Below are 57,142 nucleotides of genomic sequence, written 5' to 3'. Positions count from 1 at the left end.
GTGCCCGATCATCGAGGCGACGAGGGCGACGGGGACGAGACCCGGGGCGCGGAGTCCCGCCACGAGCAGGACGCCCTCGTCTTCCTCCGCAAGATCCTCGACGAGTCGCGGGCCAAGCGGCACGACATGGTCACGCACTACACCATCGACGACCTCCGCGACGCGCTCGGCTTCACCCGGACCGACCAGGCGTCCGACTCCGACCTCGACGGCGGCGACGCCGCCGGGCCCGGCGGCCCGGGCCGGGGTCCGGAAGACCCGTTCGGCGGAGGCTCCCGATGAACATCTCCCTTCACGCGGCCCGGCCGCTTCATCTCCGGAGGTCCCCGATGCCCCCCGCCACCCGGCCCTCGATCCCGCGTCGCATCGCCGGCCGCATCCTCGTCGCGACGTGGCTCGCGGCGGCGGCGACGGCGGGCTGCGGCCGCGAGGAGGCGAGCCGATACACCAGCGTCGCCCGGCCGCAGGTCGTCCGCCTGACGAGGCCGGAGAGCCGCAAGATCGTCCGCGTCGTCGGCCAGCCGAGCTTCATCGAGAGCTACGAGCGGACCTCGATCTACCCGAAGCTCACCGGCTACATCGAGAAGTGGAACGTCGACATCGGCGACAGGGTCAAGAAGGGGGACGTGCTCGCCACGCTCTTCGTCCCCGAACTGGTCGAGGACTTCGGGACCAAGAAGGCGACCGTCAAGCTCGACGAGGAGCGCGTCGAGCTGGCCCTGAAGCTCGTGCAGGTCGCCGAGGCCGACGTCCAGGCGGCCGAGGCGGGGCTCAAGGAGTCGGAGGCGATCCTGGGCAAGTACCAGTCCGAGGTCGACCGCTGGGACACCGAGGTCAAGCGGCTCGACCGCGAGGTCAAGCGCGGGGTCGTCGACCCCCAGATCCTCCTGGAGTCGACCAACCAGCTCAAGTCCAACGCCGCCGCCCGCGACGCGGCCCGGGCGACGATCGAGAAGTCGCGCGCCGACGTGCTCTCGCGCCAGGCCTCGCTGGCCAAGGCCAAGGTGGACGTCGGCGTCGCCCGCGCCGACCTGGGCGTGGCCCAGAGCGAGCAGAAGCGGATCGAGGCGTGGGTCGGCTACATCACGCTGACGTCCCCGTACGACGGCGTGATCGTCACTCGCAACGCCAACACGGGCGACTTCGTCAACCCGTCCGCCGGCGACCCCACGGCCCTCCAGCGCTCGCCGAACCTCTCGCCCAACGGGGCCGCGGCGCCCATCTACACGGTGGACCGGACCGACGTCGTGCGCGTCTTCGTCGACGTCCCCGAGCAGGACGCGAACTTCGTGCAGGTGGGGACCAAGGCCACCGTGCTGGCCCGGGCCTTCCGCGACCGGCCGATCCCCGGGGCCGTCACGCGGACCTCCTGGGCGCTCAACATCAAGAGCCGGACCCTCCGCGCCGAGGTCGACCTGCCGAACACCGACAGCCAACTGCTCCCCGGGATGTACGCCTACGCCAGGATCATCATCGAGCGGCCCGCCGCCATGTCGCTGCCGGCCGCGGCCCTGGTCACCAGCGGGGACAGCACCTATTGCTGGACCTACCGCGACGGCCACGCGGTCCGCGCCGAGGTCCGGACGGGCGTGAACGACGGCGACTGGTACGAGGTCACCAACCTGCAGGCGTCGGCCGAGCCCGACTCGAAGACCGACGAGGGCTGGAAGCCGGTCGACGGCTCGGAGCAGATCATCCTCGGCGACCTGTCGATCCTGGCCGACGGCGCCGCGGTGGAAGTCGCCCCCGAAGAGGCCAAGGCCGCGCCCGCCAAGGTGGCCGAAAGCCCGATCGGCGAGGGCCGACGCTGACCGCCCGGGCGAGCCCGCGCGTTGCAATCGGTTCGACCGGCGCATTCGGGCGCGGTCGGCGCGATGCCGAACGTCGGGAGCGGCCGATAAACCCTGTGAACCCCTAGGCGCAGCACGACGGGCGCGGCCGGAAGGATTCGGCCGCGGAACTTGCCCCATCCGAGGATCGAGCGATGGAACGGACCGCAAGGATGCGGAGGGCGGCGGCGGCCCTGCTGGTCGCCTGGGGCTGCTCGGAGCGGGCGTGGGCCCAGGAGCCCGCGGCGCCCCCGGCCGCGCCCGCCGCGGCCGATCGCGAGGCGGCGGACGACGGCGACCTGCCGTCGGCGCTGCCCGCCGCGGCCGCGACCCCCGAAGACGACGGCACGTCCGCGCTGGCGACCGGGCTCGACGTCAAGCCGGCGCCGTTCAACCCGGGCGATCGGCGGTTCCCGATCAACCTGGCCGCGGCGCTGCGGCTCGCCGACGCCCGCCCCCTCATCGTCGCCGCCGCCCAGGCCGGCGTCTGGGTCTCCGAGGCCGAGCTCACCCGCGCCAAGCTGCTCTGGGTCCCCACGCTGAACATCGGCTTCGACTACGTCCGGCACGACGGCGGCGGCCCCGACTTCAACAAGGGGATCATGACCGCCCCCAGCGTCAACTTCTTCTACGGCGGCGGCGGCCTGACCGGCACCCTCTACACGGCCGACGCCATCTTCCAGCCGCTGGCCGCGCGTCAGGTCCTGAACGCCGCGCACTGGAACATCCAGGCCGCCAAGAACGACGCCCTGCTGCAGACCTCGGACGCCTACTTCCGCGTCCACCAGTACCGCGGGACCTACGCCGGCGCCCTCTACTCGGTCCGCCGCGGCCGCGAGCTCGTCGGCCGCATCCAGGACCTGAGCCGCGATCTGGTCCCCAAGGTCGAGATCGACCGCGCCCGCAACATGCTGGCCGACCTGGAGCAGAAGGCCGTCCTGGCGCAGCAGGAGTGGCGGGTGGCGGGTGCGGACCTGACGCAGGTGCTGCGGCTGGATCCCCGCGCCGTCGTCGAGCCGCTGGAGCACGACCACGCCCAGATCACGCTGATCGACCCGGGGCGGACGCTCGACGACCTGATGCCGGTCGCCCTCGTCAACCGCCCCGAGCTGGCCGCGCATCAGGCGCTCGTCCAGGCGGCCGTGCTGCAGATCCGCGCCCAGAAGTGGAGCCCGCTGATCCCGACGTTCCGGCTCAACGGCTTCCAGACCCCGTCCGAGCTGATCCAGGCGGGGATCTTCGGCCTGGGGCCCAACGCCAGCATGAACCAGTGGCGGGGCCGGGCCGACGTCAGCATCCAGTCGCTCTGGGAGCTGGAGGCGCTCGGCCTCGGCAACCTCGCCCGCATCAAGGAGGCGCGGGGGCGGGAGTCGCAGGCGATCATCGAGTTCTACATGAATCAGGACGCCGTCGCGGCGGACGTGACGCGGGCCCGGGCGCGGGTGCAGTCGGCCGCCGCCCGCGTCCTCCAGGCCGACCGTTCCATGCGGACGGCCGTCATCACCTTCAACGGCAATTACGAGGGGCTGCGGCAGACGACCCGCCTGGGGGACGTCCTGGTCCTGGTCAACCGGCCCCAGGAGGCGGTCTTCGCGCTGCAGCTCTTGATGGTCGCCTTCGACGAGTACTTCGCGACGGTCGCCGAGTACAACCGGGCGCAGTTCGAGCTGTTCCACGCCCTGGGCTACCCGGCCCGCGAGCTGACCGTGCTCCGCAGCCCCGGCGACGCGGCCCCGGTCGACACGTCCCGGCCCGACTACCTGCCCCCGGTGGGCGTCGGGCCGCCCCCCGCGACCCGCTGAGCGGGCGAGTCGCGGCGAAGGGGGTTCGGGTCTCTCACTCTGGAACCGGAAGGGGCGTGGTCGTGTCGGAGCGTCCGATCGTGAAATACCTGCCGAGCGTCGAGGGGCTGGAGCCCAGGCGGCTGCCCAGCGGCCTCGTCGCGGCCGACGCCCCCGCGGAGGCCCTCGCCCGCCGGGCGGCCGTCCAGGCGCGGATCGAAAGCCGCGCGGCCGAGCCCCAGGCCGCGAAGCCGACTTCGGGCTTTTTGGTCTACCGCATCACGAACCCGAACCGCTTTAACACGGTGTTGAAGCCGCCGTTCCAGCAGGTCTACGTCCAGCAGGAGCCGCCGACCCCGGGCCAGACCTACAACATCCTCTCGATCGTCGTGAGGAACGGCACGGCGCAGACCATCGACGCCTCCAGCGGCTTCGAGGTCCGGTTCCCGCAGCAGACGTACGACACCCCGGTCCTGACCGGGAACCAGGAATGGAAGCCGGGCGAGTGGATCGTCTTCTACGTCCTGACCAAGAAGTACTACCCGCTCCCCTCGCAGGTGACGTCCGGCTTCGAGTTCAACCTCGACGGCGCGCGGTCGGTCGCGGTCCCGGGCCCTTCGGCGATCTTCCAGCGGATCAAGTACGATCCCGCCAAGTTCCCGGGCATGCTCGACAAGATCACCGCGTTCGGCGTCGGGGCCCAGGGGGGCCGGGGCGTGAAGTACGGCCTGCCCGTCACGAACATCTACGAATTCGTCTCCGCCCAGACCGACCGGATCGACTTCGGCGGCTACTTCTGATCGGGAGTCGTGGAAGGCCATGACAGGACGCCTCGCCCGAATCTGGCTGCTCGCCGCCGCAATGGCGTCGGACCCGTCGCGCTGCGACGCCCGACGGCCGGACGACGTCGACGGGCCGGCGCGCCCCGCCCCCGCGCCCACGGCCGCGGAGATCGACGCGTTCCCGTCCTCGGTCTCCCCCTCGATCGCCCGGTTCATGGAACGGCACGGCGACGAGGTCCCGCCGGCGCCCCCGGCCGGCGCGGCCGTCTCGCTCGGCCGGCCCCCCCAGGACGCCGCGGCCGCGAGCCCGCCCGACGCCTCGGCGGAGCAGGAGGCCGAACCCGCGTCGCCGCCGCCGGAGCTGCCGTCGCCCTCGGCCTACGCCGCCGGCGCGATCGAGAGCCTGGCGCTCAAGCCGGCCCCGTTCGACCCGGGCGACCAGCGGTTCCCGATCAACCTGGCCGCGGCGCTGCGGCTGGCCGACGCCCGTCCCCTCATCGTCGCCGCCGCACAGGCCGGCGTCTGGGTCTCCGAGGCCCAGCTCACCCGCGCCAAGGTCGTCTGGGTGCCGACGGCCCTGATCGGCTTCGACTACACCCGCCACGACGGCGGCGGGCCCGACTTCAACAAGGGGATCATGACCGCCCCGAGCGCCAATTACTTCATGGGGGGCGCCGGGCTCAATTTGTACGTCAACGTGACCGACGCCGTCTTCCAGCCCCTGGTCGCCCGCCGGGTGCTCGACTCGTCGCAATGGAACGTCCAGGCCGCCAAGAACGACGCCCTGATGCAGACGGCCGACGCCTACTTCCGCGTCCACCAGTACCGCGGCACCTACGCCGGGGCCCTCTACACCCTCGAACGGGGCCGCGACCTGATCGCCAAGGTCGAGGAGCTGAGCCGCGAACTGGTCCCCAAGGACGAGGTCGCCCGGGCCCGCAACGTGGTCGCCGACCTCGAACAGCGCTCGGTCCTCGCCCGCCAGGAGTGGCGGGTGGCGGGTGCGGACCTGACGCAGGTGCTGCGGCTGGACCCCCGCGCCGTCGTCGAGCCGCTCGAGCACGACCACGCCCAGATCACCCTGATCGACCCCGGGCGGACGCTCGACGACCTGATGCCCGTCGCCCTCGCCAACCGCCCCGAGCTGGCCTCGCGGCGGGCTCTGGTGCAGGCCGCGGAGACGCGGGTCGACCGCGAGAAATGGCGGCCCGCCCTGCCGATGCTCTCGGTCAACGGCTTCCAGCATCCCGGCTTCACGCTCCAGGCGGGGATCTTCGGCCTGGGCCCCAACGCCAGCATGGACCAGTGGCGGGGCCGGTCCGACGTGACCCTGCAGGTGGTCTGGCAGCTCGAGCAGTTCGGGCTCGGCAACCTCGCCAAGATCAAGCAGCAGCGCGGGCTCGAATCGCGGGCCCTGATCGACTTCCGCAGGGCCCAGGACGGGGTCGCGGCGGACGTGACGCGGGCCCGGGCGCGGGTGCAGTCGGCCGCCGCCCGCGTCCTCCAGGCCGACCGCGCCCTGCGAACCGGCATCGTCGCGTTCAACGGCCACCTGGAGGGCCTGAAGCAGACCCGGCGGCTGGGGGACGTCCTCGTGCTGACGTTCCGGCCCCAGGAGGCGGTCTACTCGCTCGACCTGCTCAGCGTCGCCTTCAACGAGTACTACGCGACGGTCGCCGAGTACAACCGGGCGCAGTTCGACCTCTTCCACGCCCTGGGCTACCCGGCGCGCGAGATCGCCCAGCTCCGCAACCCCGGCGACGCCGTCGCCGTGGACACGGAACGGCCGGCCTATCTCCCCCGCGTCGGCCACGGGCCTCCTCCGGCGACTCGTTAACGGCGGCCGGCGACCGGACCAGTCAGGACATTCGACAGGGGGAATTCACAGATGAATCCGACGGCGAGGGACGGTCGACGGCGGCTCACCGGGGCGCTCGCCCTGACGTTCGGGGCCTGGCTCTGCTGCGAGACGCCGACCTCGGCCGGGGATGGTCTCTTCTCCTGGCTCGGGCGTCACCGCGCGGTCCGGACGGATGCGGGCGGGACGCTGGGTTACGGCCCGCCCGGGGTTCATCCCGGGTACCAGGGCTTCGGCCTCGGGTTCCACCGGGGCCACGGCTACGGCGGCGACGCCCTGGGGGCCGGCGCCGAGGGAGGTCATCCCTTCTACGGCGGCCCCGGCTACAACCATCCCGCCCCCGGGCTCGACCGCTTCAAGCTGACGAAGATCGCGCCGTTCCCGCACGACGCCGGCCCCGGCGGCCCGACGCCCGACCGGCCGCAGTACTTCGACGGCGGCCCCAGCCCGCTCGTCATCGACCGCCCGGTGATCTCCACCGGCGGCGGCGATCTGGGCGGCTACGGGTCGTTCTCGGGGATGCTCCCCTATCCCGACTCCACCTTCGCGCCGTTCACGTCGCAGGCGAGCGGCGAATCCTCCTCGCCCGGCCGGACGCCCCCGCCGTCGGCCCCGGCCCTGTTGAACCCGGACGCCCCGAGTTCGCCGCCCGGCCCCTGACGAACCGCGGGGGAACTCGCCGGATTGTGAATCCGATCGGCGTCCGCGAGCGAATTCAAGGCGTGGGCCGTGAAGTCGGGCCCGGGCCGTCCGGTCGGAAGGATCGGACGCGTCCCGGACGGCCGGTCCGCGCGCCGAAACATCCCTACACCCTCGAAGTTCGAACCAGGAGTCGATCCATGTCCATGATCAAGAGCTGGTGCCTGTTCGTCGGCCTCGCCGCCGCCGCGGCGTCCGCCGCCCCCGCGCACGCCGAAGACCACAAGTCGGATATCGTCGATACCGCGGTCGCGGCCGGCTCGTTCAAGACCCTCGCCGCCGCGCTCAAGGCGGCCGACCTGGTCGACGTGCTGAAGGGCGAAGGGCCGTACACCGTCTTCGCGCCGACCGACGCGGCCTTCAAGAAGCTGCCCGAGGGGACGGTCGAAGCCCTCCTCAAGGACAAGGCCAAGCTGAAGGCCGTGCTGACCTATCACGTCGTGAAGGGCAAGGTCAAGGCCGCGGACGTGGTGAAGCTGAAGTCGGCCAAGACGGTCCAGGGCCAGACGGTCGCCGTCGACGCCGCCGACGGCGTGAAGATCAACGACGCGAAGGTCACCAAGGCCGACATCGAGTGCTCCAACGGCGTGATCCACGTGATCGACGCCGTCCTGATCCCGCACGACAAAGACTGACGACGGATCGACGGCCTGCCCCCGTCCCCGCCGCGATCCTCGACGCGGAGGATCGCCGGGCCCGGGCGGGGCGGGGGAGTTGGCCGGTCGGCGACCGATGGGTTAGAATGCGATCCGGATGTCAGACTCACTGCTCCGCCGGGTCGCGGCGGGAGATCAATCTGCGATCGAAGAGGTGCTTGAACGCTACGGCGGCCTGGTCTGGTCCCTCGCGCGCAAGCTCTCGGCCGACCCGGCCGACGCCGAGGACGGCGTCCAGGAGGCGTTCATCGACGTCTGGCGCGCGGCCGGGCGGTTCGACGAGACGCTCTCGTCCGAGTCGGCGTTCGTCGTCATGATCGCCCGCAGGCGGCTGATCGACCGGGCCCGCAAGCGCGGCCGGTCGCCGAAGACCTCGAACCTCGCCGCGGATCTCGTCTCGGAAGACCTCGGCCAGTTCGATCGGCTCGAGCGCGACGACGACGTCGCCCGGGTGACGGTCGCCCTCCGGTCGCTCCGCCCGGAGCAGCAGGCCGTGCTCCGGCTCGCGGTCTACGACGGCCTCACCCACACCGAGATCGCGCGGGTCACCGGCCGCCCGCTGGGCTCGGTGAAGACGCTCGTCCGGCGCGGGCTCATGCAGATCCGGGATCTCCTCCGCTCGGTCCCCGGCGTCGACGCGAGAGGGGGCTCGGAATGAGCGACGACCTGTCCCCGATCGACCGCGACCGCCTGCGGGAACTGCTCGCCGAGGACGCCGCGTTCGGCCTCGCGCCCGACGACCGGGCCGAGGTCGAGCGGCTCAAGGCGGAGTTGGGCGACGGCGACGTCGAGGAGTTCGAACGCATCGTCGCGGCGCTGTACGTCGGGCTCGCGCCGGCCGACGAGGCGCCCCTGCCGGATCGCCTCCGGCAGATCTGCGCCCGCCAGGGTCGAGACGCCCTGACCTCCGGGGCGCCGCCCCTCCGGCCTCTCCCCGAGCCTCACGCGCCGCGGCGGGTCGGCTCGCCGCCGTGGATCGCCTGGGGGCTCGCGGCCGCCTGCCTGCTGCTGGCCCTCGCGGCCTGGCTGCGACCGACGCCCCGGGACGCCGCCGCCGACCTGATCCGCGACCGCGAGGAGATCCTGAGCGCCCGCGACGTCATGACGGTGTCGCTGAAAGGCGTCGGCCCGGGCGCGGCGTCGAGCGGCGAGCTCGTCTGGAGCAGCCAGCGCCAGCGGGGGTTCATGCGACTCACGGGGGTCGCCGTGAACGACCCGAAGTTGAAGCAGTACCAGCTCTGGATCTTCGACCGGGCCCAGGACGAACGCTACCCGATCGACGGCGGCGTCTTCGACGTCCGCGCCCCGGGCGTGGCCATCCTCCCCATCCGCGCGCCCATCCAGGTCGTCGAGCCCTACCTCTTCGCCGTCACCGAGGAAAAGCCTGGCGGCGTCGTCGTCTCCCGCCGCGACCCGATCATCCTCCTGGGCGACCCGGCCAAGCCCGGGCCGTGACGGCTGGCGCCCCCGACGGCCTTCCCCCCTCGCGGGGGAAGGCAGGCCCCGCAGGGGTCGGATGAGGGGGAGGACGCGCGATGCCCCATCGGAACCCGCCGGCAGGCAGGACGTTACGGCGACGGCTTTCGTGCTCGCCTCCCCCTCATCCGGCCCTCCGGGCCACCTTCCCCCGCGAGGGGGGAAGGCCGTCGTTCGACGGTGAAACGGATTTTTCGAACAGGATTTTACTTGTTCATGGAATCATCGATCGGCGTGGCGGTGGGCCGGTTCGCGGCCTCCTCGTACCCGAAGACCTCCTCGACGCCCTTGCCGAACGCGCGGGCCAGGCGGAAGGCCAGCAGCAGCGAGGGCGTGTACTTGCCGGCCTCCAGGGCGATGATCGTCTGGCGGGTCACGCCGGCCCGTTCGGCTAGCGTCTGCTGGGTCATCTCGGAGTGCTCGAAGCGCAGCTTCCGGAGCCGGTTGCTGATCTTGCCGGCGGCGTCAGGAGGCATCGGCTTCCCCCAGCCGGTCCATGGACAGCGTGGCGATCGACGCGACGCCGACGACGAGGATCCAGGCGCACCAGACGCTCGACTGGACGACCGCCACCGGCACAGAGCCTCGCCAGCCGTAGAACGCCGGCAGCGACACGCAGGCGATGACGAAAGCCAGCCAGAAGACGACGTAGGCGATCAGCATCGACCGGCGCTGGATCTCCAAATCGCGCTCGTCCGCGACCACCACGCCGGCCCGGCGGCGGAAGAAGATCGGCCCGAGCCCCAGCAGCCCGAGCAACGCGAACCCTCCCTGGGCCCCCGGCCCGAGCATCGGGACCAGGGCCAAAACCGTGACCACGGTCGCGGCGACGACCGTCAGGTTGAACCACGCATGCTTCTGCGACGCGGACATTTTCGGGCCTCCTCTCGGCTTCGGATCTCCCGCCCGAATTGTAATGCCGAGACGACACTATGTAAAGTGGATTTTACATCATGTTTGGCCTCCGCGTTCGCCGGTCAGCTCTCCGCCCGCCAGCGGCGGGTCATCTCCAAGGGCTCGCCGGTTTCGAGGAGGCTCTTGAGGCTGGCCAGGATCGCCGGCCAGCCGGTCGACGTGACCCCGATGAGCTTCGAGTCGTCGCGGTCGATCTCGTGGATCAGGGTCAGCTTCACCGCGTCGCCGACCTGTTCGAGTTCGTAGGTCAGGCGCGAGTAGCCTTCCTCGTGCAGCTCGGGCTTGAACTCGTTGCGCCAGGTCAGGACGAGCCGCCGGCCGGGCTCGATCGCGACGACCTCGCCGCTGTCGGCGACGCGGCCGTCGGGCAGCATGATCCGCCACGACGCGTCCGGCTTCCACTCGGACTCCTGCCAGGTTTCGGCCCAATACTTCCGGGTGAACTCCGGTTCGCGGAGCGCCTGCCAGAGCTTCTCGGGCGTAGTGCGGATGTAGGTGACGTAGACGAACCGCGATTCAGCCATCGGTCCCTCCTTCCAGCGCCTTCTTGAGGTCGGCGAGCGCGCGCAACGGCCCCCGATCGAACTTGCCGATCCAGCGCTCGGCGATCTCGTGGATCGGCACCGGGTTCAGGTAGTGCAGCTTCTCGCGACCCCGACGGATCGGGACGACCAGCGACGCTTCCTCCAGCACCTTGAGGTGCTTCGTCACGGCCTGCCGGGTCATCACCATACGCTCGCAGAGCTGGCCCAGCGTCTGCCCGTTCTCCGCGTGCAGGCGATCGAGCAAGAGCCGCCGGCCGGGGTCGGCCAGCGCCTTGAAGACCTTGTCGGGGTCGGCTTCCATGGCGTTATTATGCAACCAGTTGGTTGCCTGTCAAGCCTGTCGCCTCGGGTTCAGGCGGCCGCGTCCGGGTCGCGGTCTTCGAGGACGTCCTGGACGTAGAGTTCCTCGACGGCCGTCTGGAGGGCGACGGCGAGGGGGGCGGCGACGATCAGTCCGACGACGCCGAAGAGGGCGCCGGCCACCGCGATCGCGACCAGGGTCAGGACGGGCGGCAGTTCGGACATCCGCTGCTGGACCAGCGGGGTGATCACATAGCCCTCCAGCGACTCGGCCACGGTGAAGACGAGCAGGGCCCACAGGGCCTTGTCGGGGCCCTGCGTCAGCGCGGCGAGCACGCCGATCAGCGCGCCCACGATCGGCCCGACGTAGGGGATCGCGGTGAGGATGCCGGCGACCAGGCCGAGGACCAGGAACTGGGGCACGCCGACGAGCCAGAGGCCGACGCCGGAGATCAGGCCGACCGTCGCCATGGCCACCATCTGGCCGAGCATCCAGCCCTTCAGCCGCTCTCCGACGGCCGCGAGGACCTCTCGGGCCCGGGGCCGGCCGGCGGGCGGGACGAGCCGGACCAGGCCGTCGACGTACATCGTGGGCGAGGCGGCCAGGTAGAGGGTCACGAAGAGCAGCACCACCAGGTCGCCGGCCGCGCCGAAGGTCGTCGAGAAGACCTCGGCGACGTGCGAGGCCGCGGCCTGGGGCTGGTCGGTCACGGCGTCCTGGGCCGCGGGCGCCCATCGCAGGACCTCGCGGCCCCAGGTGGACCCCTGCAGATAGGCCCGGACCCGCGTGATCGACCGGGGCAGCTCCTCGTTCAGCTTCGAGAACTGGTCGGCCGCCGTCGCGCCCACGAGGTAGGTCAGGCCGCCGGCCGCCAGCGCCAGGACGATCAGCAGGACCGCGAAGGCCCACTTCGGCCCCAGGCCCGTCCAGCGGGCGACGGCGTCGGCCGCCGTGCGCAGGAGGATCGCCAGCAGGACCGCCGCGAAGAGGAGCAGGAAGACCGACGACGCCATGACGAGCGCCGCCCCGGCCGTCGCGACCGCGAGGACGGCCCCGGCGACGATCCAGACGCGCCGGGTGAACTCGTCGCGCGGGAGGGGGGCGGGGGGGGGGAGGGTGTGGTTCATCGCATCTCATCTTCGACGGGGGGCGCGGTCGGCGGACTTCGCCGATGGGGATGTCCCGTTCGATCGCAAAACCCGCGCCGCGACGCCCCCCATCCTCGTCGAACGGTCAGCCGACGGCGAAATTCTGTGGATCGAACTCGGCCAGGCGCACAAATCCCCCGCGAGTGGTCCAGCGCCAGGCGCCGAAGACGCCGAAGTCGATGTAGAGGGTGCCGTCCGAGCCGGCCGCCAGGCGCTCGGGGTCGCCCGAGTTCAGCTGGGTGAAGCCGTCCGCCGACCATCGCCAGAGGCCGAACGGCCCATAGTCGATGTAGAGCGAGCCGGCGGCCGCGGCCAGGGCCTGGGGGTCGCCGGAGTTGAGCTGGCGGATCGAGCCGTCGGACCATCGCCAGAGGCCGTAGGGCCCGTAATCGATGAACAGCGAGCCGTCGGCCGCGGCGACCATCCCCTCGGGGTCGGCGGTGTTGAGCTGCCCCATGCGGCCTTCCGCCCACCGCCAGAGGCCGTAGGGGCCGTAGTCGACGTAGAGTCGGCCGTCGGCCCCGGCGGCCAGGGCCTGGGGATCGGCGGCGTTGAGCTGCTCCATGCGGCCCTCCGCCCAACGCCAGAGGCCGTAGGGGCCGTAGTCGATGTAGAGCCGGCCGTCGGCCGCGGCGGTCATCGCCTGGGGGGGGGCCGCGTTGACGAGGGCGAGGCCGCCGGCCGCGGACCACCGCCAGAGCCCGCGGGGGCCGTAGTCGATGTAGAGCGAGCCGTCCGGGGCGGCGACGATCCCCTCCGGGTCGTCGATCGCCAGCTGCTGGAGCCCGACGCCCTCGCTCCATCCCCAGATCCCGTCCGGGCCTCGGTCGAGGAACAGGGGCTTCGCGGCCAGGAGCAGGGGGCGGACCTGCTCCTCGACGGCGAGAGCGTAATCCCAGCCGCCGTCGCGGGTGTAAGCGACGCTCAGGTCGCCGTCGCCGCGCGTCCGGGTCGGCGGGTCGACGTCGGGGAGGTCGAGGGCGATGCGGTCGGGGCCGGCCCGCCCGGCCACCATGACGTAATAGCGGCCGCCGGCCACCACCGTGAAGGCGAATTCCCCCGAGTCGCCGCCGACGACGGTCCCGGCCACCTTCCGGCCGGACGCGTCGTACACGGTGGCGACGGCCGCACCGGGGGTGACGGCCGTCGTCGGGCGCGAGGTCCGGACGACGTAGCGGTTCCCCGCCAGCGCGTCGATCCGGTACACGTCCACGTCGTCGCGGCCCGCGATCGTCGTCGATCGGACGTACCGGCCGGCCGCGAACGCGACGGGCGTGGTCGCGGCGGCCGCGTCGTCGGGCTCGACGTCGTCCCTTCCGGCCAGCTCGGCCTGGAAGCGGAACCCGGGCCCGTCGTCCTCGGACGAGGAGGGGACGGACGGCGTGTAGTCTCGCTGCGCCTGGGTCCCCACGCCGATCCAGTAGACGCCGCCCGCGTCGAAGGTGTGCGTGTAAGCCTCGCCCCCGGAGCCGGGGACCGTGCCGTCGATCTCGGCGAACGGCGTCCCGTCGTCCGAGAAGATCCTCAGCACGGCGTCCACGTCCGTCGCCGACGCGCCGGAGCGGTCGAGGGCGGACAGCCGCAGCGTGTCGCCGGCCAGGACCTCGACGCGCGTCAGGTAGACGCCCCGCGAGGGATCCACGTCGATCGTCGCCGCGCCGTCGCCGTCGCCCCCGGCGAAGAGGTCGATCGGCGGCGCGGCGAAGGCGATCGAGCGGGCGTCGTCGGCCGGGTAGGGGTCGGCGGGGGCGCCGAGCGGGTCGGCGACGACGAAGACGTACGGGTATCCCCGCGCCAGCCCGTCGGCCGAGAAGCTCGACGATCCCCGCGACGCCCCGGGCTCGATCGTGATCCGGTCGACGAGCCGGTCCGAGGGATCCCAGGCCGCGTCCATCGACTGATACAGAGCGGCCCCGAACGGCCCGTCGACGCCGGCCGCGGCGTAGCCGAAGGCGATACGGCCTTCGCGGTTCTCGACCGCCTCGATCGCCAGGTTGGGGCGGGCCGGGCCGAGCTCGATCAGGGTGGTCAGCTCGAAGGCGCCGTTCGCGACTTCCGGGCCCGTCCCCACCGCGGCGGCGTGGAGCTTCGAGGCGATCCGGATCTCGTCGCCGATCCGCGCGAAGAACACCGCCTGCCCCCCGCCGGCCGCCGTCGTGACTCCGGAGGCCACCGTCGCCGCCGCCTCTCCGGAGGGATAGGCGTAGGTGACGGCGTAGTCGACGGTAGCCCCGAGGTCGGTGGTCGCCCGAAAGTCCACCGTGATCGCGATCTGGACGACGGCCCCGACCTCCTCGCCCTCGTCGGGCGTGATCCGCATCGTGATCGGGGCGCCGACCTCGCCCTCCGGGGCCCGCGAACCCGCCTCGGCCGCGGCCGGGGCGCCCGTGGTGGCCGGGTCCCAGGGCGTGGCCCAGTACGAGGACGCCTGCGCGTTGGCCACCAGGAACGCGACCCCGATGCCCTGGACCCGCCCTTGCTGCCAGCGCACCTCGCCGGACGCCGAGGCCGAGTGCACGCGATCGTTGGCGACGCTCGACGACCTCGTGATGGTCTTGGGTGCGGGGATCGCGTCGAAATCCGACGCCTCCACCAGGCCCGCCGCGGTCAGGCTCCCCAGGCCACCCGTGATCGGGGTCAGATAGGCGGGTACGGCCCGCGTCTCAAGTCGCTCCAACGCCGGCCGCCGCGACGTGCGGGGGCGGGCTTTCGCTCGATCGAAACGGCTCAACGGAGGTTCCTCCGGCCGCCGCGACCACGACTTTGAGCGGGGGCCGGCGGCCTCGTGTGCGGTCCCCCGGACGGACGGCGTCCGGGATTCGCGAGTATGCCCCGGGGGATTCGTGAAAGCAAGTTCGCGGCGGTCGCGTCCGACGCGTCGCCTCGGGCGCTCGGACGTCGATCCGGCTCTTGCGGCCCCCTCGGCGCTTCAGGGCTGCGGACGCGGCCCGGGGGGCGGGCTCGCGGCGGCGTCGAGGGCCGCGTCGAGCTGGGGGTCGGCCCCCTCGGCGTAAGGGAGTCGGTCGGAGGCCTCGACGTCGGGGTGAACGCCGCGGCCTTCCAGCCGTTCGCCGTCGACGAGGACGTCGGAAACGGCCAGGTACAGCAGGCCGCCCCCCATCGGGAAGCCGCGGCCGGCCAGGACCGCGCCTCCGGTGTTCTCGCCGACGATCGCGCCCAGACGGTGCTTGCGGACCGCGAAGGCGACGACCTCCTTGCCGCTCTTCGACCCGCCGTCGACCAGCAGGACCAGGGGCTTGCGCCATTGCGGATCGTACTTCGCCCGGGCGCCGTCGCGGCGGACCTGTTCGAGGACCGGGGGCGCGCGGTCGAAGATCGAGACGAAGCCCGGCGAGGCGCCTCCCCAGCCGCCGCGAAGGTCCAGGACCAGGGCGTCGGCGTCGGCGAACTTCGCCGCGACCGCGTCGCGGACGGCCTCCTGATGGGCCTCGCCGGCGGCCGAGAAGAGCCGCATCAGCGCGACCCGCCTGCCGCCCCGATCCACCACCCGCGCGCCCATCTCCTGGTCGTCGAGCCACTCGCGCCCGGGGTCGATCCGCCGGGGGAACACGACCACCCGTCGCGGCTCCTCGCCCGCGCGGCTGCGGACCTCCAGAGCGACCTCGCGGCCGTCCCGCCCGCGGAGCGAGGCGACGGGCTGGAACGGCCGGCCGTCGGCCGAGACGATCTCGTCCCCGCGACGGAGCCCCGCCGCCTCCGCCGGACTCCCCGCGAAGACCCGCCGGACGAAGCCCCCCGGCGCGACGTCCACGCCGATCGACTCGACCTCCGCGGGCGGCATCCCCGCCATCCCGTGGAAGATCGACGCCAGGCCGTAATACTCCGGGTCGTCGGTCGTGAAATACGCCGTGTGCGACGCCTGCAATTCGGCCAGCGCCCGGCGCGTCGCCGCCGCGAACGCGTCTCCATCGCGCGCCTCGTCGGCGTAGCCCGCGTGCTTCTCGGCCCAGGCCTCGGCCCGGGCGAGGTCGTAGAAATACTCGCGGACCTTCGCGACCACCTCGCGCCCCCGCGCCGGCCAGTCGTCGCCGCGGACGTCGCGAGCCGGGGCGGCGAGCATGACCGCGAGCAAGACGACGAGGCGGACGGCGTCGATTCTACGAATCATGAGATGTTGCGTCCTCAGGCCCGGGCCTCGGATGATTCAGCTCACGTCGAGTCTGCCCGCCGCCGCCCCGACCTGCAAGGCCCGGGGCCGTCCCCGGCCGCGTCGGGCCGGGCTGATGAGGGGAGGGCGACGCCGTGGCCGCGCTCGGGGGAAGGTGCAAGGCCCGAGGGTCGGCCGAGGACTGGAAGCGGGGCCGTCCGACCCCTCCGGGATGGTCGATTACGAGCCGGCCCGGCCCGATCGGCAGAGCTTCGTCAGGTGCTTCGCCACGGTCGCGGCGCCGACGGGCGAGCAGGGCGGCTTGAGGCGGCCGAGCGCGAAGGCGTGGTCGAGGGCCGGGCCGATCCGCATGGCGGAGAAGTCGCGCGAGGAGACCGGGACGCCGCCGCCCCAGGACCTCGCGGCGCGGTCCAGGGCGCGGTACTCGGCGAAGCCGCGCCGGGGCGGGTAGAGGATCGGCCGGCCGTGGGCCATCGCCTCGCTCATCGTGCCGTAGCCGGCCTTGGCGACCACGGCGTCGGTCGAGGCGATCAGGTCGCCGCCCGACCACTCCGAGGCCGAGACCAGGTGCAGGTTCGGCAGGCTCCCCGCCGGCGCGGCGTGGTAGCCGACGAAGTGGACCCCGCGCGCGGCGAACGAGGCCAGGCGGGCCCAGTCCAGGTCGTCCTGGCCGTAGCGACCGACGTAGAAATAGACGAGCTTTTCGGCCTTCCCCAGCCCCAGCAGGCCGCGAAGCTCCCTCGCGCGGTCGCGGCCCGGGTTGGCGACCAGGCCCACGTCGACCTGGTTCGGCAGCCAGCCCATCCTGAGCGCCGGCTCGGCGCGGAAGACGCCGGCGGCCTGGCGGTAGGCCTGCTTCAGCGCGGCGACGACCCGCTTGGCCTCGGGGCCGGCGTGGCGCGCGTAAGGCGCGTAGATGTCGTACCAGGTGAAGTTGGCGAGCAGCCAGCCCGGCACGCCCGCGCGCTTCGCGGCGACGAGCGGCAGCGGCGGGGCGTCGCTCAGCACGGCGGCGGCCCCGACGTCGCGGAGGAAGTCGGCGTCGGCGTCGACCCGGGTCACGGCCTCGCGATAGACGTCGACGGCGAGGGCGAGGGTGGCCGCGGCGTCGGTCTCGCCGCTGCCGCCGACCGGGTTGACGGCCCCGGAGTCGGATGCGTGGGCGTCCAGGTCCGCAGGCCGCAGCAGCCGCTCGCGCCAGTTCGGGAACAGGTCGGGGTGGCAGCGGATCACCACCGGCACCTCGGCCGGCACGTGGTTGAGGACCGACGCCGTCCGGTTCATGTGCCCGTAGCCGTGGCTCGTCACATGCACCACCAGCACGCCCGCTCGCTTCACCTTCGCCGCCTCCCGCCGCCCCCGAAGATCGTCCTTCTCCCCTTCGTGGGAGAAGGTGGCCGCAGGCCGGATGAGGGGCTCATCATCCGACGCCGGCCGGTGCCATTCGGGCGCCGATCCGGCCTCGAAGCCTAACGTCCCTTGAACGCCTCCATCCCCAAAACGACTCAGGGGTCGGCCGGCTCGCCGGTCGTGGCCCAGCCGTCGCAGAGGCCGCCGAAGGGACGGGCGAGGTCGTCGAGCTCGCGGCGGGCGGCGGCGACGTTCTCGTGGGTGGGGAGCATCTCGCTGGTGCAGAGGCAGTCCCAGGCGTCCTCGTCCTCGTCGTGGAAGACCTCGACGAGGAAGCCGATCTGCACGGCCTCCTGCGCGAAGGCCTCGCCCGCCTCGCGGCTCGGGACGGCGACGAAGAAGTCGATCTCCATCGGCCGCTTCATGTCGACGCCCAGGTCCGCCACCCGCCGGAGGGCGTCGCCGTCTTCGTCGTCGGGATAGTCGTCGTCCATGATCTCCTCCTCGGCTCAGCGCGCCAGCTCGTCCGAGTCCGGCCTGGCGACCTCCGGGGCGGACTCGGGCGCGGGACGGACGACGGACAGGTGGAGGATCTCGTTGCGCACCTTCTCGATGCTGAGGCCCTCGACGGTCTCGTGGACCTGCACGTCGAACGCCGGATCGTCCTGCAGCAGCTTCAGCTCGTGGGGCGTCAGCGGCATCAGGAACCGGCCGCAGCGGGCGAGGTGTTCCAGGAAGTCCTTGCGGCTCTTGAGGATCGGCGCGGGGTGGCCCAGGGCGTAGACGGCCCCGGGGGGCTTGAAGGTGCAGAGCGCGGGCGCGGCCCCGGTCGTAACTTCGAGGGCCGCCAGGCGACGCCCCACCAGCGACGACGCGCGGTACGGCTCGGCCGCGGGCAGGCCCCAGCCGGCGACGACGACCTCCATCGCGGCGGTGCAGGCGACGACCCCGTACAGCGCGTTGCGGGGCCGGCGGGCCGCGGACTCGCGCAGCAGGTAGACCGCTCCGGCCGCCGCGATCGCAGCCACGGTCAGCGCCGGGGCGCGCATCGGAGCGGGCAGGACGGCCACGGCCGCCGCCGCCAGGCCGATCGCCATCGTCGCGGCGACGCCGCCGATCACGCGGCCGGCGAGCCGGACCAGGCGGTCGGAAGTCAGGGCGATCGGCGATTCGAGCACGCGGACCAGCAGCCAGGCGACGAGCACCGCCAGCGCGGGGACGGCCGGCAGGTAGTAGTGGATCAGCTTCGTCCGCACGAGTTCCAGCAGGATCAGCGGGCCGATCGCCCAGCCGATCAGGAACCCGGCCGCCGCCGTCTCCCGCCGCCGGCTCCAGGCCGACGCCAGGGCCGCCGGGAGGAGGGCCGACCAGGGGAGCAGCGTGGCCATCCCCAGCACCACGTAATAGCCGGGGAAGCCGCCGTGCTCCTCGAGGCCCTGCGTGGCCCGCTGGACGATGTGGTAGCCGACGGCCACGTCGAAGTACGCCCCGCCCGAGCGGATCAGGATCGCCACGTTCCAGGGGACGACGATCGCCAGGAAGAGCGGCAGTCCCCACCGCCAGTGCAGCCGGCGGGCGTAGACGAACGGGCTGGGCCCGCCGCAGAGCCAGGCCACGCCGACCGACGCGACGAGCAGCACGGGCGCGGCCGGCGACTTCGTGAGCACCGCCAGGCCGAGCAGCGCCCAGAAGGCCGCCGCGGCCCCGCGCGAGGGCCGGGTCCACAGCTCCCAGAGCGCGAGCTGGCAGCCGACGTAGAAGAAGGCGAGCGTCGCGTCGGTGGTGCAGAGCTTCGACTCGGCGACCATGAGCGGCATCGTCGCCAGCACCAGCCCCGCCAGCCGCCCCGCGCGGGCGCCCAAAACGCGCCTCGTCCAGCCCCAGGCCAGGATCACGGTGGCCGTCCCCATGACCGCCGAGACCAGCCGCGCGCCGAACGGGCCGTCGCCGCCCAGCGCCGTGCCGGCGAGCATCAGCCAGTAGATCAGGATCGGCTTGTGGTAGCGGGGCTCGGCGTTGAACGTGGGGTGGACCCAGTCGCCGCTGGCGCGCATCTCGCGGGTCGCGCCGGCGTACCGGGGCTCGTCGCGGTCCCACAGGCTCACCCGGCCGTTGCCCACCAGGTTGAGCGTGAGCGCGAGCAGGCCGATCATCAGGGCTTCGCGCAGGGGCGATCGACGGTCGCGAGAGGGCGGCGGGCCTTTCTGGCGCGCGGCTTCGTCGGCGGGCGGGGCGGACGACACGGGCATTCCTCCTCCGTGGGGGATCAACGCCCCGGGCGCCGAGCGACCTGGAGCGGCGCATCGATCGATCCTTCGGTCCGGCGCGCCGTCGGCCATTTAATCCGAGTTCCGCGATCTCGGCAACGTCAACCGCCCCCTTCCCGCAAACCCCGGACGGGGGAGGACCTCGGTCGAATCCGCGGGCGACGCCGGGCCCTCGCCGCCGGAGGCCGTTACAGGCGGCGGGGATTCCGGTAAGCTGGAACTTCGAGCCGGGAGGGTTCCCCGCCGACCATGCGCCGCGGCGGTGCGGGCCGTGAACGTCATACAGTCGAGATCGACCGATGAAGATGCTGGAATTCGTCCTCAAGAACTACAAGAACTTCAACGCGCGGGCCACGCGCGACGCGACCCTCGCGTACTGGCGGCACGTCGAGTCGGGCGGCAAGATGTTCTGGGCGGTCGCCGGCGCCATGTCGTCGGCGCAGCTCGGGATCACCCTGGCGCCGGCCATCCGCGCCGGGCTGATCCACGGCATGTCGGTCACGGGCGCCAACCTCGAAGAGTCGCTCTTCCGGCTGGTCGCCCACCACAGCTACAAGGACTTCCCCGAGTACCGCTACTTCGCCAAGAAGGACGACACCAAGATCCTCGAAGAGCGGATGCGGCGGGTGACCGACACGAGCATCCCCGAGGACGAGGCCTTCCGCGCCGTCGAGAAGTTCATCGTGCCGATGTGGAAGGAGGCCGCCGCGAAGAAGACGCGGAAGTTCTGGCACGAGTACTTCTACGACCTCGTCCTGACGATCGGCGACGACCTCTACGAGGGCGACCCCGAGGAGTGCTGGCTCCTGGCCGCGGCCCGCGCCCGGCTGCCGCTGGTCGTCCCCGGCTACGAGGACTCGACGTTCGGCAACATCTTCGCGTCGCACGTCAAGCTGGGCGAGTGCGAGGCGTCGATCGCCAAGTCGGGCATCGAGTACATGGCCGACTTCTACGACCGCTACCGCGAGCTGTCCGAGGGCCGGGGCATCGGCTTCTTCCAGATCGGCGGCGGCATCGCCGGCGACTTCCCCATCTGCGTCGTCCCCTCGATCAAGTACGACCTGGAAGAGCCGGTGAAGCCCTGGGCGTACTTCTGCCAGATCTCCGACTCGACGACGTCGTACGGCTCGTACTCCGGGGCGACCCCGAACGAGAAGATAACCTGGGACAAGCTGACCGAAGACACGCCGATGTTCGTCATCGAGTCCGACGCCACCATCGTCGCCCCCCTGATGCTCTCGGCCCTGCTGGAATGCAAGGAGCACCCCGGCAAGGCCAAGAAGCTCATCGAAGCCGCGACGGGCGAGGGCAAGGCCCACGCCGGCGCCGCGAAGTAAAAAACGGGCTTCGCGAATCGTCCTTCTCCCACGAGGGGAGAAGGACGATCGCTCGCCTCATTCCGCGGGGCAGGCGGCGGGGGCCTCGGCCGGCCAGGCGGGGAGGGTCGCCGCGGACTTCGCACGCCGGGGGGCGGGGCGGCTGGTCCAGAAGACGCCCAGCAGCGTCAGCAGGCCGCCGACGACCAGGGCCGGCGAGAGGACCTCGCCGAACAGCCAGACGCCCCAGACCACGGTGAGCACGGGCGCGACGTTGCTGAACGTGGCGACCTGGCTGGCGTCCAGACGGCGGAGCGCCAGGTTCTGCAGCGCCAGGTTCATCGGCGTGATCGCGAAGGCCAGCACGGCCAGGCAGATCCAGGCCGCGGGCGTGGCCAGGCGGAGCTGGGGGACCCACGCGGGGGCCGTCAGGGCGGCGATCGGGATCTGCAGCAGGAAGCCGACGAGGAACGTCCCGGCCAGGGTCGGCAGCGCCCCGTGGCGGACGATCAGGGGGCGGCTCAGGGTCACGTACGCCCCCCACGAGATCACCGCGCCGATGAGGAGCAGATCGGCGATCATCACCGCGTGCGTCTGCTCGGGGGTCGACGCGGCGTCGCCGCCCAGGATGTTCCCCAGGCCGATGACCAGCACGCCGGCGATGCTGATGAGGATGCCCCCCAGCCGGCTGAGGTCGAGCGGCTCCTGGCCGATCATCCAGGCGAGGACCCACACGATGAGGGGCACCGTCGCGTAGAAGAGGCCGACGTGGGCGTTGGTGCCGAGCTTGGCGGCGGTCAGGAAGAAGAACTGGTTGATGGGCACGCAGCAGGCCGCCACCAGCAGCAGCCGCCGCCAGTCGCGGCGGATCAGCTCGCGGACCCGGCCGAAGCCGCCCACGAACGGGATCAGGCAGAGCCCCGCCGTGCCGAACCGCAGCAGCGGCACCAGCCCGATCGGCAGCTGCCGCACCGCCACCTGCGCCAGGGGCGACGTCGTCGAGCCCAGGAAGATCATGATGCCCAGGTACGCGTACGCCCTCAGGTCGGGCGTGTGGGCGGGCCTGTCGTCCCGTCCGTGATCTTGCGTCGTCGTCGCGTCCCGCGCCTCGCGGCCGGCTCCCTCGTCCCCCGGGGCCCGCCCGGTCCGGGTCTCCATGCCCGTCGTCTCCTGCTCCGTCCGCGAGGCTCGCGTGCTCATCTCTCCTCTATTCTCGTCGCGATCGATCGGTTCGATGGTCCGTCGCCGGCGACGCCCGCCGCGGGGACGTCGCCATGCTGGTATTCTCCCATCGTAGCGCGGACGGCAAGGGAGGGCGAGGCTTTTCGCGCCGACCGCCCCGCGGCCCCCGTCCCCGGACCACAGCCTCCAGGCGTCCCCGACCCCGTCGCTGGGCGGGGTTTTTCATGCGTGGAAGGATTCCGTGAATTCCCGAAGCTACTTGGCGTCACGCTTGCCGCTTGGCGAATCTTCTTTACGTTTCTGCTCGGTCGCCTTCTGCACAAGTTCCTTGACGAGTCTCAGCTCGACGGCCTGTTCGAAGCCACTCCCGTCCGCTTCTTCGGCTCTAACCCGGGGCGTTTCATCCGGGAAAATAACATCGGAAAAGAAAGATGTGTATTTAATATCGTTTATATTTACGATCGGCATCCGGCCTCGCCCGGCCCAAGCGATGCCCCACCCCGTCCTCTCTTTTCTCAGGAAGAGCAGAACGGTCTCGCCCTTCGTAGCCTTGGCGATGTCGCAAGCGAATGTCGGCGAGATGCGATACTCGACCGAAGTCGTCTTTGGCCCCTTCCAGACTTCCAGCACTGTCGCCTTGGCCCGGCGATCCTCATCCTCCGGGCCTCCGCTCACCGATTCGACCCTGGCGAGGACGATCAGCTCGCTCTCTTCCTCCAGTTCATCGACCCGAGGTGGGATGACAGAGGCAAGGGCCTCCGAGAAAGAGATGGTCGAGTGATCGACTTGAATCGAGACGGTCAGCATCATGAACAGGACCGGAAGATGCATGGTTTGCCTCCGTGTTTGAGTGCAGCTTCGTCCGTACCTTACTCGACGAGGCCGGCAGGGCGTATCCCAAACATCATGGCGCAGATCGGGACGCAACCGCAGACACTCCCGAAGATCACCCTGGCTGGACACGCCCCAACGCCCCCCGGTTCGGGGCGGCCAGGCCGTCCCGGCGGCCGGCGACGGGCCTCGCGAACGCCCTCGGTCCTTGCCTTCGCCGGGGTCCGCATTAAAATTGCGGCGTTCCCAAATCACGCCCCCTTCCCCTGCGTCCTGCGGCGGGAACGGGGCGCGGCGTCCCATGGGCCCTCGTCCCGCGGCATTCGCGGGGGGCGGGGAAGATCGGTCCGGTCGAGGGCGCGACGATGATCGAGCTGAAAGTCAACGGCGAGGTCCGCGCGGTCGACGTCGCGTCGGACACGCCCCTGCTCTGGGTGGTCCGCGAGACGCTCGGGCTGACCGGCACCAAGTTCGGCTGCGGGATGGCCCAGTGCGGCGCGTGCACACTCCACCTCGACGGGGAGGCGGTCCGCTCGTGCGTCACGCCGATCTCCCGCGCCGCCGGCAAGGAGGTCACGACGATCGAGGGCCTGCCCGAGGAGGTCCGCGGCCCGCTCCAGCGGGCCTGGATCGCCGAGGACGTCCCCCAGTGCGGCTACTGCCAGTCGGGCCAGATCATGGCCGCCGCCGTCCTGCTGCGCGAGAACCCGAAGCCGACCGACGCCGACATCGACGACGGCATGACCGGGAACATCTGCCGATGCGGGACCTACCTGCGGATCCGCAAGGCCATCCATCGGGCGGCGGGGGGTGGCGCATGAGCGAGGTCCTCAACCTCAGCCGCCGCGGCTTCCTCCGCAACACCGCGCTGGCCGGCGGCGGGCTCGTCCTGGGCGTGTACCTGCCTCAGCTCGCCGGCAAGGCGGCGAATGCGGCGGACGGGGCCGCGACGTTCGAGCCCAACGCGTTCGTGCGGATCGGGTCCGACGAGTCGGTGACGGTGATCTCCGCCCACTCCGAGATGGGCCAGGGGATCTACACCGGCCTGGCGATGATCGTGGCCGAGGAGCTGGACGCCGACTGGAGCAAGGTCCGCGTCGAATCGGCGCCGGCCGACGCCAAATACAACCACACCCTGTACGGCGCCCAGATCACCGGCGGCAGCACCAGCACCTGGACCGAGTGGGAACGCCTGCGCAAGGCCGGGGCCTCGGCCCGCGCGATGCTCGTCGCCGCCGCGGCCGAGGAATGGGGCGTGTCCGCCTCGTCGTGCACGGCGAGCGAAGGGAAGGTGCTCCACGCGGCCTCCGGGCGCAGTCTCTCGTACGGCGGCCTGGCGGCGCGGGCCTCCAAGCTCTCGCCGCCGAAGGACGTCACGCTCAAGGACCCGAAGACGTTCAAGCTGATCGGCAAGGCCACGAAGCGGCTCGACACGCCCTCCAAGACCGACGGCACGGCCGTCTTCGGCCTGGACGTGACGCTGCCGGGGATGCTCGTCGCCCTGGTCGCCCGGCCCCCCGTCTTCGGCGGCAAGGTCGAGGCGCTCGACGCCACGGCGGCGCTCGCCGTGCCGGGCGTCCGCCACGTCGTCGAGATCGACCGCGGCGTGGCCGTGGCCGCCGTCGGCTTCTGGGCCGCCAGGAAGGGACGCGAGGCCCTCCGCATCACCTGGGACCACGGGCCCCTCGCCGGCCTCGACAGCGCGAAGCAGGGCGAAGAATACGCCGCGATGGCCAAAGAGCCCGGGGCCGTCGCGCGGCGCGACGGCGACGCCGAGGCCGCGCTGGCGAAGGCCGTGATAAGGCTCGACGCCGTGTACGAGCTGCCCTACCTCGCCCACGCGCCGATGGAGCCGCTGAACTGCGTCGCCGACGTCCGGCCCGACGGCTGCGACGTCTGGACCGGCACCCAGGGCCAGACGTTCGACCACGCGGTCGCGACGCAGATCACCGGCCTGAAGCCCGAGCAGGTGAAGGTCCACACGACCCTGCTCGGCGGCGGCTTCGGCCGTCGCGCCGCGATCGACGCCCACTTCGTCGCCGAGGCGGTCCAGCTCTCGAAGGCGGTCAAGGCCCCGGTGAAGGTGGTCTGGACCCGCGAGGACGACATTCGAGGCGGCTATTACCGGCCCCGCGCCTACCACGCGATCGCCGGCGGGCTCGACGCCGCCGGCGGGCTCGCGGCCTGGCGGCACAAGATCGTCTGCCAGTCGTTCGCGTTCGGCACCCCCTTCGAGAAGGTCATGGTCAAGGACGGCGTCGACCACACGGCCGTCGAGGGGGCCGCCGACCTCCCCTACACGATCCCCAACCTCGACGTGACCTGGAGGCACGCCCCGGAGGGGGTCCCGGTCATCTGGCTGCGCTCCGTGGGCCACACGCACACGGCCTTCGTGGTCGAGAGCTTCCTCGACGAGCTGGCCCACGCCGTCGGCAAGGATCCGTTCGAGCTGCGCCGGGGCCTGCTGAGCAAGAGCCCCAGGCACAAACGGGTGCTGGAGCTGGCCGCCGAGAAGGCCGGCTGGGGGACGCCCCTGCCGCCGGGGAGCGGGCGCGGGATCGCCGTGCACGAGTCGTTCGCCAGCTACGTCTGCCACGTCGCCGAGGTCTCGACCGGGCCGGGGGGCAAGCTCCGCGTCGACCGGATCGTCTGCGCCGTCGACTGCGGCCCGATCGTCAACCCGGACTCGATCCGGGCCCAGATGGAGGGCTGCGTCGCCTTCGGCCTGACCACGCTCAAGGGCGAGATCACGTTCGAGGACGGCCGGGTGAAGCAGCGGAACTTCCACGACTACCCGATCCTGCGGATGAACGAGATGCCCCGGGTCGAGGTCCACATCGTCGAGACGACCGACAAGATGGGGGGCGTCGGCGAGCCCGGCGTCCCGCCCGTCGCCCCGGCGGTGGCCAACGCGATCTTCGCCGCCGCCGGCCGGCGGATCCGGCGGCTGCCGTTCCGCCCGGAAGACTGGCAAGGGGCCTGACCGAATCGACCCGGGAGACTGGCCGATGAAGCACGAACGACTCCGACGCAAGCCGAGGCTCCGCCCCCTCGCCTGGGCCCTCCTCGTCGTCGGCCTCCCCCTGGGGGCCTGGGCCGTCGCCCCGCGCGACCGGGACGACGCCGGGTCGAAGGCCGCGTTCCTGGAGGCCTACAAGGTCCTGATGCACCCCCGCTGCATGAACTGCCACCCGGCGGGCGACCAGCCGCTGCAGGGCGACGACAGCCACGTCCACGCCCAGAACGTGAAGCGCGGGCCCGACGGCAAGGGGCTGTACGCGCTCAAGTGCGCCAACTGCCACCAGTTCACGAACCTGCCGGGCGCGAACATGCCGCCGGGCAACCCCAACTGGCACCTGCCGCCGGCCGCCACGCCGATGGTCTTCCAGGGCCTGACGCCGGGCGAGCTGGCCCGCCAGCTCAAGGACCCGAAGAAGAACGGCGGCAAGACGCTCGACGACATCATCCACCACGTCACCGAGGATAAGCTCGTCCTCGGCGGCTGGGACCCCGGCGAGGGCCGCACCAAGCCCTCGTTGTCCCACGACGAATTCGCCCGCAAGATGCGCGAGTGGATCGAGAAGGGCGCGGCCGAGCCCGAGTGAGGCGACGCGGCGGCGTCAGGGGGCGTGCTTGGGCCGGGCCGCCGACGCGCGGGCCTTCAGGCGGGCGAGCGACCGGGGCGTCTGGTCGAGGGTCTGGCCGACGCCGCCGTCGGCCACGTTGAAGTAGCAGACGTAGCGGCAGCCGGTGGGGCAGGCCGCGGCCCAATCGTAGACGGCGTCGATGTACTCGGGGCAGTCCCCCGCGCCGTGGCCGTCGTCGTGCTTGGCCCCCTTGCGCACGACGTTCCCCCACTCGCCCAGGCAGGTCGGCTTGCCGTGGTCGGCCGCGAACTTCGCCGTCCAGTCGAGCGAGAAGCGGCCGCGGAGGACCCGCTCGACCACCCGCGCCGGCGTGGGGTCGGAATCGCCCCAGACCCAGCCGTAGACGTCCAGGCCGACGAGGTCCACCTGGTCGTCGCCGGGATAGAACGGCTCCGGGTCGGGCGCGTCGGCGTTGGCGCACCAGACGACCTGGAGCGTCTGCCCCGGCCCGGCCGCCGCGAGGAAGCCCTCGCGGATCAGCGGCACGGCGCGACGCCAGGCGGCGACGAACAGCCCGGGGTCCTGGCGGGCGGGGGGCATGTTGAACTCCCACCAGAGCCGGGCGTAGACCGTCTTCGTGCCGTATCGCGCCAGAGACCCGCCGAGCGAACGGTAGGTCGCGTCGCGCCGGCCCGACGCCGCCTCGCGCAGCAGGTCGTCGTGGTTCGCGCCCGAGTCGGTCGGGATGAGCGGCACGCCCACGTCGAGGGCGCGGTCGCCGTGCTCGCGCCTCCAGCGCGGCACGCCGCTCTCCTCCATCATCATCCAGTGGCCCTTCTCCAGGTTCTCCCACGACGACCGGCCCATCCAGGTCCCGTAGACGTCGCGCGGGACGCCGTACTCCTCCAGGCTCTTGCCGCCGCAGCCGGTGAGCGTGCCCCCGGCGGTCGCCGGCGGGGCCGCCCCGCCGCTCGTCGTCGCCCCGATCGCGATCGCCAGAAACGCCGCCGCGGCGGCCCCGAGTCGCGGATGTCGCAGCATGTCGATCACCCCCGGCGACCGCCCCGGCGCGGCCGCCCGTTCGTCGCGAGATTCCTCGGCGCATGACGAAAGTTACGCAGGTCTCCTCCCGTCCCCGCAGCTTAACCGTGCCCGCAGGCGTCGTCGACGGTCCGGCGAACCCGGGGGGCCGTCCGTCCGCGCCGAGTCCGAGGCCCGTCGGGCCTCGCCCCCACTCCATCCCGAAATTTCCGCAATCGATGGATAGCCCGCCCTCGCCCGAGGCACTATGGGACGGGGCGAGGACGAAGATCCCACGGGCGGAGGGCGGGCATGGCGGAAGGATCGGCGGCGAGGCGGGACCTGGCGACGCTCTTCCGCTCGGGGACGGCGGTCGGGCTGACGGACGGCGAGGTGCTGCGACGCGTCGGCAGGGGGTCGGCCGAGGAGGCCGGGGCGCTCTTCGAGGCGATCGTGGAGCGGCACGGGGCGATGGTCCTGCGCGTCTGTCGGGGCGTGCTGGGGGACGCCCCCGACGCCGACGACGCGTTCCAGGCGACGTTCCTGGTCCTGGCCCGCCGGCTCTGCGAGGCGCGCCGGCTGGAATCGGTCGGCGGCTGGCTGCACGGCGTCGCGGCGCGGGTCTCGGCCCGCGCCCGGGTCGACGCGGCGCGACGGCGCAGGCACGAGATCGCGACCGGGAAGCTCGCGGTCGTCGAGTGCGACCCCGTCACCGACCCCGATCGCGACCGCGCCGTGCAGGAGGAAGTCGGCCGGCTGCCGCAGCGTTACCGCGAGGTCGTCGTCCTCTGCTTCTGGGAGGGCCTGACCCACGAGCAGGCCGCCGGCCGCATCGGCTGCCCGCTCGGCACCGTCCGCAGCCGATCGGCCCGCGCCCGCGACCTGTTGCGCCGCAGGCTGATGCGCCGGGGCCTCGCCCCCGAAGGTCGCGAGATCGAGGCGACGAGCCCCCCAGCCGTCCCCGACGCGCTCGCGACGTCCGCGGCGCGGGGCGCGACGGAGGCCGCCGCGGGCCGTTCGGCCCTGGGCGTCGTCGGCGTCCACGCGATCGAGCTTTCCCACCGCGTCTCACGGAGAATGATCATGATGAAGTTCGCCGCCATCAGCCTCGCCTCGTCGCTCGCCCTCGTCACGGCCGCCGGCCTGGGGCGAGCGGGATTCCAGGAGGCTCCCGCCGAGGCCCCGCCGGCGCGACAGCCCGGCGCGGCGGCGGTCCCGCCACGGCTCCCGTACGAGGAATACGTCGTCGAACCTCCCGACATTCTGCTCGTCGAGGTGCTGGAGGCTTTGGAGGGCCGCCCGATCTCGGGGGAGCGCCTGATCCGCCCGGACGGTCGAATCACGCTGGGCTTCTACGGCGACGTCTCCGTCGCCGGGCTGACGATCCGGGAGGCCAAGGGCAAGATTGTCCTCCACCTGCGCAAGTTTCTCGGCGACGACGTGCTCGGGCTCTTCGAGCCGGATCCGAAGACAGGCGAACGCACCTCCGTCGACCCCAGGGACAGCGCCCGGGTGTTCGTGGACGTCACGACCTACAACAGCAAGAAGTACTACGTGCTCGGATCGGTCAAGAACCCGGGGGGCATCCCCGTGACAGGCAGCGAGACGGTGCTCGATGCGGTGTACTTCGCGGGAGGGTTGCTGGCGGAGGCCGATCCTTCCAATCTGACCCTCGTCCGGAACGACCCGAAAACGGGCCGCGCCCAGAAATGGACCATCGACCTCGATCGGATCACCTCGGGCGAGGACATCTCGATGAACCGTCAGCTACGCCCCGGCGACCGGCTCATGGCCGTCAAGAAGGCGAGCCCCGCATCCCGGGCCCCGAACGCCGACGGCGCGGCCGCCGACGGCGTCCCGCCGCGACCGGGGCCGAGCCTCGACGACCTGGACCGTCGCCTCAGCCGCGTCGAATCCCGCCTGGACGCATTCCTCAAGAAGATCGGCGACTGACGACCGGCCTCGGCCTGGATCAGTCGTCCTCATCCTCCATAACGAAATTCCCCGTCTCGATGCGAGCCGCGGGGTCGCCTTCGAAGAAGGCCGCGACGCTCCCGGAGGCGTACTCGTGGAAGGAGAAGGACTCGGACGGGACGTAGACCGCGCCGATCTCTTCGACCGGGGTGTCGGTGTTGAGGAGGCCCGTCGAGAAGCCGAGGAGCGGGCACACCCGCGGGCCGTCGGGGGTGGCCTTCAGCCAGCCCTGGTCGTGGAAGGAGCCCATGTTGAAGAGGAAGGCCTGGCAGATCTCCTCCCGCGTCGCCGCGTCGGCGACGCCGTGCACGCGGAGGGCCTCGTCCAGCACTTCCACGTGGACGCATTGGTACGCCGCGCCCATCTCCTCGTAATCGTCGTCGCGCACCAGCCGCGTCAGTTCCGCCATGTGTGCCTCCGGGATCGATCGGGAGCCGGGACGAGGATCGACGGACGAGGACTTTAGCCGTCCGGTCAGGCCGGCTCGCCCGCGACGGAATCGGCGGCGGCGAGGCGGTGGACCTCGACGCGCCGGCGCTGGTCCTCGGCGGCGGCGATGAGGGCGTCGTAGTCGGGCCCGACGAACTCGGGTCGGCGGGCGGAGGCGGTCGACAGCGACTTCCACAGCAGCCGCTTGCCCTCGATCCCCAGCGAGAGGGCCTCGAACGACTCCAAAAGCCGGAGCGAGCCGTCGCCGGGGTCGTCGTACCGCAGCTTGAGCTGGGTCGCCTTCTCGGCGATCCACGAGGCCGCCTTGCGCGGAAGGGTCATCGAGGCCCCCACCCGCTCGGCCAGGCCGTCGAGGATCGTGCGCTCGCGGCCGATCTCGTCGAGGAGCTGCGCCGCGGTGGCGCCGACGGGGTCGCCGCCGTGGGCCTTTTCGAGGCGATCCAGCAGCTCCAGGGCCGCGACCGAGCCGGCCATGTGGTCCGTCAGATACGTCGCCAGGTCGTCGGCCATCGCGTCGAGCCCCCCCTCGCCGGAGTCGCGTCGGGCCCGCCGCGCGGCGGGCCCCTTAGTCGTGACCCTTGCAAGAGGGGCGCCGGACGCGAGCGGCCTCAGCGGCGGCCGGCCTGGAGGACCGGCCAGGAGTCGCGGCGGGGCTGGCTGGAGCGCTGGAAGGCGCGTTCGCGTTCCAGGCGGGTCTGCTCGAAGAGGGTGAGGTAGAGCCGCTCGTCGGCCTCGTCGAAGACCTTGCCGCGGCGGCCGGCGACGATCCGGGCGGTGGCGAACAGCTCGTCGACGGGGAAGCCCGGCGCGACGCGGCCGTACAGCACCGCGGCGAACGACGGCACGTGCTTGGGCAGCAGCAGGCCCGCCGGCAGCACGTTGCACATCACGCCGATCGACGTCCCGGTGTTGAGCATCGAGCCCATGCCGGTGCGGGTGTGGTCGCCCACGAAGCAGCCGACCTTCGCCTGGCCGGTCGGGACCGGGTCGCCCTGCAGCGGCACCATGACCTCGCCGTAGTCGTTGCGGAGGTCGCTGTTGGACGTGATCGCGCCCAGGTTGACCCACTCGCCGATGTACGCGTGGCCCAGGAAGCCCTCGTGGTACTTGTTCGAGTAGCCCTGCACGATCGACGCCTCGACCTCGCCGCCGATCCGGCAGTTGGGGCCGATCGAGACGGCCCCCCGGATGTTGGCGCGGAAGAGCTGGGTCTCGGGGCCGATGTAGCACGGGCCCTCGACCCGCGTGAACGGCTGGATCCACACCCCCGAGCCGACGACGATCGGCCCGCCGGTGGTGTCGAAGACCGTGTACGGGTCGATGCGGGCCGTCTCGTGGAGCCGGAGCCGGTCCGACGGGCCGACCAGGGCGAGCGTGGCGAGCTGGCGGTTGCTCACCGCCGGCCGGCGCTCGCGGGCGAAGTCGCGCTCGATGTGCCGGGCGTTGGCCGCGACCAGGTCCCAGGGCCGCTCGATCCACTCGCCGCCGATCTCCTCGCCCGGGCAGCCGGCCAGGACGCCGTCGAACCAGTCGTCGACGCCGTTCCACTCCAGGCCGAGCACGTCGTCGGGGCCGACCCACGCGCAGGCCGGCTTGCCGTCGCAGAGGCCCACCCAGGGGCCCGCGGCGGGGGGCTCGAAGCCCTCGGGCGGCACCCATCGGCCCCGCGCGACCACCAGCGGCCCGCGCGCCAGCCAGTCGCGGTCGTTGATCACGACGTGCGGCTCGCGACGCCGCTGGACGTCCGCGAGGTGATTCCGGATCAACGCCCCGCGGCGTTGAGGGCCGGGGCCGACGCCGAACGCGCGGGCGATCTTCTCGCCGAGCGTCGAGCACCCCAGCCACAGGTCGTAGACCGGCCGGGTCAGCGTCAAGGGCTCCAGGCCGGCCGCCGCGGCATCCTCGACCAGGCAAAGTCGCATCGTTGCACCCCCACTCCGTTGCGGTCTCCGTGCGCTCGCTCGATCCTTGATGCGAACTCGGAACACTTGTCCATGCTCCCGAGGGATCGCGCCGGATTCTATCCCGATCCCGGCTTTCGGGCCAGACGAGGATTCGGGAGCGGCGCCCCGCTTCCATCGTTATTCTAGGGGGCGCGTCGACGATCCCGGCCTCGGCCGGCGAAAACGGGCCGCGGCGGGGCCTTCCGGGTCACGCCGGTTGGGTGAAACAGAAGCAGACGCCGTAGGGATCCTTGGCGAAGAAGACGCGGTGCGCCTTGCCGCCGTATTCCTGCCTGTCGATGGCCCCCGGCCCGACGCCCTTCGCTTCGTACTCGCTCCAGAGGGCCTCGACGTCGTCGACGGCGAACCAGCAGCTCGCCTGCTCCGGGTCCTCGCCGTTCGCCGCCAGGCCGATCTCGACCTCGCCCCGCCTCAACCGGGCGGTCGTCCGATCGCGGGAGACCAGCGCGAAGCCGAGGCACTGCGTGTAGTAGCCGACGGCCGGGCCGATCTCCTTCACCGGCAGGGCGTTCGCGTCCGTGTCGCCGATCGGGCCGACGGCCTTGAAGGCCACGCCGCCGGCACCGGAGGACGGCCGCGACGACCTCGGGTAGACCCCCTCGGCCGCCGGATCTTCCTTCCCGTCGGGGTCGATGACCACGTGCTTGATCCGCAGCCCGTCGCCGCCCGACGCGACCTCGATCCGCCATCCCCAGTCGGGACCCGGAGGCGCGGCGAACGATCCCCGCAGCACGACGGCCCCGTCGGCGGACGCCGTCCCGTGGCAGTCCAGCACCTTCCGGCCCATGTGCCAGGTGTCGACCCATCGTCCCGAAGCCTCGGCCGACTCCGGGTCGAAGCCGATCAGCAGCGACCCCTCTTGCGGCTTCCCCTGGTAGGCCCAGGTGTAGTCGAGGCGGACGAACCGGCCGCCGAGGACCGGCGTCAGCCCGGCCGTCGACGGCGACTCCTCGGGCTTGCCCGTGTTCGGATCCTGCAGCGTGTTCGTGCCGCTCCATTCGCCGGCGTCGCCGGCCAGGGATTCCAGGGGATTCACGATCCGCCTCCTGTTCGTCTGGACAGTCGTTCGAAGAAACCGGACGATATCGAGACGTCGGCGTGCCGGCAAGGCCGATCCGGCGGCGTTCGTAACATTTCGACGATTTCGGGCCGGGCCGTGGATCGTGGCTCGATTCAGGAGAACGCCCAGAACCCGGGGCTCATCAGCTCGCCGAGGTTGCCGTCGGGGTCGCGGAAATAGAGGCTGCGGGACCCGCCGGGCCAGCTCACCTCGCTCTCGATCGCGACGCCCTTCTCTTCGAGGCCGCGACGCCATGCGTCCACGTCCTCGGCGGCGATCGCGAAGGCGAAGTGGCCGCAACCCGAGCCGCCGTGCGGCGGGATCAGGCCCCCGGGGACGGCGAACGGCTCGTCGGTCCCGCCGCGGGGGAACAACAACAAGACGTTTCGACCCGCGACGTCCAGCGCGACGAGCCGCTCGCTCTCCAGGAGCGTGGGGAAGTCGAAGAGGCCGCGGTAGAACTCGGCCGCCCGCTTCACGTCTTCCGCGTACAGCGCCGTTTCGAGGATACCGCCGATGCGCATCGCTCTGCTCCCGGTTCGCGGATGGGGTCGGCCTCGCTCAGGATCCGGCCAGGCGGAGGTAGTGGCGGGCGACGAGGTCGTTTTGAAGCCACAGGACCTTCGAGTAGGCCCGGATCAGGGCGAATTCGCGGTCGGGTTCGAGGCCCAGGCCGCGGATCAGGCCGAAGATCACGTCGGCGAGCTGGCCCAGGAAGGCGTTCATCTGCACCAGGGGCACGTCGAGCCGCGACCTGTGCGATTCGGCGTTGTGGATGCGCCCCATCGCGTCCATGTACTGGATCATCGCGGCATCGAAGGGCTCGGACATCAGACGGACGAAGTAGCGCCCGAGCGAGTGCTTGCGGGTCTTGACCATCGCGTGCTCGGGGGTCAGCTCCTGGAGCCGCCGGTCGAGCGAGGTCCCGAAGTCGGCCTTCCCCTGCTGCCGAGACAGGAAGTGCCGCCAGGTCGCGTCGAAGCGGTGGAACGCGTCGTAGACCTCGTCGACCAGCCTCGGCACCAGCGGCAGCGTCAGCGCCGCGGCCTCGCGGATCGCCCGCTCGTCGCCGGGCCCGAAACCGATGTACTCGGCGACATACTGGAATCGGTACTCGACGTCCGCTTCCAGGCGCTTCTCGTCGATATGCTTCACGACGCGCGGACCCTCGATCGGGATGAAGGCGGCCCGAGGACGCGGGCCGCCGTCCAATCTAACGGCCCGCGCCCCGGTCTGAACAGTCCGGCCGCACGGAGGCCGGGGGGAGCGAGGGGCTGTCGAAGCGACTGGAGGATGAGTCCGGCGCCCGGCTACTTCCCCGCGGCGGGGACGCCCAGCACGTGGTTCGCGCCGGGCGGTGCGCGGTCGACGAGGCGGTAGGGGGAGTGGAAGATCGCCAGGTTGCCGGCGGCCTTCTCGCCGAAGGTCAGGTCGGGGCCGACGGGGAAGGGACGGGCGCTCAGGGTGAGCATGTTGCGCGAGCCGAAGACGGCCGCGCCCGAGGCGGTCTTCACGCCCTGGCAGTCCATGAAGGCCTCGATCCGGTTGTCGGCGGGCTTCGGGTCGTCGGGGCCGCCGACGCGGACGTGGGCCTCTCCGAGGTGGATGTTCACCTCCTCGATCGTGTTGCGCGAGACGGCGCCCGAGAGTTGCAGGCCCACGCCGCAGCCGACGGTCTCCAGCACGGTGATCTTGTTGGCGTCGATCGAGCCCTCGGAGCCGTCGAGCCAGAGACCCGTGCCGACCCACCTGCGGGCCTCGTCCAGGTCGCTCTTGTGCGGCTCGCCCCCGGGCCAGGCCCCGCCGCCGCCGACCAGGGCGTTGAAGACGAACTCGGTCGACGTGACGACCCGGAAGCGGTCCGGCCCGGCCGTGGTCGGCTTGATCCGGACCACCGCGCCGTCGGCGGCCGAGACGATGAGGCCGAACCGGAACGCGCCGCTCATCTGGCTGTCGAAGACGACCGCGTCGCCCTCCTTGCGGGTGTAGTTCAACACCGCGTGGCCGCCGTCGACCCGGGCGTTCTGCATCCAGGGGATGCGCAGGGGCTCGTGCAGGTTGTAGACGACGGCCCCCGCGCCCCCCTCGGTCCAGTTGCCGCCGGCGACGTACAGGTCCATCCCCCTCGCCTTGGCGGCGTCGAACGCCTCCTGCAATCCCGACGTCTTCGTCCCCGGCGTGTGCGGCCCGAAGTCGCCGCCGTCGCGCGGGCCCTGCGGCGAGACGACGAGCCGGTTCGTCGCCCGGCCCGCCGGCGATTCCTGCGCCGAGGTCGACGCCGCGAGGCACGCGAAGGCCAGGCAGGCGGCCGCGGTCCGATCGAAGGGCCTCGCTCTCATCGTCGACTCCTTGGTGGTCGAACTCGGCCCGCGAGGACGGGTCGTTCGATGGGCCTCTTGTTTTGGTTTCGGCGTCGTGACGCAAGGCGCCGGCCTCGCGTACAATCCGGCCGCGGGCCCGATGCGTGCAAACCTCCGAGGCGTCGCGCGAGGACGCCGAACAGGAGCCGACCGTGGACTCGAAGGGAATCCGCCTCAAAACGTGGATGTTCGCGATCGCCGCCGCGGCGCTCGTCCTGGCCCTCCCGAAGCCCCTGCCGCCGATCCTCGGGTTCGCCATCGGGGTGACGACCCTGGCCGCGGCGGTCGTCCGCGCGACGACGAAGGCGCGATGGTCGTCGAGCTTCGCCTGGGGCCTGGCCTTCTATCCCTTGGTCGTCCTCGCGTCGGTCTATGCGTGCTGGCTCGCCGCGTGGATCGAGCTGGGACGCCCGCCGAGGCCGTCGGCCGACGACCCCAAGGATCTCGGCGCCGCCGTGGTCGCGTGCCGCGTCGCCGCCTCGTTGGGCCTGATGGGCTTGCTCCCCGCGGCGGCCGTCGGCTTCCCGGTCGTCATGGTCCGCGTCTACACGTGGATGATGGAGAGGCCCTCCCCCGCGAAGTCCGCCGCGGGCCTCGCCGCGGCCGCGACCCTGGGGTGGGCCCTTCCGTTCCTGCTCTCGTCTCGGGATCCCGGTTGGGTGTTCCTGTGGTTCTTCGACTGACCCGGCCGCCGTCCCCGCTCGTTCATCAGAACGGCCGGATCGACTGGAGGCGGTTGTTGGACAGGGACAGGCGGGCCCGGAAGTCGCCGCCGGTGTTCGCGCCTCCCGAGGGGAAGGCGCCGGAGAACGCGCCGTCGAGCGGGTTGCCGGCGATGTCGCGGATCCCCGCGGCCCGTCCGGCGGAGGTGAACACCGTGAGCACGAAGTTGCCGCTGCGGAGCCGCGAGCCCATGTGCAGTGTGATGTTCTGCGGGCCGTTGTTCGAGCCGGGCGAGACGCTCGCCGAGGCGATCGTCTGCGCCACGCCGCCGGCGGTCGCGTAGGCGTAGGAGGCCGCGTCGCGGACGCGCGCCAGGTCCAGGCCCGAGCCGCCGTCGGCGATCCCGCCGTAGTCCCGGATCGCGACGCCCACCTCGCCGCGGAGGACGTCGGCGGTCACGTTCCAGACCCGCGGGCCGAGGGTGTCGACGACCAGCGGCGAGGTGATCGTCGCCAGGCCGTTGGCGAAGGTCGACGTGCTCGTCGAGACCGCCTGGATCGTGTAGGAGCCGTCGGCCAGGGGGACGGTCGAGGCGACGGTCCACGCGCCCGCGGCGTCGGCGAAGGCCGTGCCGAGGCGGGTCGTCGTGCCGCCTAGGCCGGGTGTCGTCGCGAAGATCTCGATGAACGCGCCGGCGATCGCGTTCGTCCCCTGGAAGGTCGGCAGGGTGACGTTGGTGATCCCGTCGGAGTCGGAGACGCCCGAGTCGCTCGCCGCCGCCAGCCGGCCCGACAACGCCGGCGCGGCCGCGGTGGTCCCCGTCGAGCCGGCGATCTGGAACGTGATGGGCACGCCCGCGACGGCCGACGTCGCCGTGCCCGTCCCCGACACGAAGAGCCGGGGCGAATACACGCCCGACTGCGCATAGGTGTGCGTGCCCACCACGCGGAAGGCCGTCGGGGCGCCGGGCACGGCCACGATCGTCCCGGCCGATCCGGTGCCGTCGCCCCAGCCGATGACGACCGTGAGGCCCGTGGGCGAGAAGCCGGCGATCGTCGCCGTCAGCACGCCGGCCGTCACGCCCGTCAGCGGCACGCGGGCCTGCGCCTGGACCGCGACCGGCTGGATGGAGAACGTCGGCGTCGACGAGTTGTAGACCTGCACGGCCTCGTAGCCCCGCGCCGAGACCGGCGCGGCGGCGACGTTCGTGCCGGCGATCAGGAAGGCGCCGCCGCCCAGGTCCTGGAAGTTCGACGTGGAGAGCGGCAGGCCCTGGGCGTCGATGTAGAGCGTGTCCTGGCCGCCGCCGCCGTCGAGCCCCACGAGGGTCGCGCCGGCCGTCCCCTTGAGCGAGACCGCCGCCGAGTCTTCGCCCCCGTTCTGCAGGACGTACGCCGCCGCGCCCGGCGGCGCCGACTGCAGCCGGACGACGTCGGCCGTGGGCGTGTCGGGCGGCGAGGCGTCCTCGACGGACAGGCTCGCCAGGCCCGCGACCCGCTCCGCGACCGCGTCGGCGTATTGGTAGTTCACGACCGTCGTCACGGCCCCCAGCGACCAGCCCCGCAGCAGCCGCGCGTTCGTCTTGGCCGAGATCAGGAACCTCGCCATGAAGGCCGAGGCGTTCTGCTCGACGAGCGACAGCGAGAGGCCGCCGGCGATCGACGTCCCGCCCGCCGTGACGGACAGGTTCGAGTCCAGGACGGCCGAGACGGTCGAGCCGTCGGGGAGCGTCCGGAGGCCGTCGACCGCGCCGTTCATGATGTCGTAATACCAGCGGTAGGCGGCGACCGTGGCCGCGTCGTCGAGCAGCGGCGCGGCGGCGTCGAGCTGATAGGCGATGTTCCGGATCCCGCCGCCGGCCTCGGTCAGCTCGACCAGGCCGCGATACAGGGGGAAGGCCTGCACCGACTCGGCCGCGAACGCCCCGGTCGTCGGCGCCCCGACGAGGCTCAGCGCGTAGGGCGAGCCCGGGTGGACGCCGGCCGCGCCTATGTAGGTCAGGCCCGCCCGCGGGTCGTCGGCCGCGCCCGCGGCCGGGCCGTGGGGCAGGGGGTCGCCGCTGCGGAAGTCGACCATCAGCGACGCGCCCTGGTTGCCCCGCGCGTCGAGCCCCAGGCTGTGGACCTGGTCGGGCTGGAAGAAGACGCCGCCGACCGCGGCGTTCGTCGCGTCGCGGAGCGCGGCGAAGGGGGACGCGCTCCCCGGGTCGAAGCCGAGGAACCAGTCGGGCGTCCCGCGGCGGCCGCCGAGGTTCCAGTAGTTGGCGATCGAGAGGTCGACGGCCCCGCCGGCGTCCTGGACGACGAAGTTGGAGTCGATCCCGAAGTTCCCGCTCCGCACGGCCTCCAGGAAGATCGCCGCCCGGCTGCCGTCGCCCGAGTACGTCGTCGGCGAGTCGATCGAGGCGACCCAGACGTTCGCCGAGCCGGCGCCCAGGAGCGACAGGCTGCTGGTCGGGTCGGCCGACGTCCCCTGGATCGAGAAGTCCCGATGCGCCGGGCCCGCCGAGCCGTCGATCGTCGTCGCCGCGCCGGCGGCCGTGCCCAGCACCAGGTAGAGCGGGCTCGCGGCCTGCGCGTTCGACGTGCCCCGGACCGTCAGCGTCGAGACGCCCGAATACGCGATCCCGGCGAACCGGGCCCGGACGGTCGGGTCGTTCGACGTGATCGCGGTCGCCGAGACGACGTACGAGGGGGCGCTGCCGGCGTCGTACGCGGCCGGGCCGTCGTCCACGAGCAGGCTGTTCAGCTCCGACCCCGTCGCCGCCGAGACCGTGATCGGCCCGGCGAGCGCCTGGATCCCGCCCGAGCCGGCCTGCTGGTCGTCGCCCAGGATCACCCGCTCCTGGTCGCCCTGCAGGACGATCGCCGTCGCCACGGCCGTACTCCGCACCCGGACCGTCTGGCCGCCGAAGGCCGCCTCGATCCGCAGGCTCGCGGGCCCCGCCACGGTCACCGTCCCGCCGCCCGAGCCGGTCACCGTCAGCCCCGCCGCGTTGTTCGTCACGTCGATCGGGGGGTCTCCCGGGGCCACCGCGAACGTGTAGACGCCCGCCGCCGTCGACACCAGCAGCGACTGGACGGCCGCCGGGTCCGACCGATAGACGAGCGACCCGTCGGCCGCGATGTCGATCGAGGCGTTCAAGAGCGCCCGGCCCTCCAGCCGCTCCAGCCCCGGCCGCCTCGCCCTCGCCTGCGTCCGCCCCCGCCGATCCCGACCGCCGTAAGCCGTCGTCATGGTCATGCCACCCTCGCGCCTTCGTCTCGACGACCTCATTTGAGGCCTCTATCTTTTCCTATCCTTCCCAGATTCGCAAGTCGCAGCTGGGCGTCCTTTCCGGTCCCGGGTCAGTCCTCCAGGCTCGGCCAGCCCTCGGCGTCCCAGGCCAGCGGCCGGACGGCCAGGCGGGGGAGGCCGGCGGAGTCGCCGTCGTAGTAGTGATGGCTGAGGTACGACCGGCCCTCGCGTTCGAGGACTCCGGCGTGGCCGGGGCCGATGAACGGGCCGTCGGTCGCGAGCAGGGCCGTCCCGCCGCCCGCGGCCAGGTCGACGCCGTCGCGGTCGAGGTAGGGGCCGGTCACGTCGCGGCTGCGGCCGACGCGGATCGAATACGTGCTCCGCACGCCCCGGCAGCAGAAGCCCCAGTTGACGAACAGGTGATACCATCCGCCGCGCCTCACGATCGCCGGGGCCTCGATCTGCTCCTTCCGCGCCAGCGCGTGGATCGGCGAGTCGGGCGCGATCCGCAGGCCGGTCTTCGGGTCCAGCTCGATCAGCTTGATCCCGTCCCAGAACGAGCCGAACGCGAGCCAGAGCGTGCCGCGGTCGCCGGCGACGACGGCCGGGTCGATGGCGTTGAAGCGGTCCTCGCGTCGGCTCTGGACGACGATCCCCCGGTCCTCCCAGCGGAAGGCCGGGTCGTGCGGGTCGAGCGTCGCGCTGGTCGCCAGGCCGATCGCCGAGGTGTTCCGGCCGAACGCCGAGACCGAGTAGTACAGCAGGTAGCGCCCGTCGCGCTCGACCACGTCCGGCGCCCAGAGCTGCCGACTGGGCTCGGCCGCGACATCGCCCGCCCAGTCCGGCGCGTGCTCGAAGACCCGGGGCCCGGGCGTCCAGGCCTTCAGGTCGTCCGACCGGAACGAGCGCACGCCCGGCCCGGTGGCGAACATCCAGAATCGCCCCTTGCAGCCGACGATCGTCGACGGGTCGTGGATCCTGGGCGATGCGACGACCCCCAGCCGCGGCGTCTGGCCGAGACACGAATCGAGGCCGCCCCAGCCGATCGTGAGGATCGCGAGCAGGAAGATTCGTCGCACGACGGGGGAGCCTCGCTGCGGGACGGGCGTTCGATCGATCGCGGGCACGGGACGCGCCATTCTACCCGGGACGTCGCACGCCCGGGGAGTCGCGGCACGCCGCCTGCATCGACGTCGAAGCGAAACGACGGCCCCCGCTCCCTTCCCCACAGGCCGAGGACTCGCCCCATGGCGACCGCCGATCGACGCACTCCGGAGACGTTCCAGACCAAGGTTCCCGCGCGGATGGACCGATTGCCGTGGAGCCGCTGGCACTGGCTGGTGATCGCGGCGCTGGGCGTGACCTGGATCATCGACGGCCTGGAGGTCACGCTGATCGGGGCCGTCGGCGCGGTGCTCCAGGATCCGGGGACGCTCCACTTCACGCCCGCGCAGATCGGCCTGCTGGGCACGGCGTATCTGTCGGGGGCCGTGATCGGGGCCCTGGTCTTCGGCTACCTGACCGATCGGATGGGGCGGAAGAAGCTGTTCAGCGTGACGCTGGGCCTGTACCTGGTCGCCGCGTTCGCCACCGCCTTCTCGTGGGACTTCTGGAGCTTCGCGTGCTTCCGGTTCCTGACCGGCGCGGCGATCGGCGGCGAGTATTCGGCGATCAACTCGGCCATCGACGAGCTAATCCCGGCGCGGGTGCGGGGCTGGACCGACCTGGCGGTCAACGGCACGTTCTGGCTCGGGGCCGCGGCGGGCTCGCTGGCCAGCGTCGTCCTGCTCGACCGCCGGCTGATCGGCGTCGACCTGGGCTGGCGGCTCGGGTTCGGCCTGGGCGCGGCCCTGGGGCTGATCGTGATCTTCCTCCGCCGCCACGTCCCCGAGAGCCCGCGCTGGCTTCTGACGCACGGCCAGCCCGACGAGGCCGAGCGCGTGGTCGCCGACCTGGAGCGGCAGATCGAGGCCGACCCGGCCGTCGGCGAGCTGCCCGAGGTCGAACAGTCGATGACGATCCGCCCCCGGGGCCCGATCGGGTTCGGCGAGCTGGCCGGCGTGATGTTCAAGCGATACCCCGGGCGATCGGTGCTGGGCCTGGCGCTCGTGATTTCGCAGGCCTTCCTCTACAACGGCGTCTTCTTCACGTTCCCGCTCGTGCTGACGAACTTCTTCGGCGTCCATCCCGACCGCACGGGGCTGTATCTCGTGCCGTTCGCCCTCAGCAACTTCCTGGGTCCGGTGACGCTCGGCCGGTTCTTCGACACGGTCGGCCGCAAGCCGATGATCGCGGCGACGTACACCGTCTCGGCGCTCCTGCTGGCCCTGACGGGCTGGTTGTTCGCGGCCGACGCGCTGACGCCCGTCACCCAGACGCTGCTGTGGGCGCTGGTCTTCTTCTTCGCGTCGTCCGCCGCCAGTTCGGCGTACCTGACGGTGAGCGAGATCTTCCCCGTCGAGCTGCGGGGCATGGTGATCGCCCTCTTCTTCGCCGCCGGGACCCTGATCGGCGGCACCCTCGCCCCCTGGCTCTTCGGCTCGCTGATCGAGACCGGCTCGCGCCGGAACCTGTTCTACGGCGACCTCTTCGCCGCGGCCCTGTTGCTCGCCACCGTCGCCGTCGTCCTGGCGTTCGGAGTCAAAGCCGAGCGGACCTCCCTCGAAGACGTCGCCCGCCCCCTCTCCGCCGAGGACGAGCCCGAGGGCGCGGCCGCATGAGGTCGCGACCAGCGCTTCCGGAAATCCGGGCGGCGATCGGGCCGGGCCGTCCCCCCCCGCGGGCTATCCGCGACCTAGGCTGATCATGGAGAGTTCCATCGGCGTCCGTAGGCGGGTGGGCCTTCCGAGCCCCCGGATCCGACCATCCCGAGCCGAACTGGAACATCCCATGGAAGTTGACGGCCCTCTGACGCCGACGGCGAAGGTCGAGCGGACGCCTTCGCGGGAGGCGCGGTGCGACTGCCGTTCAGACCGTCGGACCCTGGCCCTCCTGGCGGCCGACCTGGCCGCCGAGTATCCCGAGCTGTCGACGTTCCGTGACGTCGACTGGCGGGTATTCCCCCGGCTGGGGGCCGTGCGGGTCGAGCTCGGCGCGGGGCGTCGGCTCTCCGGCGCGGGCGAACTCGTGGGATTTCTGCGGAGCGTCCTGGACGAGCGCCGACTCGGGGCCTTGCGGGCGGCGTGGGTCGGCCGCAACCGGCCGCTCGAGGACCAGTTGAACCTCCTGCTCCACGCCGGTCCGCTCCTGGCCCTGGCCCCCGCGGACAGCTCGCCCCTGCTGGAGATCTTCCATGCGGGACGGCTGGAGACGTGGTTCCAGCCGGTCGTCGCCGCCGCCGACGGCACCGTCTGGGGCTACGAGTGCCTGATGCGGGGACGCACGCCCCAGGGGGAGCTGGTCCCCGCCGGCCAGATGATCGCCTGGAGCCGGCAGGAGAACCTCACGTTCCTGCTGGACCGCATGTGTCGGGAGACCCACCTGCGCAACGCGGCCGTGCACCTCGCCGGCAGCGACGTCAATCTGCTCATCAACTTTCTGCCCACCGCGATCTACGATCCGGTCTCCTGCCTGGCGACCACGGTCGCCGTCGCCAAGATGGGCGGCATCGTCCCCGAACGGATCATTTTCGAGGTGGTGGAGACCGAGAAGGTCGCGGACCTGAACCATCTCCGGTCCATCCTGGACCTCTATCGGCGGTTGGGGTTCCGCTCGGCCCTCGACGACCTGGGCAGCGGCTACTCCGGGCTGGCGATGCTGGCCGATCTCGACCCCGACCTCATCAAGATCGACCGCCAGTTGATCGCCGGGGCGGTCAAATCGCCGATTCATCGGGGCATCTGCGCCGCCTTGGCCCGGCTGGGGCGAGACCACGGGAAACTCGTGCTGGCCGAGGGCGTCGAGACGGTCGAAGAAAAGGCCATGTTAGGCGATATGGGCGTCGACCTCTTCCAGGGATATCTCTTCGGCCGCCCGGCCCCCGTCCCCGCCGTCCCGAGTACATGGTGAAAGGCCCAGGCCGCCCGCCCATCGACGCCGATCGCGAACCCTTCCGCGCGACGGGACTCCGCTCAGGGGCCGCCTCGAAGGGACCGTCCCGCGGGATGCGGTCGAAGGTCCGATCGGCGTCGGTCGGGGCGAGGCCGCGTCGTTTCGGGCTCAGGCGACGACCGTCGACCGATCCGGCCGTCGGAGGCGGGCGAAGCCCAGGAGCGAGAGGCCGCCCAGGACGGAGAGGACGACGGAGGACGGCTCGGGGACGATCTGGGCCGCCTCGCCGGCCGCGTCGTTGTAGCCGACGAAGCCGATCGTCAGGCCCAGCGGGTCGACCGGGTCGTCGAGGGGCTTGACCGTGATCTGGGCGAAGCCGTAGAGGACGTCGTTCCCGCGGTCGAACCGCAGGCCGATGAATCCCGTCCGCCCCTCGAAGTTTCCGGTCGCGGGCTCGATCGTGATCGTGAAGAACAGGTTGCTCTGATCGAACGGGAACGAGAAGAGGCTCGACGACGAGATCACGTCGCCCAGTGCCAGGAGGCTGGCGGTGGGGAAGCCGTCGCCCGTCGTCTGGTCGACCACGACCGCGTTGTTAAAAGAGTTGCTCCGGGGGACGTCGACCGTGTCGAACCCCACGGTCAGCGCCGGGTCGGGCGCGAAGGCCGCCGTGAAGGTGAAGTCGGTCGTGCCGTCGCCGTCGACGTCCAGGTCGTACGACTCGATCGCCGCCGCGTTCAGGGTCACGTTCACGTCGCGGATGATCAACTCGGCCCGAGCCGTCTGAAGCCCGCCCCAGCCGATCGCCGCGACCGCGAGCAAGAGCCCGGCGGCGAGGCCGCGCGCCTGATGGAAGGATCGCCCCATGGAAGTGCCGTCCCTGTGATGGAAGATGACGAGATCCGATGCCGCGACCCCGCACGCCTGGAATGAGGACGTGCCGCACGAAATTGAGCGTGGATCACGTCAGGCATGCGGCGCGCCGGGGCGGTGGATTCTCCGGAAATATGCTTGAAATCAGCATGATTTTTGAACGCCGTGGGCCGACCGGTCTGAATTCCTCGACTCCGAGGCGGTTCTCGCAGGTCGTCCACGCCGTCGACGACGGGGCTTTCCCCGCGAGGGAAGGCGTCGGAGGCCGCTGCCCTGCCACTTTAAGGTACAGTCCTACAGACGAGCGGCCGGCCGAGCCCTCGGGCTCCCATTGCCATAGCCAGGCGCTCCGTGCCGAACCGTTCGTACGGCGGACCCTTCTTGCGGTGCGCAGGGGCGCGCAGATCCGGGGCCGGGGCGGTCGCACGTCGTGAGCCTTGTAATTCGGCGCCTCGCCCGCGGCCGGCTCGATGCCGCGCGTCATCGCCGCGCGGTCGTCCTCACGACGGGCATCCCCGCCGGGAAGCAGCCTTCGAAGAACTCCTTCATCGGCCCGTCGAACTGGGCGACGCGCGCGGCGCTCCAGGTGGACTGGTCGCCGGTGGCGTAGAAGAGGTACGTCCGGCCCTCCCACTCGAAGAGGTCGACGTCGGAGTTGTTGATCCCCTCGCCCTCGCCCGCCTCCAGGATCGGGTTGAGCGGGCTCAGTTCCCAGTCGGCGAGGTCCTTCGACCGCGCGACGAAGGAGGTCCAGCCCTTGTGGCCGGGGGTCGCGGCGTGGAGGTAGATCGCGTAGTAGTACGGCGGGACATGGCGGATCACCGGGCAGGCGCTATACTCGTCATTGACGCCGGTGAAGGTCAGGCCGGGGACCTTCTCCCAGCGGGCGAGGTCCTTCGAGCGGGCGAATTTGAAGCAGAAGCCGACCGGCTTGTTCGACTCGTAGGCCATCAGCCAGCCCTGGTCGTCGCGGCAGACGGAGACGTTCAGGAGCGCCTCGCCGCCCTCGGGGGCGAGGGCCGGCTCGCGCTTCCAGGCCTTCAGGTCGGTCGACGTGAAGCGATCGATCTCGTGGAACCAGTCCTGGTCGCCCCGGCTGCCGAAGACGTGGAGCGCCGGGCCGTCGACGACCGCGCTGGCGAACGAGTGGCCTTCGCCGAACCGCGCGACCTCCTCGCCCGTGACGAGGTCCTTGATGTACAGGTGCATGGACTTGGAATAGTCGGCCGTGTGAGCCTTCGTGTCGTCGCGGTGGTTGAGGGCCAGCAGCGGCCGGCCGTTGAAGACGACGGGGGTGTTCTCCATGCCCTTCGCGATCGCGAACGGCAGCTTCGTCAGCCGGGGGCCGGCGGGATGCGTCGGCGCGGGTTCGGCGACGGCCGGGGGCGCGATCGCGGCGAAGAGGTCGGCGGGCCAGGCGCCGACGCGCTCGAAGCCCTCGGGCGTGGGCTGCTTGAATTGCAGGTAGGCGGTGTTGCGGCCGGTCGTCGCGCAGGTCGCCGCCTGGCCGTCGGGCCCCGAGGTGAAGACGCTGTAGCCGGCGAGCCGGCAGTCCTCCAGGTCGACGTGGAGCGAGCCGCCGGGTGCGTGATTCTCGGTGCCAATCACGCCGGTCGACTTCCCGCCCATCTCGGGCTGGGTGAAGTTCAGGGCGATCAGCCGGCAGCGCGACAGCTTCACGCGCGTACGTTTGCCCGCGTAGGAGAGGGCCAGGGCGTTGTCGGGGTGGACCAGGGTGCAGTCCTCGAAGACCGCGTGGGGCTGTGCGGGCATGGCCTCCTCCGAGCCCCCCATCAGCACGGCGGCCGTGTCGCCGACCCAGTCGAGGGCCAGGAAGTAGCAGCGCCGGAAAAGGCTGGGCTCGTCGGGCCGGACCTTGGGATAGACGACGCCGCCGCCGAACGCGCGGCCGATTCCGACGCAGTCCTCGGCGAGGACGGTGAAGCCCTCGCCGCTCTTGCTCGTCAGGTCCCAGAACAGGCCGGCGTCGCCGCCGGTCGCGTACACCCGGCGCAGGGACCAGCGGTCCCAGACGATGCTGGAGAAGGTCTCGCGGTTGTTGCCCGTGGGCCAGTGCTTGTCCGACGCCCGGATCGTGCTCCACCAGTCCCAGCTCTTGAAGCCGCCCGCCGGGTCGCCCGAGTCGATCAGCGCCCACCCCTTCGCGCCCGAGCCGAGGCCGCCGTCGAAGTCGCAGACCAGGGCGTTGTACGCGCCGGCCGCCCCCTTCTTCGAGGGCGCCAGGTTGGCCTCGACGTAGGCGTCGGGCCGGACGACCACGCGGTGGCCCCCCTGGTCGTCGGGCACGGCGTCGAGCCCGGCCTGGATCGTCCGGAAGGCCGTCGCCCAGGTCTTGCCGTCGGACCCGTCGCCCAACTTGGAGACGTAGACCGTCGCCCCCCGCCGGCCGGCGTATCCGGCGGCCGAGGGGTCGGGTGTGCCGGCCGCGGCCGACGACGCGACGAGGGCCAATATGGGGAGGAGATGAGGCGGACGCATCGTGCAGGGCTCCTATGACCAGAGGCCGTCGCGAATCATCCTTACTCCGAGGCCTTGCGGCTGATCGGCAGGACGACGCGGAAGCAGGTCCCCTCGCCGGGGCGGCTGTCGACCTCGATCCGGCCGCCGTGGTCGAGGACGATGCCGTGGCTGATGGAGAGGCCCAGGCCGGTCCCGTCGCCGGCCGACTTGGTGGTGAAGAAGGGGTCGAAGATCTGCGCCTGGACGTCGGGGGGCATGCCGCAGCCGTTGTCGCGGATCTCGACGCAGACGTCGTCGCCCCGGACGGCCGTGTCGATGGCGATGACGCCGTCCATGCGCTGGGCCGCGTCGATGGCCTGCATGGCGTTGACCAGCAAATTGAGGAAGACCTGGTTGAGCTGGGTCGGCGAGGCGGCGACGGGCGGGACGGCGGCGGGCCGCTGCTCGACGGCGATCCGCCGCCGCTCCAGACGGCCGCGGATCATCTCGAGGGCGGCGGCGATCGACTCGTGGAGGTCCACCGAGCCGGGCCCGGCCGAGCCCCGGTCGCCGCGGGCGAACCCGCGCAGGTTGTGGACGATGTCGGCGACCCGCTTGGCGCCCTGGCGGGTGCTGTCGAGGATCTTGCCCAGGTTCGCCTTGATGTAGGCCAGGTCGTACTCCTCGTCGAGCCGGCGGATCTCGGCGGCCAGGTCGGGGCGGGCGGCCTCGACGCCTTCGAGGCAGGGCTCGTAGCAGGCCAGGACGTCGAGCAGGGTGCGGGCGTCGCGGTCGAGCACGGCGAGGTTGCTGGCGACGTAGGCCAGCGGGTTGTTGATCTCGTGCGCGACGCTGGCGCTCAGCATGCCGAGCGAGGCCAGCTTCTCCGACTGGACGACCCGGGCGTGCATCTGGCAGCGGTCCTGGAACTGGCCGATCTGGGCCCCCAGGATCGTGGTCATGTCGAGCAGGTCGGGGTCGTCGGGGCGGTCGTCGCGGCTGAAGAAGCCGAGGACGCCGAGGCAGTCGCCGCGGAGCATCACCGGGGCCCCGAAGGCGGAGCGGAGGCCCCCGTCGACGAGCATGCGGCAGAGCTCGCAGCCCTCCTCGCCGGCGGCGGCCGCGGCCAGGTCGGCGATCCAGGTCGCCTTGCGGTCGGCCCAGACCCGGCCCGCGAGCGACTCGCCCGAGCGGAAGGTGCGGACCCGCACCTCCTCGTCGAGGCCGTCGGCCTCGGCCGCCGGGGGCCGCCACGAGGTGAGGCAGCGGACCTGGTTGGCGCCGGGGTCGACCCGCCAGAGGACGCCCAGGTCCCACTCCAGCCGCTCGCCCAGCGCCTGGAGGATGCGCGGGGCCGCCTCGACGAGCGACTCGGACTCGGCCAGCACGCGGGCCGCGGCGTACTCGACGGCCAGCCGCAGCTCGCCGCGCTTGCGGGCGGTGATGTCGTGGAAGACGAGCAGGCCGCCGCGCCCCGTCCCCCGCTCGTCGATCAGGGGCCGGGCGTTGATCAGCATGCAGCGGCCCTGCTGCAGGCTGGGGTGGCCGATCATCAGCTCGACCTGGTCGGTCGCCACGCCCTCGATCGCCCGCCGCAGCGGCAGCTCCTCGGGCCGCTGCGGCTCGAGGTCGCCGGGGGTGTAGACGGGGACCGGCGAAGACCAGTCCTCGGGCGCGGCGCCCCGGCCCGGCGCGGCGACCCCCAGCAGCTCGCGCGCGGCCGGGTTGACGACGAGCAGGCGGGCGTCGCGGTCGGCGACGACGACCCCCTCGCCCATGCAGTCGAGGACCGAGCGGAGGATGTCGGTCTGCTCGCGGAGCGCCGACTCCGACCGCGCCAGCTCGTCGGCGCGGCGGTCGAGGACCTGGTTGAGCCGGCGGACCTCCTCGATCTGGTTGAACCGGGCGAGGGTTCGGCCGGCGTGGCTGGCCAGGGTCTCCAGCGGCCGGAGGTCGACGCGGTCGGGGTCGAGGACCTCGCGGACGGCCACCTGCAGCGTCCCCAGCACGTCCTCGCCGCCGGCCAGGGGGAGGACGATCTGGCCCCGGAAGCCGGCCCGCGCCACCGCCTCGTGGTCGCAGGTCGGGTCGACGATCGAGTCGGCGACGATCTCGACGCGGCCCTCGCGGACCACGCGCGCCAGGACGTCCGGGCCGTCGAGCGGGCGGACGGTCTCGGCGACGATCGCCCCCATGGCGCCCGCGCCCCGCACGCCCCGGATCGCCCCCGCCTGGCGGTCGACCAGCGAGATCATCGCCAGCTCGTAGCCCAGCCGCGAGCAGAAGGCCAGCACCGAGTCGAACGTGCGGTCGAGGGTGTGCGCGTCGAGCCGCGAGGTCGAGATCCGGAAGAAGGCGTCGAGCAGGTCGCGGACCGCCTCCAGGTCGCGGGTCCGCTCGTGGATCCGCCCCTCCAGGTCGGCGTGCGACCGCCCCAACTGCTCGGTCATGCGGGCGAAGCTCGACTCCAGCACGCCGACCTCGTCGTTCGAGGTGACGACGATCGGCGTGTCGAGTCGGCCGTCGGCCACGGCCTCGGCGGCCTCGGCCAGCCGCTTGATCGGCTTGGCCTGCTGCCGCGCCAGGACGTACGAGGCCCCCAGCCCGGCCAGCAGGATCGCGCCGCCGATGGCCGCAAGCAGCCGCCGCAGCCGACGCACCGGCGCGTACACCTCGGCCGCGTCGATCTTGACCACGACGCCCCAGTCGGCGTACCCCAGCGGCTGGTAGGCGGCCAGCACCTCGCGGCCGTCCTGGTCGAGCGTCCGCATCAGGCCGCTGCGGCCGGCGATCGCCTCGTTCATGGGGGTCGTCCGCGAGGCCGGGAAGCGGGTCTGCTCGGGCCGCAGGCGGGGGGGGAAGAGGAAGTGGGTCACGTCCCCCTCGCGGCGCGCGATCAGGACGTCGCCGCTCTTGCCCAGCCAGCGCGGGTCCGACAGCTCGCCGCCGACCCGCCCCAGGTCGACGAGGGCCAGGACCCGGCCCAGGACGCCGCCCCCCGAGCGGGCCGGCACGTCGGCCGCGAACACGGCGGACCGGCCGCCGTCGGCCTCCACCGGGATCGCCTCGCGGGAGACGGCGCCCGTCTTCGGGTCGCGGAGGCCGGCCGCGATCGCGGCGACGTCGCCGGGCGGGCCGCTCGTCGCCAGCTCGACGCCCTCCGCGTCCTCCAGGCGGATCGCCCGGAAGTCGCGCGAGCTCTCGCGGACGTCGTCGAGCACGGTCTGGAGGTCGACGCCGGACCGCTCCCGGCCGGCCGCCGACCGGCCCCGGAGGTCGAGCAGCGCCCGCAGGCGGGTCCGCCCCGCCACCTGCGCCACCCGCTCCGCCTCGCGCCGCATGGCCGTCAGCAGCAGCGCCTGGCGGTCGTCGGCGATCGCCGACAGCCGGGCGTCGATCTGCTCGGAGACGATCGCGCCCACGTACAGGTTGCCGGCGGTCGTCAGGGCCGCGGCCGTCAGCGACACGAGGAAGCCCACGAAGAGCGTCTGCTTGCCCACGATCGACCGCTTCGGGCCCGGCGTCGCCGCCGTCGGCGACGGGGGCGACGAGGAATCCGGGGCCGACGGGGGATCGATCGCCATGATGGACATCCGGATTCCTTCCGGCCGTCCCGCCGGCTCGGGGCCGGGTCGGGCGGGCCGGCGGGTCGTTCGGTCAGTCGAGCAGGGTCGGGAACTCGGCGACGCGCAGGTCGGTGCAGCCGTATGGGATCAGCTTGAGCGTCTCCAGCGGCGCGGGGCTGGAGACGGGGCTCTTCGGCGGCGGCGCGGCGGCCCCGCGATCGATCCCCCAGCCTTCGAGGCGGCGGCCCCGGACCTCGGCCTGGACGCTCGCCCCCCCGGCCGAGAACGCCGGCGCGTCGACGGCCGGTTGGACCTCGCGGAACGTCACGAAGTCCTCGATCCGGCCCGGAGACAGCTCCAGGGCGTAGTTCCAGGCCGCCTTGGGGAGGACTTCCCAGTCGGCGAATTTGGGGTTGTCCTTGACCTTCTTCCACTCGGCCGCGATCGGCAGCGCGAAGAGCAGGGGGCCGCGGAGGATCGCCGTCGAGCCGTTGTAGCCCCGATACGCCTGGGCGAAGGCCGGCAGCTCCAGGCGGACGGTTTTGGTCCCGCTCCACTCGGCGTCGAGCGTGCGATAGCAGGCCGACCGCTCGTCGCGGGCCACGTCCGCCGCGTCGCCCACGCGCAGCTTGCGGCCCCCCAGCGCGAACGGGACCTCCGACATCGTGATCGACGGCGTCCGCGACCACTCGGGCACCCGCAGCTCCAGCGGGAACCGCATCGGCTCGGGGACCGTCACGACGATCTCGACCGCGTCGCGGAACGGGTACGCCGTCTTGACCTCGACACGGACCGGCTTCCCCTGGATCTCGGTCGTCACCACGCAGGGGGCGTAGGCGGCGACGGCCAGGCCGCCTTTCGGGGTCTTCATCCAGAGGTGCGCGGCCAGCTTGGGCCAGCCCTGGTGGAAGTTGGCCGTGCAGCAGCCGAAGTTGGGCTCCAGGCCGAACAGGTTCGAGTCCGGGCCGTTGGTCGCGTAGACGTGGTCGCCCTCGCGCGAGCAGACGACCTGGTTGGCCTGCTGGTCGTACTGGTGCGCCGTCATGTCCTTCTTGAAGGTCGCCGGCAGGGCGTTGTAGGCGATCCGTTCGAGGCGGTCGCCGAGCCGGGCGTCGCCCAGGGTCGCGATCGCCGTCTCCAGCGAATACATGGCCTCGACGACCGTGCAGAGCTCGGTCCCCTGCGACGGGCTGCGGCCGGCGACGTGCTCGTCGCAGGTGAACATCCCGTTGGCCTGGCCGTGGCAGCGGTCGAGCACGCCCAGCATCTGGAAGACGGCGTCGCGGTCGCCGGCGTCGCCCGTCAGCCGCGAGCGGGCCGGGCCGAACTTCCAGCCCATGCCCGTGTTGACGCCGTGGCTCAGCATGCCGAACCCGGAGGTCTGCCGGTCGGTCAGCCGGTAGTCCTCGAACTGCGCCCGCCAGTCGTGGCCCTGGGCCATGATCTTGCGCGCGGCCTCGATCAGGAACGGCTCCTTGGTGCGGTCGTAGAGCGCGTAGAGGGCGACCGCGTAGTCGGCCGCTCGGACCTTGGCCCACTCGTAGATCGGCGTCTCGTCGACGACCTGGTCGATCTTGCGGGCGCACCTGACCAGCGCGGGGATCACCCGGGGGTCGCCGGTGGCCTGCTCGTATTGCAGCAGCGCCTTGTAGAGCGGGAAGAGGGGCCAGACGTCGTAGGGCGTGTGCTTCTGGGCGTCGCCGATCGGCCCCAGCCAGCCGTCGGGCTGCTGGTGGTCGAGGATGTAGTCGACGTACCGCTTCGCCTTGGCCTTAAGCGCCGGGTCGTCGAGCAGGTACGCCAGCGGCACGATCCCGTCGAGCCAGTACGGCACGCGCTCCCAGCCCTCGGCCTTGCCGCCGATCCAGGCGCTGTCCCGGATGTCGGGCCAGAACTCGTCGAGGCCGCCGCCGAGCCCCTTCGCCTGGGTTTCGAGCTGCACCTTGAGCCAGCCCGACGGCCTGATCGCCCCCAGCGGCAAGGGCTCCAGCGCGTTCGGCTGAAGCGTCGGCGGGTCGGCGGCGGCGGCCGTCGCCAGTCCGAGGCCCGCGGCGAGCATCCAGATCAGGCGGCTTCGGGTGCGGATCATGGCGGGGTCGTCCTTGGGTGCGATGCTGGGAGAGGCTTCGCGGACCCGCCCATTCTAGCCCGACCGCCGCCGGCGACGCCAGGATGGCGCGGCACGCCCCGCTCGGCCGTCAGTCGAGCAGGGCCGGGTGCGCCGCCAGCAGGGCGGCGAGCCGCTCCATCGGCAGGCCGACGACGTTGGAGAAGCTCCCCCGCGCGACCGAGACGAACGGGTCGCGGTCTTGCACGCCGTACGCCCCGGACTTCCCCTCCCAGCGGCCCGAGTCGAGGTAGGCCGCCCGCTCGGCGTCGGAGAGGGCCCGGAACCGCACCACGCTGACCTCGATCGCCCCCAGCCACTCGGGGCGGTCGCCGCGATGCAGGCAGAGGCCGGTGATCACGTCGGCGTCGCCCCCCTCCTGGAGCCGGATCATCCGCTCGGCGTCGTCGCGGTCGACCGGCTTGTTGAGGATCTCGCCGCCCACGGCGCAGACGGTGTCGGCGGCCAGGATGAGCCCCGCGCCGCGCCGCGCCGCCACCGCGCGGGCCTTCCGCCAGGCCAGGTCGGCCGCGTACGCCCCGGGGTCCGCCCCCGCCGCCGGCCCCGGCTCCTCCACGTCCGAAGGGTCGACCTCGAACGCATACCCCGCCTCGTCCAGAAGCTGCCGACGCCTCGGCGACGCGCTCGCCAGGATCAATCCACGCTTCATCACCCGTGAACCCTCTCGTCCGTCCGTCGCGAATCCCGCCACCAGAATATTCCGCGACATCCCGCGAAGAACAGCTTGACCTCTCAGACGGGTTGTCTTAGTATCCTTCCAGACAAACCGTCTGAGGAGGTCGGGAGCGATGAAGCGGAACGAGGTGGACGTGACGGAGGCCGAGCTGGCGCTCTTGACGGCCCTGTGGGACCACGGGCCGGCGACGATCCGTCGGCTGGCCGAGCGGGTGTACGGCGAGGGGGGGCCCTCGGCGTACGCGACGGTGCAGAAGCTGCTGGAGCGGCTGGAGCAGAAGCGGTGCGTGGCGCGGGACCGCCGCGAGAGCGTGCACGTCTTCGCGCCGGCCGTGGATCGGGGCGAGCTGATCGGCCGGCGCCTGCGGGCGGTGGCCGACTCCTTGTGCGGCGGGTCGTTCACGCCGCTGCTGACCCAGCTGGTCGAGGGGGACGGGCTCTCCCCGGCCGAGCGCGACGAGCTGCGGTCGCTCATCGACCGCCTCGATCGCGGCAAGACGCGACGTCCGGGCAACTGAACTTCTCGACCGGAGCAACCCCATGGAAGACCTGATGGGTACGGCCTTGACCAACGCCCTCGGCGCGGCCGTCCTCGGCACGATCGTCGCCGGCCTGTCCCTGATCCTGGTGCGACGGCCCGCCGTCGTCCACTGCCTCTGGGTCGTCGTCCTGCTCAAGCTGGTGACGCCGCCGCTGTTCGAGGTCTCGGTCGGGCCCTTCGAAACCGAGGCGCCCGCCCGCGAGGTCGCGGCTCCCGTCGCCGACTTCGAGCCCGCCGTCGTCCGCTTCGAGATGGAATGGCCGCCCGCCGAGACGTTCGCCGCGGCCGAGCTCGCCCCCGAGCCGATCGTCGCGGCCGCCGCCCGGCCCGTCGCCTGGTCGTTCGACCCCGCGCTCGCCTGGCGGATCTTCGGCGCCGCCTGGCTGGCCGGCGCGCTGGCGACGGCCGCCCTGGCGGCGGTCCGCGTCCTGCGGTTCCAGCGCCGGCTCCGCGAGGCCTCGCCGGCCGGCTGGCTGATCGAGGACGAGGTGGCGCGGCTGGCCGCCGAGATGGGCCTGCGGCGGCCCCCGCTGGTCGACTTCATCGACGCCCGCACGACCCCCATGATCTGGGGCCTGGGCCTGCGCCCCCGCCTGATCCTGCCCCGGATGCTCTGGAAGGAGCTGGACGGCCGCAGCCGCACGCTCCTGCTGGCCCACGAGCTGGCCCATCTGAAGCGCGGCGACCACCTGCTGCGGTTCTTCGAGCTGGCCGTCACGGTCCTCTACTGGTGGCTCCCCGTCGTCTGGTGGGTCCGCCGGGCCCTCCGCGACGTCGAGGAGCAATGCTGCGACGCGTGGGTCGTCTGGATGTTCCCCGACGACGCCCGCGCCTACGCCGAGACCTTGCTCGACACGGTCGATTTCTTGAACCCGAACGCCGACCCCGAGCCGCTCCTGGCGAGCGGATTCGGCAAGGTGCAACACCTGCGAAGGAGGCTGACGATGGTGATGAAAGGGACGACGCCGCGCACCCTGGGATGGCGAGGCTCGCTGGGCGCCCTGGCCCTGGCCGGGGTCCTGCTGCCCATGAGCCCGACCTGGGCCCGGAAGACCGAGGCGGCCGCCGTGACGTTCGTGGCCGCCGGCGACGACGAGATCGTCCGCGTGGGCCAGAAGGTCGACGGCGAGGGCCCGGCCGTCACGTTCCGCGCCGTGGCCGACGGCCAGGACGGCGAGATCCTGACCTTCAACGTCATCGGCCAGGACGTCGAGGCCGCGGTCGAAGCCGCCGTCGCCGGCGTCGAGACGACTGTCGAGACGACCGTCGCCGAGATCGAGACCGCCGTGGAGTCCGCCGTCGAGGCCGCCGAGGCCTCCATCGACCAACTGGTCGAGGAGCAGGACGGGGTGAAGGAGGCCGACAAGGAGAAGCAGCAGGCGGACAAGGAGAAGGCCAAGGAAGATCAGGAGAAAGTGAAGGCGGACAAGGAGAAGGCCAAGGAAGATCAGGAGAAAGTGAAGGCGGACAAGGAGAAGGCCAAGGAAGATCAGGAGAAGATCAAGGAAGAGGTCAAGAAAACCAAGGACGAGCTCCGCAAGCAGATCCGGATCCAGATCAAGGCCGACGGCGCCGAGGCCGGCGAGGCGATGAAGAAGGCCGCCGAGCAGCTCAGGAGCCAGATCAAGGAGCTGCAGGACAAGAAGCCCGAGGGCGAGATGGGCGAGGTCCAGATCAAGGCCCTGAAGGGGGCCCTCGATCAGATCGAGCGGATGGCCCGTGATCCCAAGCGGCTCTCGGTCCAGGCCCGTCCGGCGATCGAGCGTCGCGTCGGCCAGACGTTCACGTTCTCCGGCGACCCGCTCAAGGGGGACTTCAAGTTCGAGCCCAAGGTCGCGCTGGGCCTGCGGATCGACTCCGACGATCCCAAGGCCGTCGAGGCCCGCAAGCAGGTCGAAGAGCTGAGCAAGGTGATGGCCGAGAAGCAGAAGGAGATGGCCGAGGTCGGCAAGAAGCTCGCCGAGGCCCACCAGAAGCTCGCCGAGCTGCAGGGCCACGTGGTCGTCCAGGGCGTCCGCCCCGACGTCGCCCGCGTCAAGGAGCTGCGGTCCATCAACGTCCAGCCCTTCCAGCACCGCGGCCCCGGCTCGACGCCCGACTCCAAGGACAAGGCCCGGATCGACTCGCTGGAGCAGAAGCTCGACAAGGTCCTCCACGAGCTGGAGAGCCTCAAGAAGCCCCACGCCGAGGCCGACGAGAAAAAGTGATGTGATCGAAGCGCGTGGATCGCCCGATCCATCCCCTCGCGACGCGGCCGGGTCCCATCCCCGCCGCGTCGCGTCGTTTCGAACGCCGTTCGCCGACGCTCGGATTGAAAGGCCCGAACGAGGGTCGCCGAGACCTCAAGACTCCGCGAATTCGTCGGAAAAAGCCCTGATCCACGGTTGACAAAAATAATCGTCAAGGCTACCGTCTGCTCATGCTCGACATCCAGGTCATCGAAGATCCGGCGGCGGCGACGGTGGCCCTGGAGCCCGTGCGGAGTCGGCTGCTCTCCGAGCTGGTCGAGCCCGCCTCGGCGGCGACGTTGGCCGCGAGGGTCGGCCTGGCCCGGCAGAAGGTCAACTACCACCTGCACGCGCTGGAGGCGCACGGGCTGGTGCGGCTGGCCCAGGAACGCAAGTGGGGCGGGCTGACGGAGCGGCTGCTCGTGGCGACGGCCTCGTCCTACGTGGTCTCGCCGGGCGCCCTGGGCCCGGTCGCCGTCGATCCGGATCGGGAGGTCGATCGGCTGTCCGCGAGCTATCTGATCGCCCTGGGCGCGCGGGTCGTCCGCGAGGTGGGCGACCTCGTCCGCCGCGCGAAAGAGGCGGGCAAACGCCTGGCGACCCTGTCGGTGGACACCGAGGTCCGCTTCCGGTCGGCCGCGGACCGGGCGGCCTTCAGCCAGGAACTCGCCGAGGCCGTCGCGAAACTGGTTTCGAAGTATCACGATGAATCGGCCCCCGGCGGCCGCGCGCATCGTCTGGTGGTCGTGGCGCACCCCCTGCCTCGGAAATCCGATCCCAAGGAGCCGTCATGAGCGTGAAGAAGGAAGCCTCCGGACGCCGTTCCGTCCAGGTCGAGGTCGAGGTCCCCGGCACGCCGGAGGAGGTCTGGCGGGCCATCGCCACCGGGCCGGGCGTCTCGTCCTGGTTCGTGCCGACCGAGTTCGAGGAGCGCGACGGGGAGCCCGTCGCCGTGAAGATGAACTTCGGCCCGGGCATGGAGTCCCGCGCCGCCGTGACGGCCTGGGATCCGCCGCGGATGTTCGCCGCGCAGGGCGAGGGCTGGGGCGGCTCGCCGCCCATCGCGACCGAGTGGAGCGTCGAGGCGCGCGCGGGCGGCGTCTGCGTCGTCCGCGTGGTGAACAGCATGTTCGCCAGCGCGGACGACTGGGACGACCAGTTGGAAGGCACCGAATCCGGCTGGCCCGGCTTCTTCCGCATCCTGCGGATCTATCTCGCGCACTTCCGCGGCCAGCGTTCGGCGATCATCCAGTTCGTGGTCCCCGTCGCGGGGACCGAAGCGGAAGCCTGGGGATCGCTGA

Annotated in this window: 48 protein-coding genes (2 of these 48 cut by a window edge); 21 read left to right on the top strand and 27 right to left on the bottom strand. The window is 71.9% G+C overall.

Translation table 11 applies throughout. From position 1 onward, the window contains the following. From PZE19_RS12605 to PZE19_RS12565, 9 genes are all read left to right on the top strand, one after another. On the top strand, positions 1-282 hold the 3' end of the coding sequence (locus tag PZE19_RS12605; RefSeq protein WP_277860975.1) for an efflux RND transporter permease subunit. It extends 3,243 nt beyond the left edge of the window; the window shows 282 of its 3,525 coding nt (coding positions 3,244-3,525); the start codon falls outside the window, past its left edge; it ends in the stop codon at positions 280-282. A gap of 47 nt (positions 283-329) precedes the next feature. Next, positions 330-1,811, top strand: coding sequence for an efflux RND transporter periplasmic adaptor subunit (locus tag PZE19_RS12600; RefSeq protein ID WP_277860974.1), 1,482 nt, complete (start codon positions 330-332; stop codon positions 1,809-1,811). A gap of 173 nt (positions 1,812-1,984) precedes the next feature. Beyond that, on the top strand, positions 1,985-3,631 hold the full coding sequence (locus PZE19_RS12595) for a TolC family protein (protein ID WP_277860973.1): 1,647 nt from the start codon (positions 1,985-1,987) through the stop codon (positions 3,629-3,631). 62 nt (positions 3,632-3,693) lie between these two features. After that, positions 3,694-4,410 (top strand): hypothetical protein, encoded by a 717-nt coding sequence (locus tag PZE19_RS12590; protein WP_277860972.1) that lies wholly within the window; start codon positions 3,694-3,696, stop codon positions 4,408-4,410. Between the two features lie 19 nt (positions 4,411-4,429). Beyond that, positions 4,430-6,229, top strand: a complete 1,800-nt coding sequence (locus tag PZE19_RS12585) for a TolC family protein (RefSeq protein WP_277860971.1) — start codon at positions 4,430-4,432, stop codon at positions 6,227-6,229. Between the two features lie 51 nt (positions 6,230-6,280). Then, positions 6,281-6,910, top strand: a complete 630-nt coding sequence (locus PZE19_RS12580) for a hypothetical protein (protein ID WP_277860970.1) — start codon at positions 6,281-6,283, stop codon at positions 6,908-6,910. Between the two features lie 185 nt (positions 6,911-7,095). After that, positions 7,096-7,584: a fasciclin domain-containing protein gene (locus PZE19_RS12575; RefSeq protein ID WP_438269988.1), complete on the top strand. Its 489-nt coding sequence runs from the start codon at positions 7,096-7,098 to the stop codon at positions 7,582-7,584. Between the two features lie 118 nt (positions 7,585-7,702). Then, a complete protein-coding gene (locus PZE19_RS12570) occupies positions 7,703-8,263 on the top strand; it encodes an RNA polymerase sigma factor (protein ID WP_277860968.1) in 561 nt (186 codons plus the stop codon). Continuing rightward, positions 8,260-9,060 (top strand): anti-sigma factor domain-containing protein, encoded by an 801-nt coding sequence (locus tag PZE19_RS12565; RefSeq protein ID WP_277860967.1) that lies wholly within the window; start codon positions 8,260-8,262, stop codon positions 9,058-9,060. Before PZE19_RS12570 ends, PZE19_RS12565 begins: the two co-directional genes overlap by 4 nt. Before the next feature lie 227 nt (positions 9,061-9,287). On the opposite strand, the gene PZE19_RS12560 is transcribed toward PZE19_RS12565, so the two are convergent. The 10 genes from PZE19_RS12560 to PZE19_RS12515 all read right to left on the bottom strand — a co-directional run bounded on the left by PZE19_RS12560 (position 9,288) and on the right by PZE19_RS12515 (position 19,712). Then, entirely contained in the window at positions 9,288-9,557 is a 270-nt protein-coding gene (locus PZE19_RS12560; RefSeq protein ID WP_277860966.1) for a helix-turn-helix transcriptional regulator, read from the bottom strand. After that, positions 9,547-9,954 (bottom strand): DUF2178 domain-containing protein, encoded by a 408-nt coding sequence (locus PZE19_RS12555; protein ID WP_277860965.1) that lies wholly within the window; start codon positions 9,952-9,954, stop codon positions 9,547-9,549. The genes PZE19_RS12560 and PZE19_RS12555 overlap by 11 nt, the downstream gene beginning before the upstream one ends. 104 nt (positions 9,955-10,058) lie before the next feature. Beyond that, positions 10,059-10,520, bottom strand: coding sequence for an SRPBCC family protein (locus PZE19_RS12550; protein ID WP_277860964.1), 462 nt, complete (start codon positions 10,518-10,520; stop codon positions 10,059-10,061). After that, entirely contained in the window at positions 10,513-10,842 is a 330-nt protein-coding gene (locus tag PZE19_RS12545) for an ArsR/SmtB family transcription factor (RefSeq protein WP_277860963.1), read from the bottom strand. The genes PZE19_RS12550 and PZE19_RS12545 overlap by 8 nt, the downstream gene beginning before the upstream one ends. Positions 10,843-10,892: 50 nt before the next feature. After that, entirely contained in the window at positions 10,893-11,969 is a 1,077-nt protein-coding gene (locus tag PZE19_RS12540) for an AI-2E family transporter (RefSeq protein ID WP_277860962.1), read from the bottom strand. A 106-nt stretch (positions 11,970-12,075) separates the two neighbouring features. Next, complete coding sequence (locus PZE19_RS12535; RefSeq protein WP_277860961.1) at positions 12,076-14,721, bottom strand: hypothetical protein; 2,646 nt, start codon at positions 14,719-14,721, stop codon at positions 12,076-12,078. A gap of 198 nt (positions 14,722-14,919) precedes the next feature. Next, the gene (locus PZE19_RS12530) at positions 14,920-16,119 is read right to left on the bottom strand and encodes a S41 family peptidase (protein ID WP_277860960.1); all 1,200 of its coding nucleotides are present in this window, start codon (positions 16,117-16,119) and stop codon (positions 14,920-14,922) included. A 219-nt stretch (positions 16,120-16,338) separates the two neighbouring features. After that, on the bottom strand, positions 16,339-17,457 hold the full coding sequence (locus tag PZE19_RS12525) for a hypothetical protein (RefSeq protein ID WP_277860959.1): 1,119 nt from the start codon (positions 17,455-17,457) through the stop codon (positions 16,339-16,341). A gap of 167 nt (positions 17,458-17,624) precedes the next feature. Next, positions 17,625-17,963 (bottom strand): ribonuclease E inhibitor RraB, encoded by a 339-nt coding sequence (locus tag PZE19_RS12520; protein ID WP_277860958.1) that lies wholly within the window; start codon positions 17,961-17,963, stop codon positions 17,625-17,627. A gap of 15 nt (positions 17,964-17,978) precedes the next feature. Further along, positions 17,979-19,712, bottom strand: coding sequence for an ArnT family glycosyltransferase (locus tag PZE19_RS12515; protein WP_277860957.1), 1,734 nt, complete (start codon positions 19,710-19,712; stop codon positions 17,979-17,981). A gap of 323 nt (positions 19,713-20,035) precedes the next feature. Here PZE19_RS12515 and PZE19_RS12510 point away from each other — a divergent pair, with 323 nt between their 5' ends. After that, a complete protein-coding gene (locus tag PZE19_RS12510; RefSeq protein ID WP_277860956.1) occupies positions 20,036-21,073 on the top strand; it encodes a deoxyhypusine synthase family protein in 1,038 nt (345 codons plus the stop codon). Positions 21,074-21,130: 57 nt separating this feature from the next. Here PZE19_RS12510 and PZE19_RS12505 read toward each other — a convergent pair whose 3' ends face one another. Together PZE19_RS12505 and PZE19_RS12500 are read right to left on the bottom strand one after the other, a co-directional pair. Beyond that, complete coding sequence (locus tag PZE19_RS12505) at positions 21,131-22,252, bottom strand: DMT family transporter (RefSeq protein WP_277860955.1); 1,122 nt, start codon at positions 22,250-22,252, stop codon at positions 21,131-21,133. Positions 22,253-22,489: 237 nt separating this feature from the next. Next, positions 22,490-23,065 (bottom strand): hypothetical protein, encoded by a 576-nt coding sequence (locus tag PZE19_RS12500; RefSeq protein ID WP_277860954.1) that lies wholly within the window; start codon positions 23,063-23,065, stop codon positions 22,490-22,492. 365 nt (positions 23,066-23,430) lie between these two features. Between PZE19_RS12500 and PZE19_RS12495 the strand changes: the two genes are divergently transcribed. Genes PZE19_RS12495 through PZE19_RS12485 form a run of 3 tightly spaced genes read left to right on the top strand, consistent with a single transcriptional unit; the run spans position 23,431 to position 26,670 of the window. Continuing rightward, positions 23,431-23,886, top strand: coding sequence for a (2Fe-2S)-binding protein (locus tag PZE19_RS12495; protein ID WP_277860953.1), 456 nt, complete (start codon positions 23,431-23,433; stop codon positions 23,884-23,886). After that, positions 23,883-26,048 carry a xanthine dehydrogenase family protein molybdopterin-binding subunit gene (locus PZE19_RS12490; RefSeq protein ID WP_277860952.1) on the top strand — a complete coding sequence of 722 codons (2,166 nt, stop codon included), beginning with the start codon at positions 23,883-23,885 and terminating at the stop codon, positions 26,046-26,048. The genes PZE19_RS12495 and PZE19_RS12490 overlap by 4 nt, the downstream gene beginning before the upstream one ends. A gap of 25 nt (positions 26,049-26,073) precedes the next feature. Next, entirely contained in the window at positions 26,074-26,670 is a 597-nt protein-coding gene (locus PZE19_RS12485; RefSeq protein ID WP_277860951.1) for a hypothetical protein, read from the top strand. Between the two features lie 15 nt (positions 26,671-26,685). On the opposite strand, the gene PZE19_RS12480 is transcribed toward PZE19_RS12485, so the two are convergent. Beyond that, a complete protein-coding gene (locus tag PZE19_RS12480; protein WP_277860950.1) occupies positions 26,686-27,693 on the bottom strand; it encodes a glycosyl hydrolase in 1,008 nt (335 codons plus the stop codon). Positions 27,694-27,984: 291 nt separating this feature from the next. Between PZE19_RS12480 and PZE19_RS12475 the strand changes: the two genes are divergently transcribed. After that, the gene (locus PZE19_RS12475) at positions 27,985-29,625 is read left to right on the top strand and encodes a sigma-70 family RNA polymerase sigma factor (protein ID WP_277860949.1); all 1,641 of its coding nucleotides are present in this window, start codon (positions 27,985-27,987) and stop codon (positions 29,623-29,625) included. 19 nt (positions 29,626-29,644) lie between these two features. Here PZE19_RS12475 and PZE19_RS12470 read toward each other — a convergent pair whose 3' ends face one another. The 7 genes from PZE19_RS12470 to PZE19_RS12440 form a co-directional block, all read right to left on the bottom strand. Beyond that, positions 29,645-30,055 (bottom strand): hypothetical protein, encoded by a 411-nt coding sequence (locus PZE19_RS12470; RefSeq protein ID WP_277860948.1) that lies wholly within the window; start codon positions 30,053-30,055, stop codon positions 29,645-29,647. 65 nt (positions 30,056-30,120) lie between these two features. Continuing rightward, the gene (locus PZE19_RS12465) at positions 30,121-30,606 is read right to left on the bottom strand and encodes a hypothetical protein (RefSeq protein ID WP_277860947.1); all 486 of its coding nucleotides are present in this window, start codon (positions 30,604-30,606) and stop codon (positions 30,121-30,123) included. Positions 30,607-30,704: 98 nt separating this feature from the next. Beyond that, complete coding sequence (locus tag PZE19_RS12460) at positions 30,705-32,018, bottom strand: putative sugar nucleotidyl transferase (RefSeq protein WP_277860946.1); 1,314 nt, start codon at positions 32,016-32,018, stop codon at positions 30,705-30,707. 229 nt (positions 32,019-32,247) lie between these two features. After that, complete coding sequence (locus tag PZE19_RS12455; protein ID WP_277860945.1) at positions 32,248-33,096, bottom strand: DUF1579 family protein; 849 nt, start codon at positions 33,094-33,096, stop codon at positions 32,248-32,250. A 137-nt stretch (positions 33,097-33,233) separates the two neighbouring features. Beyond that, positions 33,234-33,644, bottom strand: coding sequence for a VOC family protein (locus PZE19_RS12450; RefSeq protein WP_277860944.1), 411 nt, complete (start codon positions 33,642-33,644; stop codon positions 33,234-33,236). A 37-nt stretch (positions 33,645-33,681) separates the two neighbouring features. Then, positions 33,682-34,275, bottom strand: coding sequence for a protoglobin family protein (locus PZE19_RS12445; protein WP_277860943.1), 594 nt, complete (start codon positions 34,273-34,275; stop codon positions 33,682-33,684). 155 nt (positions 34,276-34,430) lie between these two features. After that, positions 34,431-35,459: a hypothetical protein gene (locus tag PZE19_RS12440; protein ID WP_277860942.1), complete on the bottom strand. Its 1,029-nt coding sequence runs from the start codon at positions 35,457-35,459 to the stop codon at positions 34,431-34,433. 173 nt (positions 35,460-35,632) lie between these two features. Between PZE19_RS12440 and PZE19_RS12435 the strand changes: the two genes are divergently transcribed. Further along, positions 35,633-36,163 (top strand): hypothetical protein, encoded by a 531-nt coding sequence (locus PZE19_RS12435; protein ID WP_277860941.1) that lies wholly within the window; start codon positions 35,633-35,635, stop codon positions 36,161-36,163. 25 nt (positions 36,164-36,188) lie between these two features. On the opposite strand, the gene PZE19_RS12430 is transcribed toward PZE19_RS12435, so the two are convergent. Continuing rightward, positions 36,189-39,386 (bottom strand): Ig-like domain-containing protein, encoded by a 3,198-nt coding sequence (locus PZE19_RS12430; RefSeq protein ID WP_277860940.1) that lies wholly within the window; start codon positions 39,384-39,386, stop codon positions 36,189-36,191. A gap of 104 nt (positions 39,387-39,490) precedes the next feature. After that, a complete protein-coding gene (locus PZE19_RS12425) occupies positions 39,491-40,459 on the bottom strand; it encodes an arabinan endo-1,5-alpha-L-arabinosidase (RefSeq protein WP_277860939.1) in 969 nt (322 codons plus the stop codon). Between the two features lie 168 nt (positions 40,460-40,627). Between PZE19_RS12425 and PZE19_RS12420 the strand changes: the two genes are divergently transcribed. Next, positions 40,628-42,100, top strand: coding sequence for an MFS transporter (locus tag PZE19_RS12420; RefSeq protein ID WP_277860938.1), 1,473 nt, complete (start codon positions 40,628-40,630; stop codon positions 42,098-42,100). Between the two features lie 169 nt (positions 42,101-42,269). Then, positions 42,270-43,388, top strand: coding sequence for an EAL domain-containing protein (locus tag PZE19_RS12415; RefSeq protein ID WP_277860937.1), 1,119 nt, complete (start codon positions 42,270-42,272; stop codon positions 43,386-43,388). 150 nt (positions 43,389-43,538) lie between these two features. Here the strand turns inward: PZE19_RS12415 and PZE19_RS12410 are convergent, their stop codons facing one another. The 5 genes from PZE19_RS12410 to PZE19_RS12390 all read right to left on the bottom strand — a co-directional run bounded on the left by PZE19_RS12410 (position 43,539) and on the right by PZE19_RS12390 (position 53,046). Beyond that, complete coding sequence (locus PZE19_RS12410; RefSeq protein WP_277860936.1) at positions 43,539-44,237, bottom strand: PEP-CTERM sorting domain-containing protein; 699 nt, start codon at positions 44,235-44,237, stop codon at positions 43,539-43,541. Between the two features lie 486 nt (positions 44,238-44,723). Continuing rightward, positions 44,724-46,742, bottom strand: a complete 2,019-nt coding sequence (locus PZE19_RS12405; RefSeq protein ID WP_277860935.1) for a glycoside hydrolase family 32 protein — start codon at positions 46,740-46,742, stop codon at positions 44,724-44,726. A gap of 41 nt (positions 46,743-46,783) precedes the next feature. After that, positions 46,784-50,287, bottom strand: coding sequence for an ATP-binding protein (locus PZE19_RS12400; protein WP_277860934.1), 3,504 nt, complete (start codon positions 50,285-50,287; stop codon positions 46,784-46,786). Between the two features lie 73 nt (positions 50,288-50,360). Continuing rightward, on the bottom strand, positions 50,361-52,358 hold the full coding sequence (locus PZE19_RS12395) for a beta-L-arabinofuranosidase domain-containing protein (protein ID WP_277860933.1): 1,998 nt from the start codon (positions 52,356-52,358) through the stop codon (positions 50,361-50,363). 109 nt (positions 52,359-52,467) lie between these two features. Continuing rightward, positions 52,468-53,046, bottom strand: a complete 579-nt coding sequence (locus tag PZE19_RS12390; RefSeq protein ID WP_277860932.1) for a Maf family protein — start codon at positions 53,044-53,046, stop codon at positions 52,468-52,470. A gap of 139 nt (positions 53,047-53,185) precedes the next feature. On the opposite strand from PZE19_RS12390, the gene PZE19_RS12385 reads away from it, so the two are divergent. The 4 genes from PZE19_RS12385 to PZE19_RS12370 all read left to right on the top strand — a co-directional run. Next, positions 53,186-53,590, top strand: coding sequence for a BlaI/MecI/CopY family transcriptional regulator (locus PZE19_RS12385; RefSeq protein WP_277860931.1), 405 nt, complete (start codon positions 53,186-53,188; stop codon positions 53,588-53,590). Between the two features lie 22 nt (positions 53,591-53,612). Further along, positions 53,613-55,820: a M56 family metallopeptidase gene (locus PZE19_RS12380; protein WP_277860930.1), complete on the top strand. Its 2,208-nt coding sequence runs from the start codon at positions 53,613-53,615 to the stop codon at positions 55,818-55,820. A 212-nt stretch (positions 55,821-56,032) separates the two neighbouring features. Further along, positions 56,033-56,635 (top strand): ArsR/SmtB family transcription factor, encoded by a 603-nt coding sequence (locus tag PZE19_RS12375; protein ID WP_277860929.1) that lies wholly within the window; start codon positions 56,033-56,035, stop codon positions 56,633-56,635. Next, positions 56,632-57,142, top strand: the 5' portion of a protein-coding gene (locus tag PZE19_RS12370) for an SRPBCC family protein (protein WP_277860928.1). 311 nt of this gene lie beyond the right edge of the window; the window shows 511 of its 822 coding nt (coding positions 1-511); it begins with the start codon at positions 56,632-56,634; its stop codon lies off the right edge, out of view. The genes PZE19_RS12375 and PZE19_RS12370 overlap by 4 nt, the downstream gene beginning before the upstream one ends.

Origin of the sequence: Paludisphaera mucosa, from assembly GCF_029589435.1 — a bacterium.
Taxonomy (GTDB): Bacteria; Planctomycetota; Planctomycetia; order Isosphaerales; family Isosphaeraceae; genus Paludisphaera; species Paludisphaera mucosa.
Note: the sequence above shows the minus strand (reverse complement) of the source record. Positions and strands in the feature narration are given on the sequence as shown.

Excerpts from the sequence above, each read along its gene's own strand:
- PZE19_RS12600 (WP_277860974.1), top strand. The coding sequence starts at position 330 with ATGCCCCCCGCCACCCGGCCCTCGATCCCGCGTCGCATCGCCGGCCGC.
- PZE19_RS12595 (WP_277860973.1), top strand. The coding sequence starts at position 1,985 with ATGGAACGGACCGCAAGGATGCGGAGGGCGGCGGCGGCCCTGCTGGTC.
- PZE19_RS12585 (WP_277860971.1), top strand. The coding sequence starts at position 4,430 with ATGACAGGACGCCTCGCCCGAATCTGGCTGCTCGCCGCCGCAATGGCG.
- PZE19_RS12580 (WP_277860970.1), top strand. The coding sequence starts at position 6,281 with ATGAATCCGACGGCGAGGGACGGTCGACGGCGGCTCACCGGGGCGCTC.
- PZE19_RS12575 (WP_438269988.1), top strand. The coding sequence starts at position 7,096 with ATGATCAAGAGCTGGTGCCTGTTCGTCGGCCTCGCCGCCGCCGCGGCG.
- PZE19_RS12570 (WP_277860968.1), top strand. The coding sequence starts at position 7,703 with ATGTCAGACTCACTGCTCCGCCGGGTCGCGGCGGGAGATCAATCTGCG.
- PZE19_RS12565 (WP_277860967.1), top strand. The coding sequence starts at position 8,260 with ATGAGCGACGACCTGTCCCCGATCGACCGCGACCGCCTGCGGGAACTG.
- PZE19_RS12560 (WP_277860966.1), bottom strand. The coding sequence starts at position 9,557 with ATGCCTCCTGACGCCGCCGGCAAGATCAGCAACCGGCTCCGGAAGCTG.
- PZE19_RS12555 (WP_277860965.1), bottom strand. The coding sequence starts at position 9,954 with ATGTCCGCGTCGCAGAAGCATGCGTGGTTCAACCTGACGGTCGTCGCC.
- PZE19_RS12550 (WP_277860964.1), bottom strand. The coding sequence starts at position 10,520 with ATGGCTGAATCGCGGTTCGTCTACGTCACCTACATCCGCACTACGCCC.
- PZE19_RS12545 (WP_277860963.1), bottom strand. The coding sequence starts at position 10,842 with ATGGAAGCCGACCCCGACAAGGTCTTCAAGGCGCTGGCCGACCCCGGC.
- PZE19_RS12540 (WP_277860962.1), bottom strand. The coding sequence starts at position 11,969 with ATGAACCACACCCTCCCCCCCCCCGCCCCCCTCCCGCGCGACGAGTTC.
- PZE19_RS12530 (WP_277860960.1), bottom strand. The coding sequence starts at position 16,119 with ATGATTCGTAGAATCGACGCCGTCCGCCTCGTCGTCTTGCTCGCGGTC.
- PZE19_RS12520 (WP_277860958.1), bottom strand. The coding sequence starts at position 17,963 with ATGGACGACGACTATCCCGACGACGAAGACGGCGACGCCCTCCGGCGG.
- PZE19_RS12510 (WP_277860956.1), top strand. The coding sequence starts at position 20,036 with ATGAAGATGCTGGAATTCGTCCTCAAGAACTACAAGAACTTCAACGCG.
- PZE19_RS12505 (WP_277860955.1), bottom strand. The coding sequence starts at position 22,252 with ATGAGCACGCGAGCCTCGCGGACGGAGCAGGAGACGACGGGCATGGAG.
- PZE19_RS12500 (WP_277860954.1), bottom strand. The coding sequence starts at position 23,065 with ATGCATCTTCCGGTCCTGTTCATGATGCTGACCGTCTCGATTCAAGTC.
- PZE19_RS12495 (WP_277860953.1), top strand. The coding sequence starts at position 23,431 with ATGATCGAGCTGAAAGTCAACGGCGAGGTCCGCGCGGTCGACGTCGCG.
- PZE19_RS12490 (WP_277860952.1), top strand. The coding sequence starts at position 23,883 with ATGAGCGAGGTCCTCAACCTCAGCCGCCGCGGCTTCCTCCGCAACACC.
- PZE19_RS12485 (WP_277860951.1), top strand. The coding sequence starts at position 26,074 with ATGAAGCACGAACGACTCCGACGCAAGCCGAGGCTCCGCCCCCTCGCC.
- PZE19_RS12480 (WP_277860950.1), bottom strand. The coding sequence starts at position 27,693 with ATGCTGCGACATCCGCGACTCGGGGCCGCCGCGGCGGCGTTTCTGGCG.
- PZE19_RS12475 (WP_277860949.1), top strand. The coding sequence starts at position 27,985 with ATGGCGGAAGGATCGGCGGCGAGGCGGGACCTGGCGACGCTCTTCCGC.
- PZE19_RS12470 (WP_277860948.1), bottom strand. The coding sequence starts at position 30,055 with ATGGCGGAACTGACGCGGCTGGTGCGCGACGACGATTACGAGGAGATG.
- PZE19_RS12465 (WP_277860947.1), bottom strand. The coding sequence starts at position 30,606 with ATGGCCGACGACCTGGCGACGTATCTGACGGACCACATGGCCGGCTCG.
- PZE19_RS12460 (WP_277860946.1), bottom strand. The coding sequence starts at position 32,018 with ATGCGACTTTGCCTGGTCGAGGATGCCGCGGCGGCCGGCCTGGAGCCC.
- PZE19_RS12450 (WP_277860944.1), bottom strand. The coding sequence starts at position 33,644 with ATGCGCATCGGCGGTATCCTCGAAACGGCGCTGTACGCGGAAGACGTG.
- PZE19_RS12440 (WP_277860942.1), bottom strand. The coding sequence starts at position 35,459 with ATGAGAGCGAGGCCCTTCGATCGGACCGCGGCCGCCTGCCTGGCCTTC.
- PZE19_RS12430 (WP_277860940.1), bottom strand. The coding sequence starts at position 39,386 with ATGACCATGACGACGGCTTACGGCGGTCGGGATCGGCGGGGGCGGACG.
- PZE19_RS12420 (WP_277860938.1), top strand. The coding sequence starts at position 40,628 with ATGGCGACCGCCGATCGACGCACTCCGGAGACGTTCCAGACCAAGGTT.
- PZE19_RS12415 (WP_277860937.1), top strand. The coding sequence starts at position 42,270 with ATGGAAGTTGACGGCCCTCTGACGCCGACGGCGAAGGTCGAGCGGACG.
- PZE19_RS12410 (WP_277860936.1), bottom strand. The coding sequence starts at position 44,237 with ATGGGGCGATCCTTCCATCAGGCGCGCGGCCTCGCCGCCGGGCTCTTG.
- PZE19_RS12405 (WP_277860935.1), bottom strand. The coding sequence starts at position 46,742 with ATGCGTCCGCCTCATCTCCTCCCCATATTGGCCCTCGTCGCGTCGTCG.
- PZE19_RS12400 (WP_277860934.1), bottom strand. The coding sequence starts at position 50,287 with ATGGCGATCGATCCCCCGTCGGCCCCGGATTCCTCGTCGCCCCCGTCG.
- PZE19_RS12395 (WP_277860933.1), bottom strand. The coding sequence starts at position 52,358 with ATGATCCGCACCCGAAGCCGCCTGATCTGGATGCTCGCCGCGGGCCTC.
- PZE19_RS12390 (WP_277860932.1), bottom strand. The coding sequence starts at position 53,046 with ATGAAGCGTGGATTGATCCTGGCGAGCGCGTCGCCGAGGCGTCGGCAG.
- PZE19_RS12385 (WP_277860931.1), top strand. The coding sequence starts at position 53,186 with ATGAAGCGGAACGAGGTGGACGTGACGGAGGCCGAGCTGGCGCTCTTG.
- PZE19_RS12380 (WP_277860930.1), top strand. The coding sequence starts at position 53,613 with ATGGAAGACCTGATGGGTACGGCCTTGACCAACGCCCTCGGCGCGGCC.
- PZE19_RS12375 (WP_277860929.1), top strand. The coding sequence starts at position 56,033 with ATGCTCGACATCCAGGTCATCGAAGATCCGGCGGCGGCGACGGTGGCC.